52 protein-coding genes and 2 pseudogenes (2 of these 54 only partly in view) are annotated in these 57,671 nt (G+C 52.9%); 16 read left to right on the top strand and 38 right to left on the bottom strand.

The window, feature by feature from the left end; genetic code table 11:
* The 16 genes and pseudogenes from HV243_RS03610 to HV243_RS03535 all read right to left on the bottom strand — a co-directional run.
* Window positions 1–516, bottom strand: the 5' portion of a protein-coding gene (locus HV243_RS03610) for a DUF4123 domain-containing protein (RefSeq protein ID WP_165500017.1). 393 nt of this gene lie to the left of the window's left edge; 516 of the gene's 909 nt are visible here — the first part of the coding sequence; the start codon lies at window positions 514–516; its stop codon lies beyond the left edge, outside the window.
* 475 nt (window positions 517–991) lie between these two features.
* Entirely contained in the window at window positions 992–1,768 is a 777-nt protein-coding gene (locus HV243_RS03605) for a putative type VI secretion system effector (RefSeq protein WP_181603929.1), read from the bottom strand.
* Window positions 1,765–1,932: a hypothetical protein gene (locus tag HV243_RS03600; protein WP_165500018.1), complete on the bottom strand. Its 168-nt coding sequence runs from the start codon at window positions 1,930–1,932 to the stop codon at window positions 1,765–1,767. The genes HV243_RS03605 and HV243_RS03600 overlap by 4 nt, the downstream gene beginning before the upstream one ends.
* A gap of 163 nt (window positions 1,933–2,095) precedes the next feature.
* The gene (locus HV243_RS03595; protein ID WP_053388776.1) at window positions 2,096–3,052 is read right to left on the bottom strand and encodes a putative type VI secretion system effector; all 957 of its coding nucleotides are present in this window, start codon (window positions 3,050–3,052) and stop codon (window positions 2,096–2,098) included.
* Window positions 3,049–5,811, bottom strand: a complete 2,763-nt coding sequence (locus tag HV243_RS03590) for a T6SS effector BTH_I2691 family protein (RefSeq protein WP_053388775.1) — start codon at window positions 5,809–5,811, stop codon at window positions 3,049–3,051. The genes HV243_RS03595 and HV243_RS03590 overlap by 4 nt, the downstream gene beginning before the upstream one ends.
* Window positions 5,812–5,857: 46 nt before the next feature.
* On the bottom strand, window positions 5,858–6,124 hold the full coding sequence (locus tag HV243_RS03585; protein ID WP_053388774.1) for a PAAR domain-containing protein: 267 nt from the start codon (window positions 6,122–6,124) through the stop codon (window positions 5,858–5,860).
* Window positions 6,125–6,141: 17 nt separating this feature from the next.
* The gene (vgrG, locus tag HV243_RS03580) at window positions 6,142–8,514 is read right to left on the bottom strand and encodes a type VI secretion system Vgr family protein (RefSeq protein WP_053388773.1); all 2,373 of its coding nucleotides are present in this window, start codon (window positions 8,512–8,514) and stop codon (window positions 6,142–6,144) included.
* Window positions 8,511–11,165, bottom strand: coding sequence for a type VI secretion system ATPase TssH (tssH, locus tag HV243_RS03575; RefSeq protein ID WP_053388772.1), 2,655 nt, complete (start codon window positions 11,163–11,165; stop codon window positions 8,511–8,513). The genes vgrG and tssH overlap by 4 nt, the downstream gene beginning before the upstream one ends.
* 173 nt (window positions 11,166–11,338) lie before the next feature.
* Window positions 11,339–11,830: a type VI secretion system effector Hcp gene (gene hcp, locus HV243_RS03570; protein WP_033758542.1), complete on the bottom strand. Its 492-nt coding sequence runs from the start codon at window positions 11,828–11,830 to the stop codon at window positions 11,339–11,341.
* A 5-nt stretch (window positions 11,831–11,835) separates the two neighbouring features.
* Window positions 11,836–13,545, bottom strand: coding sequence for an OmpA family protein (locus tag HV243_RS03565; RefSeq protein WP_053388771.1), 1,710 nt, complete (start codon window positions 13,543–13,545; stop codon window positions 11,836–11,838).
* Window positions 13,542–14,231: a type VI secretion system protein TssL, short form gene (gene tssL / locus HV243_RS03560; RefSeq protein WP_053388770.1), complete on the bottom strand. Its 690-nt coding sequence runs from the start codon at window positions 14,229–14,231 to the stop codon at window positions 13,542–13,544. Before tssL ends, HV243_RS03565 begins: the two co-directional genes overlap by 4 nt.
* The gene (gene tssK / locus HV243_RS03555; protein ID WP_053388769.1) at window positions 14,228–15,568 is read right to left on the bottom strand and encodes a type VI secretion system baseplate subunit TssK; all 1,341 of its coding nucleotides are present in this window, start codon (window positions 15,566–15,568) and stop codon (window positions 14,228–14,230) included. Before tssK ends, tssL begins: the two co-directional genes overlap by 4 nt.
* A gap of 17 nt (window positions 15,569–15,585) precedes the next feature.
* Window positions 15,586–17,133 (bottom strand): type VI secretion system contractile sheath large subunit, encoded by a 1,548-nt coding sequence (tssC, locus tag HV243_RS03550; RefSeq protein ID WP_053388768.1) that lies wholly within the window; start codon window positions 17,131–17,133, stop codon window positions 15,586–15,588.
* 33 nt (window positions 17,134–17,166) lie between these two features.
* Window positions 17,167–17,664: a type VI secretion system contractile sheath small subunit gene (gene tssB / locus HV243_RS03545; protein ID WP_053388767.1), complete on the bottom strand. Its 498-nt coding sequence runs from the start codon at window positions 17,662–17,664 to the stop codon at window positions 17,167–17,169.
* A 579-nt stretch (window positions 17,665–18,243) separates the two neighbouring features.
* Window positions 18,244–18,408: pseudogene (locus tag HV243_RS03540) on the bottom strand (IS3 family transposase); the annotation flags it as partial.
* Between the two features lie 120 nt (window positions 18,409–18,528).
* Window positions 18,529–19,116 (bottom strand): MarR family winged helix-turn-helix transcriptional regulator, encoded by a 588-nt coding sequence (locus tag HV243_RS03535; protein ID WP_053388766.1) that lies wholly within the window; start codon window positions 19,114–19,116, stop codon window positions 18,529–18,531.
* 183 nt (window positions 19,117–19,299) lie between these two features.
* Here HV243_RS03535 and HV243_RS03530 point away from each other — a divergent pair, with 183 nt between their 5' ends.
* The 3 genes from HV243_RS03530 to HV243_RS03520 are packed head-to-tail and all read left to right on the top strand — an operon-like array spanning window position 19,300 to window position 20,869.
* A complete protein-coding gene (locus tag HV243_RS03530) occupies window positions 19,300–19,539 on the top strand; it encodes a thioredoxin (protein ID WP_053388765.1) in 240 nt (79 codons plus the stop codon).
* A gap of 8 nt (window positions 19,540–19,547) precedes the next feature.
* Window positions 19,548–20,288, top strand: a complete 741-nt coding sequence (locus HV243_RS03525; RefSeq protein WP_053388764.1) for a hypothetical protein — start codon at window positions 19,548–19,550, stop codon at window positions 20,286–20,288.
* 41 nt (window positions 20,289–20,329) lie between these two features.
* Window positions 20,330–20,869 carry a redoxin domain-containing protein gene (locus tag HV243_RS03520; RefSeq protein WP_053388763.1) on the top strand — a complete coding sequence of 180 codons (540 nt, stop codon included), beginning with the start codon at window positions 20,330–20,332 and terminating at the stop codon, window positions 20,867–20,869.
* A gap of 180 nt (window positions 20,870–21,049) precedes the next feature.
* Here HV243_RS03520 and gss read toward each other — a convergent pair whose 3' ends face one another.
* A complete protein-coding gene (gene gss / locus HV243_RS03515; protein WP_047358635.1) occupies window positions 21,050–22,912 on the bottom strand; it encodes a bifunctional glutathionylspermidine amidase/synthase in 1,863 nt (620 codons plus the stop codon).
* A 153-nt stretch (window positions 22,913–23,065) separates the two neighbouring features.
* Window positions 23,066–25,354 (bottom strand): FdhF/YdeP family oxidoreductase, encoded by a 2,289-nt coding sequence (locus HV243_RS03510; RefSeq protein WP_053388762.1) that lies wholly within the window; start codon window positions 25,352–25,354, stop codon window positions 23,066–23,068.
* Between the two features lie 218 nt (window positions 25,355–25,572).
* Between HV243_RS03510 and yghU the strand changes: the two genes are divergently transcribed.
* Window positions 25,573–26,439: a glutathione-dependent disulfide-bond oxidoreductase gene (gene yghU / locus HV243_RS03505; RefSeq protein WP_053388761.1), complete on the top strand. Its 867-nt coding sequence runs from the start codon at window positions 25,573–25,575 to the stop codon at window positions 26,437–26,439.
* Between the two features lie 50 nt (window positions 26,440–26,489).
* Here yghU and hybG read toward each other — a convergent pair whose 3' ends face one another.
* The 11 genes from hybG to yghX all read right to left on the bottom strand — a co-directional run bounded on the left by hybG (window position 26,490) and on the right by yghX (window position 36,358).
* The gene (gene hybG / locus HV243_RS03500) at window positions 26,490–26,738 is read right to left on the bottom strand and encodes a hydrogenase maturation factor HybG (protein WP_003024459.1); all 249 of its coding nucleotides are present in this window, start codon (window positions 26,736–26,738) and stop codon (window positions 26,490–26,492) included.
* Between the two features lie 30 nt (window positions 26,739–26,768).
* Complete coding sequence (gene hypA / locus HV243_RS03495; RefSeq protein WP_047358638.1) at window positions 26,769–27,110, bottom strand: hydrogenase maturation nickel metallochaperone HypA; 342 nt, start codon at window positions 27,108–27,110, stop codon at window positions 26,769–26,771.
* Window positions 27,103–27,591 (bottom strand): hydrogenase-2 assembly chaperone, encoded by a 489-nt coding sequence (gene hybE / locus HV243_RS03490; protein WP_016154490.1) that lies wholly within the window; start codon window positions 27,589–27,591, stop codon window positions 27,103–27,105. Before hybE ends, hypA begins: the two co-directional genes overlap by 8 nt.
* On the bottom strand, window positions 27,584–28,078 hold the full coding sequence (locus tag HV243_RS03485; protein WP_016157468.1) for a HyaD/HybD family hydrogenase maturation endopeptidase: 495 nt from the start codon (window positions 28,076–28,078) through the stop codon (window positions 27,584–27,586). The genes hybE and HV243_RS03485 overlap by 8 nt, the downstream gene beginning before the upstream one ends.
* Complete coding sequence (hybC, locus tag HV243_RS03480; protein WP_003024476.1) at window positions 28,078–29,781, bottom strand: hydrogenase 2 large subunit; 1,704 nt, start codon at window positions 29,779–29,781, stop codon at window positions 28,078–28,080. Before hybC ends, HV243_RS03485 begins: the two co-directional genes overlap by 1 nt.
* The gene (hybB, locus tag HV243_RS03475) at window positions 29,778–30,956 is read right to left on the bottom strand and encodes a Ni/Fe-hydrogenase cytochrome b subunit (protein ID WP_016154492.1); all 1,179 of its coding nucleotides are present in this window, start codon (window positions 30,954–30,956) and stop codon (window positions 29,778–29,780) included. Before hybB ends, hybC begins: the two co-directional genes overlap by 4 nt.
* Window positions 30,946–31,932, bottom strand: coding sequence for a hydrogenase 2 operon protein HybA (gene hybA, locus HV243_RS03470; protein ID WP_003828357.1), 987 nt, complete (start codon window positions 31,930–31,932; stop codon window positions 30,946–30,948). The genes hybB and hybA overlap by 11 nt, the downstream gene beginning before the upstream one ends.
* Before the next feature lie 2 nt (window positions 31,933–31,934).
* A complete protein-coding gene (gene hybO, locus HV243_RS03465) occupies window positions 31,935–33,053 on the bottom strand; it encodes a hydrogenase 2 small subunit (RefSeq protein WP_016154493.1) in 1,119 nt (372 codons plus the stop codon).
* A gap of 189 nt (window positions 33,054–33,242) precedes the next feature.
* Window positions 33,243–33,530: a DUF2623 family protein gene (locus HV243_RS03460; RefSeq protein ID WP_016154494.1), complete on the bottom strand. Its 288-nt coding sequence runs from the start codon at window positions 33,528–33,530 to the stop codon at window positions 33,243–33,245.
* An 85-nt stretch (window positions 33,531–33,615) separates the two neighbouring features.
* On the bottom strand, window positions 33,616–35,256 hold the full coding sequence (locus HV243_RS03455) for a methyl-accepting chemotaxis protein (protein WP_053388760.1): 1,641 nt from the start codon (window positions 35,254–35,256) through the stop codon (window positions 33,616–33,618).
* 214 nt (window positions 35,257–35,470) lie between these two features.
* Window positions 35,471–36,358 (bottom strand): YghX family hydrolase, encoded by an 888-nt coding sequence (gene yghX / locus HV243_RS03450; RefSeq protein WP_053388759.1) that lies wholly within the window; start codon window positions 36,356–36,358, stop codon window positions 35,471–35,473.
* A 155-nt stretch (window positions 36,359–36,513) separates the two neighbouring features.
* Here yghX and HV243_RS03445 point away from each other — a divergent pair, with 155 nt between their 5' ends.
* Window positions 36,514–37,554: an aldo/keto reductase gene (locus tag HV243_RS03445; protein WP_053388758.1), complete on the top strand. Its 1,041-nt coding sequence runs from the start codon at window positions 36,514–36,516 to the stop codon at window positions 37,552–37,554.
* A 68-nt stretch (window positions 37,555–37,622) separates the two neighbouring features.
* Here the strand turns inward: HV243_RS03445 and HV243_RS03440 are convergent, their stop codons facing one another.
* Window positions 37,623–38,126 carry a hypothetical protein gene (locus HV243_RS03440; RefSeq protein ID WP_016154498.1) on the bottom strand — a complete coding sequence of 168 codons (504 nt, stop codon included), beginning with the start codon at window positions 38,124–38,126 and terminating at the stop codon, window positions 37,623–37,625.
* 104 nt (window positions 38,127–38,230) lie between these two features.
* On the opposite strand from HV243_RS03440, the gene HV243_RS03435 reads away from it, so the two are divergent.
* The gene (locus HV243_RS03435) at window positions 38,231–38,635 is read left to right on the top strand and encodes a hypothetical protein (RefSeq protein ID WP_046276175.1); all 405 of its coding nucleotides are present in this window, start codon (window positions 38,231–38,233) and stop codon (window positions 38,633–38,635) included.
* Between the two features lies 1 nt (window position 38,636).
* A complete protein-coding gene (locus HV243_RS03430; RefSeq protein WP_053388757.1) occupies window positions 38,637–39,044 on the top strand; it encodes a hypothetical protein in 408 nt (135 codons plus the stop codon).
* 71 nt (window positions 39,045–39,115) lie between these two features.
* On the opposite strand, the gene exbD is transcribed toward HV243_RS03430, so the two are convergent.
* Window positions 39,116–39,541: a TonB system transport protein ExbD gene (exbD, locus tag HV243_RS03425; RefSeq protein WP_016154501.1), complete on the bottom strand. Its 426-nt coding sequence runs from the start codon at window positions 39,539–39,541 to the stop codon at window positions 39,116–39,118.
* Between the two features lie 6 nt (window positions 39,542–39,547).
* On the bottom strand, window positions 39,548–40,282 hold the full coding sequence (exbB, locus tag HV243_RS03420) for a tol-pal system-associated acyl-CoA thioesterase (RefSeq protein ID WP_016154502.1): 735 nt from the start codon (window positions 40,280–40,282) through the stop codon (window positions 39,548–39,550).
* Window positions 40,283–40,532: 250 nt separating this feature from the next.
* Here exbB and metC point away from each other — a divergent pair, with 250 nt between their 5' ends.
* Window positions 40,533–41,720 (top strand): cystathionine beta-lyase, encoded by a 1,188-nt coding sequence (gene metC / locus HV243_RS03415; protein WP_016157474.1) that lies wholly within the window; start codon window positions 40,533–40,535, stop codon window positions 41,718–41,720.
* Window positions 41,721–41,851: 131 nt separating this feature from the next.
* The gene (gene yghB / locus HV243_RS03410; RefSeq protein ID WP_016154504.1) at window positions 41,852–42,511 is read left to right on the top strand and encodes a DedA family general envelope maintenance protein YghB; all 660 of its coding nucleotides are present in this window, start codon (window positions 41,852–41,854) and stop codon (window positions 42,509–42,511) included.
* Window positions 42,512–42,588: 77 nt separating this feature from the next.
* Here yghB and HV243_RS03405 read toward each other — a convergent pair whose 3' ends face one another.
* Complete coding sequence (locus HV243_RS03405) at window positions 42,589–43,488, bottom strand: AraC family transcriptional regulator (protein ID WP_139081516.1); 900 nt, start codon at window positions 43,486–43,488, stop codon at window positions 42,589–42,591.
* 193 nt (window positions 43,489–43,681) lie between these two features.
* On the opposite strand from HV243_RS03405, the gene yqhD reads away from it, so the two are divergent.
* The 3 genes and pseudogenes from yqhD to HV243_RS03390 all read left to right on the top strand — a co-directional run.
* Window positions 43,682–44,845: an alcohol dehydrogenase gene (gene yqhD / locus HV243_RS03400; RefSeq protein WP_003838168.1), complete on the top strand. Its 1,164-nt coding sequence runs from the start codon at window positions 43,682–43,684 to the stop codon at window positions 44,843–44,845.
* Between the two features lie 306 nt (window positions 44,846–45,151).
* Window positions 45,152–45,979, top strand: coding sequence for a 2,5-didehydrogluconate reductase DkgA (dkgA, locus tag HV243_RS03395; protein WP_016154506.1), 828 nt, complete (start codon window positions 45,152–45,154; stop codon window positions 45,977–45,979).
* A 14-nt stretch (window positions 45,980–45,993) separates the two neighbouring features.
* Window positions 45,994–46,208, top strand: a pseudogene (locus HV243_RS03390) (hypothetical protein); the annotation flags it as partial.
* 85 nt (window positions 46,209–46,293) lie between these two features.
* On the opposite strand, the gene HV243_RS03385 reads toward HV243_RS03390, so the two are convergent.
* Entirely contained in the window at window positions 46,294–48,465 is a 2,172-nt protein-coding gene (locus tag HV243_RS03385; protein WP_003024532.1) for a YgiQ family radical SAM protein, read from the bottom strand.
* A gap of 199 nt (window positions 48,466–48,664) precedes the next feature.
* Between HV243_RS03385 and HV243_RS03380 the strand changes: the two genes are divergently transcribed.
* The gene (locus tag HV243_RS03380) at window positions 48,665–50,140 is read left to right on the top strand and encodes a TrkH family potassium uptake protein (RefSeq protein WP_047414036.1); all 1,476 of its coding nucleotides are present in this window, start codon (window positions 48,665–48,667) and stop codon (window positions 50,138–50,140) included.
* 16 nt (window positions 50,141–50,156) lie between these two features.
* Here HV243_RS03380 and ftsP read toward each other — a convergent pair whose 3' ends face one another.
* From ftsP to HV243_RS03360, 4 genes are all read right to left on the bottom strand, one after another.
* A complete protein-coding gene (gene ftsP, locus HV243_RS03375; protein ID WP_016154508.1) occupies window positions 50,157–51,569 on the bottom strand; it encodes a cell division protein FtsP in 1,413 nt (470 codons plus the stop codon).
* Window positions 51,570–51,640: 71 nt separating this feature from the next.
* Window positions 51,641–52,378 carry a 1-acylglycerol-3-phosphate O-acyltransferase gene (plsC, locus tag HV243_RS03370; RefSeq protein WP_016154509.1) on the bottom strand — a complete coding sequence of 246 codons (738 nt, stop codon included), beginning with the start codon at window positions 52,376–52,378 and terminating at the stop codon, window positions 51,641–51,643.
* 195 nt (window positions 52,379–52,573) lie between these two features.
* Window positions 52,574–54,832 (bottom strand): DNA topoisomerase IV subunit A, encoded by a 2,259-nt coding sequence (gene parC / locus HV243_RS03365; protein ID WP_016157479.1) that lies wholly within the window; start codon window positions 54,830–54,832, stop codon window positions 52,574–52,576.
* 118 nt (window positions 54,833–54,950) lie between these two features.
* Window positions 54,951–55,346, bottom strand: coding sequence for a YgiW/YdeI family stress tolerance OB fold protein (locus HV243_RS03360; protein ID WP_016154511.1), 396 nt, complete (start codon window positions 55,344–55,346; stop codon window positions 54,951–54,953).
* A 152-nt stretch (window positions 55,347–55,498) separates the two neighbouring features.
* On the opposite strand from HV243_RS03360, the gene qseB reads away from it, so the two are divergent.
* From qseB to HV243_RS03345, 3 genes are all read left to right on the top strand, one after another.
* A complete protein-coding gene (gene qseB / locus HV243_RS03355) occupies window positions 55,499–56,158 on the top strand; it encodes a quorum sensing response regulator transcription factor QseB (RefSeq protein WP_047358644.1) in 660 nt (219 codons plus the stop codon).
* Window positions 56,155–57,504 carry a quorum sensing histidine kinase QseC gene (gene qseC, locus HV243_RS03350; protein WP_053388755.1) on the top strand — a complete coding sequence of 450 codons (1,350 nt, stop codon included), beginning with the start codon at window positions 56,155–56,157 and terminating at the stop codon, window positions 57,502–57,504. The genes qseB and qseC overlap by 4 nt, the downstream gene beginning before the upstream one ends.
* A 109-nt stretch (window positions 57,505–57,613) precedes the next feature.
* Window positions 57,614–57,671: the 5' end (the start) of an NAD(P)H-dependent oxidoreductase gene (locus tag HV243_RS03345; protein ID WP_016154514.1), read on the top strand. 524 nt of this gene lie beyond the right edge of the window; only the first 58 of its 582 coding nucleotides appear in the window; its start codon is at window positions 57,614–57,616; the stop codon falls past the right edge of the window.

Raw genomic sequence — 57,671 nt, 5'->3', positions numbered from 1 at the left:
TGCATTGCCATCTCCATCAATATAGCACCAGAAGTTGATGTCACGTAACAATTGCTGACTTTGCCAATTATCCAGAATCGATAGTAATAAGCCAAATACAGAGGGGTCGAAATAACGGACTAAAATATCATTACCTGATTGTAATGGCTGAATAATCATTCCAGAAATGCTTTCAGAAAGCTGTTCCCTGTTTAATTCTGTCGAAATCCAGGCACATACACTACGACCTTCGCCTGCATTAATTCGTCCAAGGTCAAGTTCAGTTAATGCATGACGAATACTATAATTAAACAATTCAACATCTTGTTTTATTTTAAAATCCAGGGGGACGAGATACAACGGTAACGCACCATGAAGCTCTTTTTTATTAAATTTAATAGAATGGATACTATGGCTTTCCATAATTTTATAAAGAGAATCGTCTGATTGATATTTTCTCAAGGAAGCATCGATCAGCAGAAAGCATTTCCCATTTCTTTCAAAAGCAGCCTCGAATACAGTTTTATTTATTTCCATAAAATGTCTATTGTCCATAATGCCTCGTATAAAGACAGATACTAAAAATTTCTGTTATGGGGGTATAGTAATAACCACAGTCATTTTCAATAAAACAGAGAGAATTTCATTATGCCTAAAAAAGATCGAGTGACACGTTGAAAGAAAACACATTCATTGCACCACAACTGGAATTCATCGTCCGATATACTGGCCTCCTTCATGCTGTAAAAATAATAAACATCGGCCAAAAACGATCTTATTCAGTAATAATACCAGTATTCAAAAAGATACCCATACTTCCGGCTTGGACAAGAGAGACGAGTCGGATCCGAAGGTTCTGACCATTCACCTTTTGCTTTTTGATGATTTTCTTTTTCTTTAGTTGTTTTTTCCAGGTTTACTCTTGCCACACTTTCAATACCCAGCAATTGAAATATCTCTTCCGCCAGTTTGCAATGGGTTGGTGCACAGGCTTTGTAAGCGGAGAAGGAGATCAATCCAGATACAAGCAGGGCGCCAGCGAGTATAAAAAAATAGGGCCATGATAGTCCATCCAATAATTCAAGAGTTGTTCACCACGAAAAAAAACACGCAGAACAAGCATAAACATAAACATAAACATAAACATAAACATAAACATAAACATAAACATAAACATAAACATAAACATAAACATTATTATCGAGGTCAAAATAAACATATTTTGAATTCGCCACCATGCATGGGCAATATGCCCCATATCGCATTCTGGGCACATGGAGACAATACGTTCATCCGGCAGCGCAATCGCATACACCTCATAATGGTCATGCTGCCATTCAGCTATCATTTCCACGGCATCACCCGCCTGAAGGCGGGTCACACCTACCCAGCCACGAAATGGCTTCCCGTTAATCATCCCCTGCACGTATTCCGCTGGCCTGTTCGACGATTCACTTTCCGTCATTAGCACCGCCCCGAGGCCCGGGCTTCCGGCAGCAATAGCCACTGCGGCCGCCGCGCCACGCTGTCCTTCAGAGACCGAAGGCAGAGAGCTGGTGCGGTAGGCACTGACACCAAAATATTCACTGAATCTCTCGTAGCGGAAAGACGCCAGTCGGCCTGTGATTTTTTGCAATGGCCCATAAGGCGGTAATACCGGTGGCGGTGGCAGTTCCCGCGTCCACGGCCTGCCATTCATCAGTTCAATTTCCTGTTTTGTGCGTAAGTCAGCCAGCTTTTCTGCTTCAACAAACCGCGAACAGACCTGTTTTTGCTCAACTGTATTCATGAGATATCCTTTATCGCTGCTTCCAGAGCTTTATTTTGTGCTTCCAGCGTACGATTAGCGGGCTTGTTGCCAAACACACATTTGTTGCACCACGCCTGAAGTTCATCGTCCGATACCGGCAGCACTGTCAGCCCTTTTGTTGTACATAAACCCTGACATGCCATGTACACATCCTTCTGTTCAATAATCCTGTCAGCCCAAAAGACCTTAATATATTCAGTTCAATAAAACAGGATTGGGTTTTATTATGCCCAATTTAATGAGTTCTGAATAACCAGGTGTCCGGACAAAAAATATTGCAACAAACATAAACTCAAATAAATGCAGTCAGTAATAAAACCAGCTCTCTCCTGAATAAATAAATTTCCCGCTAGGGCACGCAGGCTTACTCTTGTCTCCCGGATCATGCCATTTACCTTTCGCTATTAGATCTTGCTCTCGTTTTTTTGTTACCTTATTAAGGTTAACTCCTGAGATATTTTTCACCCCCAGTAAATTAAATATCTCTTCCGCCAGTTTGCAACGGGTTGGTGCGCAGGCTTTGTAAGCGGAGAAGGCGATCAATCCAGATATTAATGTGCTCCCCCCCCCGCCCATCAAAAGAAAAACTCCAAAGCGTTGCCAAAACCCTGCATTTCCTAAATGTCCTTCGGAGATGTCTATGTATATACATATACAAAAAAACACCACTACTAATATCATAATGAGAAAGACCATATTTTTAACTCGCCACCATGCATGGGCAATATGCCCCATATCGCATTCCGGGCACATGGAGACAATTCTCTCCTGAGGAAGTGCGATGGCATAGACTTCATAATGGTCATGCTGCCATTCTGCCATCATCTCCACAGCATCACCCACCTGAAGCCGCGTCACGCCCACCCAGCCACGAAATGGCTTCCCGTTAATCATCCCCTGCACGTATTCCGCTGAACTGTTCGACGATTCGCTTTCCGCCATTAGCGCCGCCCCGACGCCCGGGCTTCCGGCAGCAATAGCCACTGCGGCCGCCGCGCCGCGCTGCCCTTCAGAAACTGAGGGCAGGGAACTGGTGCGGTAGGCACTGACACCAAAATACTCCCGAAAACACTCGCTACTGAAAGACTCCAGTCGGCCCGTAATTTTTTCCAGCGGACCAAAAGGGGGTAATACCGGTGGTGGTGGCAGTTCCCGCGTCCACGGCCTGCCATTCATCAGTTCGATTTCCTGTTTTGTGCGTAAGTCAGCCAGCTTTTCTGGCTTAACAAACCGGGAACAAACCTTTTGCTCAACTGCATTCATGAGATATCCTTTATCGCTGCTTCCAGGGCTTCATTCTGTGCGTCCAGCGTACGATTAGCGGGCTTGTTGCCAAACACGCATTTGTTGCACCACTCCTGAAGTTCATCGTCCGATATCCAGGTCACTACGACCTGTAACAACGTTATCGCCACCATCGCTTCCCAGGTCATCAGCACAGCAAGAATCCTGATACCTAAAAACTCCGTAGCCAGAAATCCTGTAATTTTTCCCGCTGCTTTTTGTGCAAGTGGTTTATCTATCACCTCCAGCAGTAACCCCAGGGATTTTACAGCCACCAGAGCATCCATGATTGTTTTGATTACAAGTACGCCTGAAAGGGCAAAGCGGTTGTTCTTCAACTCACCATAAGTACTCGCACCATCAGCAAAGACAGAAAGCACTGAAGCCCCAAGTCCTGCGGCCGCCCCCGCCCCCTTAATCCACCCCACCGTCAATGGCCGGGCCTCCAGCCCTTTTTCTATCGCAGGTAAAAATACCAGGGTCCCCTGACTCACCATGGCCAGTCCGCTGGCCATCAGGCTTGCAAGCGGTTTCTTGTCATCCCGCACCTGCCCGCACAGATAAATAAAGTCCAGCGCATTCAGCACCAGCAGCAGGCTGTTTATTTTCGCGAGACGGTACTCACCCTGACCTTTCTCTGTCGCAAAGTGCTCCTCCAGTTTACTGCTCAGCGTCTGCCGGATAGTGGCAACTTCACCCTGATTTGCCATAAAGCGTTTACTGCTGCGCAGACCCGCCAGCACAGTGCTGCGAAGTGCCGGTGCATCATGCAGATAGTCATTCACCATCGCCCGGACTTTCCCGGACGGGATACCCGCCCTTATCATAAAGACCAGCCGGAATGCACTGGTCGACAGCTTCTCTCCCAGCGTATCGACCTTCAGGATACGGCTGACCCTGTCGCCCACCGTGACAATAAAGGCGTCCGTTTTAAAGATTTCAGCCTCTAATTTACTGGCGTTTTCACGCAGTCCTTCGACAAGACTTTTCAGGGATTTCTGGTAGTACCCTTCCAGCTTTTTCAGGTTCCCGGCCTGTTGCATCAGAGTGGCAGTCACGGCAGTGGCCGTTAGCGGAGTCACTTCCTCATCCTGGCGGGCCTTCACCACCGCCAGAAACGGCTCCAGTTCGCCCATCATGGCCGGATTATTCGCCGCGATATGCCGCCACAGCAGGTTTTCCCGATTTTTTGTGCTGTATTCACGCCACCAGTTGTCTGTCTTTGCGGCTCCTGCCGGACAACTGCTGATGCCGTTCATCGCCATGCCCACGGCTGACTGGTAAAACACCCCGGCTCTTTGTGCCGTGCAATGAAAATCATCCAGCACGGTCATCAGCAGCGGCGCTCCCAGCCAGTTCACGACACTCACCACTCGCTGCTGAAAGAGCGCATTCACCCTGTCGCACAGACTTTTGTAACAGGTCTCAAAATTTAACTGCCGGGTTGCGTTCAGCCTCGCCTGGTAAGGTGCCCAGCTTCGGGCTCTGGCATCGTTGAAATTTTGCGGACGCTCAGCCAGTTCCTTATCTGCCTGCGCCTTTATCGCTGCCACCCGTTTCTGGTGCGCCGCCAGAGGCTCCGGCGGACTCATCAACACATCTTCGGGGTACGTTGCTGTCACATTCTGCGCATGCCAGGTTCTGACCAACTTATCATCAGCCCGGATTTGCGCCAGCACATCCGGTTTGCCCTGATAGCGCTGCTCGAGTGTCAGCAGTCGCGCATCCAGATATTTATCAGACAGTATCGTATTCTCAGGCTGCGCAAACCGGTCCACCACCGCCTCACCCTTAGCCTGCGCTTTGTCACTCAGCAACACCTTTAACGCATCAAGATTCACCCTGGTCGACACTTCCAGTTCGCGCTCACGCAAAAACTGTACCTGTTTACCCAGCACATCCTGACACCAGCCGTTAAGCTCATGCACTATTCCGATCGGGTCCCGGAGTGGAAGGATGAGCGGCGTCATACCTTCACTTCGATTTTTCATCGCCGTTATGGTTGCTGCGGCCTGTCCTTTGCGCCCCTGTGCCCACGGATACAGACTCGATTGCAACTTCACAACCTCATCATTCACCCGCCAGGCGTCCTCCACTTCAGGGTCCCAGAGCGACGTCACCCGGCTGACATTCTGTACTTTCACATCGTCCGGCCCGGGCAACTGCTCCCGGACAGATGCAGACTGATAATCCAGCACCTGATTCAGACTTGATTCGGTTGCCTCCGTTCCCGTCTGAGTACGTTGCGCGCCGGCGACGGACGGCATGACTTTTTGCATTCTTTCGCTGCGGGCTTTTGGATCTGTTTTATACCGGTCAAGGATTTCCTGCTCCCACGGATACTGACTGAAAGCAAACCAGACATTGCCGCATTTGTCCGGCATTTCGATACTCATAAACTCGACGTTCTGCGCAATATGCTCTCCCGTTTCACAGAGGGGTTTATCCACTGAAGCGGGATTGAATGCCACCTGCTGCAGCCACAATGAGCCGTCCGGCGCGACGCTGTAGCACTGCCAGTAATTTGTACCTTGTTTCCCTTTTTCATAGAAAACATAGAGATACCCCTGACGAAGGGCCCGGAGCGCGTATTTTTCACCGTTAGCGAGAGGCACGCCAGTCATCTGCGTATCATTCGCCCACCCGGGCAAACTGGCCTTCACATTTTCCGGTACAACAGCGTACCGTACCGGCAGCACTGTCAGCCCTTTTGTTGTACATAAACCCTGACATGCCATGCAAATATCCTTCTTTCAATAATCCTTTAAATCCCGGACGTGAAATTTATCCGGAGAAAAAATTCGAACCGGCGATCACTTTGTGTGCGGAGCACTGACAAAGCACGCGATCCTGGTCCTGAACCAGCAACACGCCACTACTGAGAATGCCCTGAGATGTACCCTGGATGGGAAATGTCCCTTTACAAACTGTGCAAGTGGCAAGATCGTTGTTTTGCGCGACTTGCTTACCTTCGCTGAAAAAATGGGATGTGGCAGAAACAATTTTCCCATTGCTCGTTCTGTCACCCTGCACGGCTAATTTTTTGGTCATCAGTTTCCCCTCAAATATCAGTTGAGCACAACTACGGCCCCTTGCTGCTGGGCTGCTGCAATCACCCCAGGTTTACAACCAGAGGGCAACTTAAGTGTTGAATTCAACATCTCAGCGGGCTGTTGCTGAACAGCAATACATTTCAGCGTGACATTCTTCCCTGTTCCAATTTCTGCTCCGGCCTCACTTAAACGCAGGAATGTTCCACCACACGACAGAAGGATCTCTTTCTTTGCCGAGAGCACGATACTGTTGTCCGAACTGGCGATAGAAAGCTCTTGTTTAGCAAATAAATTCAACGCATCAGATTGCGCCTGAATATCGACTTTCCCTTCTGAGGCATACACTTTTATCCCCAGTTTGTGGGCGAATAGGCTAAGAATATCGCCCACAGCCAGCGTTAATTTTTTAGCAATACTGAAGTCCGCGTTCTGACCTGCGGTCACCATCAGATTTTCACCTGCAGAAAGTTGCAGGCTTGCAGGCGTTACCTGGGCAATGCCCGACGGTGCGGACAACAACAAAGCCTGTTGTTTAAGATCGTTGAGTGTTTGATTCATTAACGCCGTCTGTTTCTCAAGGTCGGCCAGTTCGGCCTGTGCAGCTTGAGCAGCATGCCGTAGCCCTGATGTTACCGCTCTGGCAGCATCAAGTTCTTTGAGCGCTGATTGCATTTCGCGCTGCAGCCCCTGTGCCTTTGCCTGCCCGTCTGCTGAGATGAACAGCCCTTTCTGCGCCCGGATCGCCCCCCAGCTGTCCGTCCGGAGTTCAAACCCCTCACCGCGCTTCTGCTTTTCGCTGTCGACCAGATGCCCCAGATTCAGCTGACTCTTGCCGCCGTACTCGGTGCTGACCTTGATATGCTCTTTCCCGCGCTCATCATCGAGGCGGATTTTGTTGTTCGCCGGCGTGCGCAACACGTTACGTTTGTAGTTGCGGATAGTGACGTGGTCACCGTGCGCCGAGTCGTGCAGCACGCCGGAGATGTACGGTCTGTCCGGGTTGCCGTCCTCAAAACCAATCGCCACTTCGGTGCCCGCCAGCAGCGGCAGGTGCAGGCCGTAGGTGTCGCCCGCATACGGGCGGGACTGGCGCACCCACAGGCTCTCGAAGCCGGTTTCCCAGTTGTCACGGTCAAACAGCATATTGACGCGGTAACGGCCGTCTTTGTCGATATGGCCGTAGGTGTCGTTCTCGGTGGTGCTCGTGACACGTGCCGGCAATGTGCCGGCCATCACCGGGCGTGAGCCAGGCTCAGGGCGGAAACTAAAATCAGGGCTATCCGGGATACCGTCAAATCTGACGCCAAAATCTTCATCCCGCCGCGCATGGCTGTGCATCGCCGTGATGACCACACCATGAGCAAATACCTCGGCCACTTCGTACCCGCCGGTGACTTTCAGTACCTGACCCGGCGAGAGGGTCGGGCAGCTGGTGATGGCGCGGGTCTGCGTCTGACCATTCAGGTAGCGCTCATGACGAATGCGGGCGTAGAACGCCCCCGATTCCGGCGCAGGATTGCGGTCGTATGCGCTGCCCGGTGTCAGATAATTGTCGGCATAGTGGTAGGCATCACCGTAGGTGGTGGCATCCCCGCGAGTCGCATCGACCCGGGTGTTCATGTCTTCCGTCGCCTGACGGTAGTTGTAATCACGGGTGCTGACCTGCTTCTGCACCACGTTATGATGGCTCTCCATGCCCCAGACCGCGTCCACGCCTTCCGAATGCTGTCCTGACGGCGGAACCGATGGCAGCGTCAGGCCTTTCTCATACCCCTGCTGGCCGTCGTAAAATTCCACCACGTCGATGTTCAGGCGCGTATCAGTAGTAAACCGGAACCAGATGCCCACCTCACCCAACAGACGGGTAATAAAGTGCAGGTCATCCTCGCCGTACTGCATCACCTGCTCACGACGCGGGTACTCTTTTGCAAGCGAGAACAGAAAATCCTGGCCGCGCATAGCGTGGCGCTCGCGCAGGATTTTTTCCACGATTTGCGGGACCGACATGTCCTGATAAATGGCGTTCTGGTGCGAACGGTCAAGTAGCGCCAGGCGTGGCTGGAGCGTCAGGGCATAATGGGTTTCATCCTTTGAGGTGCTGAGACGTTCAAAGCCGCTCACCACGCCCTGAAGGGTGCGCACGGCCTGCTGCATTTTGATGCCGTAACCCTGGTCCACCGGGGCCAGCAGCGTCAGGGAGGCCGCTTTCATCAGCATCATTTCTTTGCTGATGGCATGGTCACCGCTGGTAAATTCAATACGGTAGCTGAACGGCGTGCTCAGGGCTTCATCGCCTTCAAACGCCAGCACATCAAGCTCTGCTTCACATCCCTTCACCGAAAGCCTGTGATGGTTGTGGCTGAATCTTATCGGGAGACTGTTGTTCATGCGTTATCTCCTTCAGCCCGGTCGAAATCCAGCCCGATCCCCTCTTCCTCACTCCAGCTAAGGCATAGCGACTGTGGTTTCTGTTTCGCCGCCATGTGGGTCAGCAGCTGCTGACTCAGTACCGGCAGAATTTGTTGATTGAGCAGGCTGTCGACGTTACGTGCGCCGGTGTCCGGCAGCAGGCATGCGGCGGTCAGCGCGTCATACAGGCTCTCGTCAATGTGAGTGGTCAGGCCGTAGTGACGATTCAGGCGTTTGCTCACCTGACCGAGTTTCATTTCCACAATGGTGCGCATCGCGGCCTCATTCAGCGGGCGGTAAATCACAGTCTGGAAACGGGCCAGCAGTGCCGGCTGGAAGTGGTCGCGTAAAATCGGGCGCAACAGCTCGTGCAGATCCGCTTCAGTCGCTTCCGGCTGTTCGTCCAGCAGCTGCATCAGATGATCGCTGCCGAGGTTCGAGGTCATCAGGATAACGGTGTTACGGAAGTCGATTTCGCGCCCTTCGCCGTCGCGCATAAAGCCACGGTCGAAGACCTGGTAGAACAGGTTCATCACGTCGCGGTGCGCCTTTTCCACTTCATCGAGCAGCACCACGCTGTACGGGCGTTTGCGCACAGCTTCGGTGAGGATACCGCCCTGGCCGTAGCCCACGTAACCCGGAGGCGAGCCTTTCAGCTGGGACACCGTGTGCGGCTCCTGGTACTCGGACAGGTTGATGGTGATGAGTGACTTCTCGCCACCGTACAGCACATCCGCCAGCGCCAGCGCGGTTTCAGTTTTGCCGACGCCACTTGGACCGACCAGCAGGAACACACCCTGCGGACCATTCTCTGACGTCAGCCCGGTCTTCGCCGCACGCAAGCGCTGGGCGATAGCGTTGAGTGCCACGTCCTGACCCACCACGCGTTTGCTGATTTCATTTTCCAGGGTCAGCAGCTCAGTCTGCTCGTCTTTCATCAGGGAAGAGAGCGGCACACCGGTCCAGTCGGCAATCACATTGGCGACGGTGCGGACGTCCACATCCACCGACAGCAGCGGGTTGCTGTGCTGTATGCCCTTCAGCGCCTGTTGCAGCGCGTGCGTCTCACTCTGACGGGAGATGTCCTGGCGGCTTTCCAGCAGTTGTTCGGTGAGTTTCAGCTCCTCGCCGTACCGGGCTTCCAGTTCGTCAAGTTCAGCGATAAGGTCCTTCTCTTCCTGCTCAATGGCGGTCAGGCGTTCGCCGTGGCTCTGATTGCCGACTGCGATATCTTCCAGCAGTGCCTGCTTCTCTATGTCCAGCGAGGTCATCAGCGCGCGAATACGGGTCAGCGGCTCCGGCACGGTGTCGAGGCTCATCCGCACGCGGGCGCTGGCCGTATCGAGTAAATCGACGGCCTTGTCCGGCAACTGGCGGCCCGTCAGATAACGGCGGGACAGCGTGACGGCGGCGCGTACCGCATCGTCAGTAATATGCACGCCATGGTGTTCGGCATAGCGTGATTTCAGGCCACGCAGCATCAGGCAGGCCGTATCGTCATCCGGCTCGTCGACTTTCACCATCTGGAAGCGGCGCTCAAGAGCCGCATCACGTTCAAAATATTGTTTGTACTCGCTCCACGTGGTGGCGGCGATGGTGCGCAGTTCGCCGCGGGCCAGCGCCGGTTTCAGCAGGTTGGCCGCATCCGCGCCACCGGCTGAATTCCCTGCACCGATAATGGTGTGGGCTTCATCGATAAACAGCAGAATGGGTACGGGCGAATGCTGCACCGCATCAATCACATTTTTCAGACGTTGTTCAAATTCACCTTTCACACCCGCCCCCGCCTGCAGCAGGCCGAGGTCAAGGGTACGCAGGATGACTGGCTTGAGCGATTCAGGCACGTTGCCCTCTGCAATACGCAGCGCCAGGCCTTCAACCAGCGCGGTTTTGCCGACGCCCGGTTCACCGACCAGGATCGGATTGTTTTTGCGACGCCGCGAGAGAATATCCACCATCTGGCGGATTTCCGTGTCACGGCCGAACACCGGGTCAATCTTGCCCTCTCTGGCTTTGGCAGTGACGTCGAGCGTGAATTTATCCAGCGCGTTCTGCAGCGCCGGGCTCAGTTCTCCCTCTTTTACCTTCGCGCCGACAGGACGCCCGACGAACTCCACTTCTCCACCATGGCTCTGTGCCAGTTCGGCTTCCTGCTGTACTTCCGGGCGTTCATCGGACTGCGCGTCGAGCAGCGGGCGCAGGCGTTCCAGTTGGCTCTGCCCCAGGGTCAGCAAAGGCCACAGACCATCACAGCGAGCAAGTCGCTGGTTCTCCGTCAGCGCCATCAGCAGATGCACGCTGCGGATGTGTTCTTCGCCAGCGAGGGAGGCCAGTAGCCAGGCCTCCTGCAGCAGGCTCTGAATGTTGTCAGAGAGCTGTGGACGGCTGCGCACCGAACGCGGCAGATTGTCGAGCCACACCAGCAAATCCTGCCACAGTGCATCCATATCCCACTCATAACGGCGCGCCAGCACCGTCAGGTCGCCCTCGCCCTGCTCCAGCAGTTTCAGCAGCCAGTGCTCAGGCAGAATTTCCGCATGGGCGCGGGTCTGACAGAGCGAAGCCGCCCCTTCCATCGCACGGGCACAGTAAGGGTTCAGACGTCGCAACAGGATGGCTGGATTTTCCATGAATCTCTCTCTTTGTCGGTTCCTGGACACGCTACCGCCCATCGCTGTTTTCCGTGAAGGGGACCAAAGCGCATACGGTCAGGCTGGCAGTTTGTAGTTTTCTTTGCTGAAAACCCGTTTCAGACAGGCTCTCAGCAAAAAAATGCGGACAGGAAACCCTGTCCGCATCAGGCTTACGCGGTGGCGCGTTCGTTCCAGGAATCGGAATGAATGATGTTGCCGTCTTTGTAGGTCCAGGTGATTTTTTCGTAACGCAGTTCAATGCGCTCAAGGTGGTTGTGCTTCTCTTTAGAAGGATCCTTGATGTCATACATTTCAGGATTCACTTTCACCACTTTCACGTTTTCCAGTTTGGTGTTGAAGTACTCCACTTCCTGGCCCGCGTCGTTGATTTTGTACCACCTGAATTCCGCAGACTTGAGGGTCTGACCGGTAGTCACCGCCTTGTACAGATACGGGCTGGACGAGTCGATTTCCTTGGTGAACAGGAACGGGGTGTGGATACGGGTACCGGTCAGCTTGCCGGTGTTGTTATCGGTCGGGATGTACAGGTTATGCTCCTGAGCGACAACTTCGATGCTGCCTTCACGATCCTGAACGTCCACAGAACCTTTAATGTCCGCGCCGCCGTCGTCTTTCAGCCAAAGATAAACAGGAATTGCCATGTGATTTACTCCATTACAGTTTTATCTGCGCCATCATCCGATGACGCCTGGGGATTGCCCGGTATCTGACAGGCATCGGCCTGCGGTACCAGACTGATTTCGACACGACGGTTAAGTGCGCGCCCTTCCGGGGTGTCGTTCGTTGCGATCGGGCGGCTTTCGCCATAGCCCTGCACCGCAAAACAGCTCTCCGGCACATCGCCGGTGTCACGCATCCAGTTACGTACCGCTTCGGCACGCTGAAGTGAAAGCGTCTGGTTCAGTTTTGGATTGCCGGTGTTGTCGGTATGACCTGACACCACAATCAGCCAGCCCGGTTTAGCTTTGATGCCAACCAGGGAGGTCACCAGCATTTTGGTGGAGCCCGGCTTGAGGTCGGATTTACCGGAATCGAACAGCGACATGCTGTCGAGGCGGACAATTTTCGGTACCGGTTTGGGTTTCGGCTGTGGTTCAGGCGGCGGAGGTGGAGGCACCCAGGAACGGATCGCATCCAGCACAGGCATTCGCAGACGCTCCCCCTGATACAGACCGAGCCCCATCCGCATCGGTACGCCATTGCGCGACCAATCATTCAGCTCTGCCGCATCGTCACGCAGGACAGCAACGGCATCGGCTTTGGGTCCGAAATCATGCTTCGGGATACGGTCATAGCGGGCAATATCGAAGCTCACACGCTGCAGCAGTTGGCGATTGTTCCAGCCACTACTGAGCAGCGCAGCAATGGCCGCCAGCGTGAAAATCCCGAGCGCACAACGGAAGGCTCGCCCACGCGGCGTCAGGCCTCGCCCTTCGGGCAGCAGTGGCAGGATAAAATCCGGGAAGGGGGAGATAACCGTACTGTCCGTTCCTACCGGCTGCCAGCCCGCTACCTGCTGCATCGCAGTGTGACGGGAAAGCCACGCAGTCCAGGCAGATGTGGCCAGACTTCCGGCAAGGATCGGTCCCATTCCCCACAGCACCGCGGTAGGCGCAATGACAGGAACGTCGGGGTTCTTATCCATAAAGACAGCTTTGACGTGCTGATGGAACCAGCTCATCAGGCTGTTCATCAACACCTGTTGCTGCATCGCAGGCGACCCACCGGTGGTAACCCATGTAGCGATTGAACTCGGCGCTGAAGATTCACGCCAGACCCTCACCCCTTCCCCCGGGATAGCCGCCTGCCAGAGCAGATCATTCGTCATCGCACTGCCAACCTGACCATTCAGAACCAGCGGCACGGAATGCCCGGTTTCTTTACGCAACTGGCTGATTTGCCAGCGCAAGGCCAGCAGACGACTGGTAAGGCGCTCGCTGTCGGCGTGTTTCTGTGGACAGACGCTGACCATCACCGACAGCTGGCGACCCCAGTCAGGTCGCAACCACAGTACCTGGCGGGCTGCCTGCTCCAGATCCTGATGATCCTCCACGCGGATCCAGCATCCCTGCGTGACAGTGAGCACCGGTGACTGCTGCATACATGCCAGCGGCAGATCGCCACAGACCAACACCACGGGCTGACGATAAGTGGCTTCCGGGAGGTCATCCAGACGCAGGGTGACGTCATGCTCCACACGACGACTGGCGACATACCAGAACGCCAGGATAAGCCCCAGCATCGCCAACAGAACAAGCACAGAAACCAGTCGGGACACCGGCAGGAAACCCAGGCAGACCACTGCACTCAGCAGGGCGGCCCATAACGCAAGCCCGCGCTGTTGTTCAGGACTCATTTCACGGCTCCCGGTAGCAGGGTCAGCAGCGTCTGATCCAACCAGTGATCCAGTCCCCACCAGAGTGCGGCGACTACCATCACGCTCAGGCCGATACGCACGGGCCATGACGCCAGCCAACCACCCATTCCTCGTCCGGTACGGCTTTCTGCCAGTATCGGGTGAGCCTGCGGATAGCTGAACGGCGTGACATGTTCACTGAGCGCGTTGACGAATTTCTGGCGCTCCGGATCGTTCAGCGAGCGGAAACTGCCGAGAAACCCCAGCATCATGACCCGCTGGAAGCAGGTCACAACAGCGTGGTCGGGCGCCGGTTCACGCAGCACATCGCGCATCCGATCGCACAGCGTATCACCGGCATCCATGGTGCCAAGGAAGTGCCCCTGCAGAGGAATGTCATACCACTGCAGGCAGGCATCATCCTCCACACCGCGACCTTTGACGGCTTCATCAAGCAGCGCACACTGTGCAGTGAGAATATGCTGACAGCTGGCTTCATCGAGTTCGCTCGCTTTCAGCTCACGCTGCACGCGTTCGACATCAGCAATGCAGCGCTCCCACAACGTGCGCCCTTCTCCATCCTGAAACTTCGGACCGTGACGCAGGCTGATCACCTGCAGCCAGGTGTCCTGCAGCAGGGCATCAATATCAATGGACGCAGCAGCGCTGCGTTTGGACTCACTCATGTTCTCAGTACCGCAAAGAGTTCAAGTTCAAGCTCGCCGAGCATGCCCGGAACGTAAAACATACAGGTGCCGCCCTGAAGCATTTCGCTGGCCAGAGGATGAGAGACATCGAGGCTGAAATACTGGTTTTCCAGACGCAGTGGGATGGCGGCTGGCACATGACGCAGGGGCATCAGGGGCACACCTACCCGTGATGAATTGACGATACTCCTGACATGATCCGGACTGCCGACCTTGCACTGGCGCGGGAACTGTTCCTGCAGCTGTGCCACCGGTATCGGTGAACGCACGGAGAGGTAGTAATCCGCCCCTTCGCGCAGGCGTGGGTCATGCAGACGGGCCTGCCAGAAGTGAAGCCGGGCATCATGCTCAAGCTCGATCGCTACCACCCGCGACGGCAGGCTGGCTTCCAGCAGGTCGCCCAGTAGGTCAAAGAGCGGCGGGAAGACGTTATTCAGTTGCTCATGCTGCCAGACAGGAATAGCACTCACCTGGTGTTCCAGCGAGAAGGTCAGCAGACTGCCCGCGAGCCTTGCCAGCTCCGGATACAGACGCTCCGGCGGACTTTGCGGGTGTCGCTGAAACTGTCCGAGCACGGGTTCTGCGCTGTTCAGGGCATTGAGCAACCAGAACAGAGACACGTCAGCCACGGCAAAATCGGCCATGCGCTCGTTACTTTCACGACGCATGTCCATCAGGCGACTCAGACGGGCACGCAGTTGCATCATCAGCTGTTCCAGCTGGGTCACCAGCCAGCGGCTGCCCTGCAGAGCCAGCAGTGGCGGAAGAAAGGTTTCATCGAGTGCCCAGCTCCCTTGTGAATCCTGCTGTAGACGGGCGACCGGACAGGTTAGGTAATCACTGTTGTTCTGATGGGCGAAACGCAACGTCAGCTCGGGCTGCATCACCGCAATCTGGCGGGTATCGTCCCCAAAGGCGTTACGGACATCCCGCCAGCGCTGGCGATAACGCACAGGGCGCTCGGCCACCTCATCGGGTTTAAGGCAGTTGCCGCCATTTGCCCGCAGTAGCGGAAGCGCCAGAACCACCGCCACTTCCTGTGATTCGCCCTCAAGCGCCAGCACCGGCGGCAGGGAGTCGGCATTATCCGTGTCGATAAGCGTGCCGTCGGGGAAACGGATGTGCAGATGACGGGCCTGCAGGCGGCCCAGTTTCAGTGCATCCGGTTCGAAAGTGGCATCAATCATCCCCCAGGGATGGGAGAGGCCCAGTCGGGCAATGCATTCCGCAGACCAGGCCGCGTATGCGGCCTGTTGCTGGAAGTGCTGGGGAGAGACCATAACGCCCCTGCCCCATAACGGTTGTTCCGTTTTCATTGGCTTCCTGCCTTAGCTTATGACTTGGCTTTCGGCATCTGGGAAACCAGTGACAGGTTGACGTCCATCCCTTCGACCTGGAAGTGCGGTACGGCGTACAGCTTCACGCGGAAGAAGCCCGGGTTGTCTTCGATGTCTTCCACCACCACTTTTGCATCACGCAGCGGGTGAGAGGCCTGCAGCTCGTCGCCTGGATCGGTCATTTCAGTCACCAGACTGCGCACCCAGGTGTTGAGCTCAAGCTCCAGCAGACGACGGTCTTTGGTGGTGCCGATGTTTTCGCGCTGGATAAGCTTCAGGTAGTGCGCAATACGCGACAGCAGGAAGATGTACGGCAGACGGGCGTTGATACGGCTGTTAGCCGTGGCATCCGCGGTGTCATACAGTGCCGGCTTCTGGGTGGAGTTAGCGCTGAAGAAGCAGGAATAATCTCTATTTTTATAGTAGGACAGCGGAATGAAGCCCAGATTGGCGAATTCAAATTCGCGGGTTTCCGGGATCATCACTTCTGACGGGATCTTGACCTGATTGCCGGTGCCCAGATCGTACAGATGAATAGGCAGATCCTGCACGGCACCACCGGCCTGCGGGCCACGGATTTGCACACACCAGCCGTTGTTGATGAAGCTGCGAACCATGTTAGACGCAAAAGCAAACGAGGCGTTAGTCCACAGGTATTTGTCGTGATCCGGGCCTTTCACTTCTTCCACATAGTTGAAGCTGCGCACTGGCACGGTGTCCGGACCATAAGGCAGACGACCCAGTACACGCGGCATCACCAGACCGATATAGCGTGCATCGTCCGTCTCGCGGAAGGATTTCCACTTGATGTACTCCGCACGGTCAAAGTAGTTACCAATATCTTTGATGGCCGCCACTTCCTCCATTGAATCCTTGAGGAAAAATTTCGGGCCGGCTGAGCCGATAAACGGCATATGCGCTGCGGCAGACACTTTTGAAATATTGCGCAGCAGAGCGACATCCTGCGCAGAGGCATCGAATTCGTAGGCAGAAATCAGCGCGGCAATCGGCTCACCGCCCGGGGTGTCATACTCATCAATGTATGTATGTTTATACAGTCCACTCTGGATGATTTCCGGGCTGTCTTCGAAGTCCTGACGCAGGTCTTCTTTGGACATATCCAGCAGTTCAACCTTCACGTTCTGACGGAAATCAGTTTTGTCGACCAGGGATTTCACGCCGCGCCACAGGCTCTCCACAGCCTGGAATTCTTCGCTATGCATTACCGCATCCAGCTGACGGCTAATCTGGTAGTCCAGCTCTGCGATATGGTGGTCAATAAGGTTTTTATCGAGTTTTTCAACTTTTGAGCCCGCTTTCGTCAGGCATTCGAGAAATACCTGCATCCCCGCCGTTAGACGCTCATCCGCAGTCGCATCCGACATCGCCTGCGCGTCCTGCCAGATATCCAGCGCACTCAGCTCAGAGACCGGGTTCAGATTGATTTTTTCAAACAGGGACGCATAAACCCCGCCCGCAACAGGACGTTCCAGCACCACGCTTTCGCCACCAGTCGCATTCTCATTTTTTACAGACATCAGCATCTTCCTTTTTAATCCGTTAAATCATCGTGACCGTTATGGCTGTTTAGGTGCCAGAGCAGACAGCTCTGAGCGGAGTTCTGCGCTTAACGCCGGGTCGAGCAGAATTTTTTCCAGCTCCTTTCGGAAAGCCTGATTGTCCAGCAGGTTCGCTTTTAAATCGCGAAGCAGGTTACGCATGGAAAGCATTGCCTTCAGCTGAGGGATCTGTCGGGAAACCTGCTCCGGGGTGAAATCTTTCATGCTCTGGAATATCAGACTGATATTGTCTTCGCTACCATCACTGGCGAGCGTGTTTTTAACGGTCAGATTGACTTTTGGGGCATATTCGGAAAGAACTGAGTCGAAATTATTCTTGTTCAAGTTAACTTTTTTGCGCTCAGACAGTGGTGCAGATTCCTGACCATTACTGAAGTCGCCCGCCACCAGTAATTTCAGAGGGAGCTCAGTTTTCTTGCTGGCTCCCCCTGTATGCAGGTCAAGCTTTAGATTAATACGTGCCTTTGGCACTTCATTCTGGAAACTATCAGCCATCTCATCATCCCTCGGTTTATCGCTGCGTGCATCTTTCAAACGAAAGTTCTTTACATGTGATAATAGAACAATGATCGACAATAGATCAAATTTACCGATCTTTAATCTATTTTAAGTAAATTCTTAGGAATTTTCCTCTAAATGTTAATAGTGAATAGTGCTGAGATGTCAGTAAAATGGACTATTACCAGCACACAAAACAAACATTTATGTCGCAGCAGTTAAAATGAACGGATAATTATTAATAAAGCGATCTTGAATTGATCTACATCAATATAAGAAAGTTAAAAACACCAATGTGCTTTCAAGGAAATGGTTTGAGATCAGAAAGAAATAAAAGGGGGCAGTAAGTCATAGCCTTGCTTCATGTGGGAAACACCGCAATAGCCATAAGGAAAGCATCAGGAACATAATCGTTTTTATGTCCCGAAAGAGAGCGTTTCATTTAATGTCAGGGCTGTATGGCGCTCCTGTCAGGCTTCAGCATGACGGCCAGGAGTGCACGGACATGGAAAACCGCCATACACGATGACAAATCGCCAGTCACAAGAAATTCAATCGGTGCAATCAGCTTGCCCTCATCCGGAAGCCTCTCAGCGTTGCCATGGTCACGATACTTCTTGCGCCAGCAAAACATGGTTGATGTTATGCAACGCCAGAACCTGACGGCGTAATACAGCCCGTCTGCCGTCTGGTTTTTCAGGGGGGTTAACTGCTGCGATGAACCCCGAACACGTGGCAGAGTGAGCATATCACCTCTATTCAGGTGGCCAAATTCAGTGTTCCACTACAAAATCCAGAGAATGTGCATACCATTTTATGGATTTTTTTATGTCCGCACTTTACCCGTTCAAAAGCCAGTATCTAGCCCTTTCTCTCGTTCTGATCGCTAACGCTGCAACTATTTTCCGGTTCCTCAAATTCACGACAAATTAATGTGGTGCTTTCCATGGGAATTGGCTCTTCTGTTAGACCACACCAGGGATGCCCATTTATCGACTGATGAAACCGGCAAAAACGGCACTCACCAAACATTCTGGCCCCCTGATTTTTCTGCATACTCCGCAGATGGGCCAGAAAAACTGTTTTCAGTTGTTCCTCAGAAAAAGCTAATGAATCCCAAGGCTCCTGCAGTGTCTTCTGCATGATGGTATGCATCACTTCACTCGCTTTGGATGTCAGAACCAGATGGACAACCCGTTTATCCTTGCCGTCATTTTCTCTTCTAATCCAGCCTTCACGCTCTAGTTTATTCAGGGACTGCGATACCGTGCCTTTAGTCAGCCCGAGGTATTCCGTTGTTGCAGCGGGCGTATTGGAATAACCATTGCATCGCGTTAAATAGAAAAGAATCTGAACCCATGTTGTGGGGAGTCCTTTCAGTTGCGGATGGCGATAAAAGCTGCCCATTTGCAGGCTCACCAGGCGTTCAAGAATATCAAAGAGTGTCACAGTTACCTGCCTCTGCTTGCCGGGATACGTGCTGGATAAGCAAACGTCCAGACTTTCTAACGATGGGGATTTACTGTCATCAATAGTATCGATTCAAAACCATATTGACAATATTTTCAGTGTGTGTGTAATATCAAATGGTATCGATTCGATACCATTTGATATTACACAAGGAAAGTCATCATGAGTAAAACAGCCGTTTTCTTTCATGCAGGTTGCCCGGTATGCGTAGATGCAGAACACCAAATCGCACTGGCACTGGATCCCGCTCAATACACGGTAGAAATCATTCATCTCGGAAATGATAAAACGCGACTGAATGAGGCCATCGAAGCTGGTGTGCAATCTGTTCCAGCCCTGGTACTGGATGGCGGTATCCCGCTTCACATCAACTTTGGTGCGTTTATTAAAGATCTGCTTTAAGGATAAAAATGAAACGTATTGCGATTGTATTAGCAATGGCTATCGCCACCTCTGCCGGTGCACATGGCAATGAGCCTCATCAGGGCGGTATTAAAACCAGCACCGACAAGGCTGTATTGGCTGAGTTTGATATTGTGCACACTAAAGTCACTACCGAAGGGAATGTTGCCACCTTCCATATGGCAGTTTCCGGCAAGGCAGGTAAAAGTAAGCCTGCAGTAACAGGTAAGCTGGCGGGAACGGAAATTTTCTCTTATGTCTGGCCGACAACGATCGATCCGTATGAAGTGGGATTTGAACATAAGGCCGGTATCCTGGCGCTGGCGGTAACATCCCATTCTGATCTGGATGATACGCCGCTGTATGATGAAAATGGCGATGGTAACCGCAACAATGATGGCGATCTGTGGCATACCCACTGGGTGGTGCTGAAGCCTAACGAGGTCTGCGGGCCTGGCGCACTGGCCGTAGTTGATATTCCTGAGGGACAAAAACCCCGGCTGCCAAAAACCTGGCCTGGCTTGCCGGTACTGTTGGACAGTCCGGGCTGGAATCCTACGCTGACAGGTGAAACTGTAGAAGTGAAAGTTCCTTTCGATAATATTGGCGTGGTCACTGCCAGCCAGTTTGATGGTGTAACTGCCGGGCTACGAGTTAATGCCTCCGTTCATGCGCCGCTACTTTGCGTCGAGGATGTATTTAAAGTGGCCTCTGGCAAGCTGACGCTGCCGGGGAAAGTAAACCAGTAACGGAAATTAACCCGCACCACAGTGCGGGTTCTGGAGTTAACATGAATATCATTCGTCATCCGCGAGCACCAGCATTGACAATTGAACGCTGGTTTAATACGTCACAGCCGATAACCCTGGAATCATTACGCGGCAAGGTCGTGGTAATGGAATCATTTCAGATGCTGTGTCCTGGCTGTGTTTCCCATGGACTGCCGCAGGTTTCACGTGTGTATGCCACTTTTCCACCGGATAAAGTGGCCGTTATTGGCCTACATACGGTTTTTGAGCATCATGAGGTAATGACCGCACAGGCACTGGAAACCTTTCTATCAGAATACCGCATCCCTTTCCCCGTCGGGGTGGATATGCCGTCTCCTGACAATGATGTCCCCCAGACCATGCTGTCCTACGCTATGCGCGGTACACCTACGTTGACGTTAATTGATCAGCAGGGATACCTACGCCAGCAATATTTTGGTCAGGTAGACGACCTCGCGCTGGGAGCAGAAATCGGGGCGTTATTGAATGAGTCGTTGTCTGTTTCCGAGGACGCGTCTATGGCATCAGGGTGCAGTGATGGGCAGTGTGCCACTACATAATGAGATACTGGATATGGCGGAGAGTTTTTTCCTGCCCGTGGGAAGGGTGAAACATTATCCCCGGGCAGTGAAAAAGAAACCGCAACGCTATGCATTACGGTTTCCATCAAAAGCTAAACTGACAAGCATTAGGAGATATACTCCGGGTTTTCGCATTTCAATCAAGCACTCGCAAAAAGATTACTCTTCCTTCACTACAATCAGCGGCTCGATATCGCTCTCTTTTTTAATCACCAGCGACTCATCGCCGCGCAGGCAGGTCCCCCCATAGTTACCGCCTACGGTGAAGGTACAAACCTGAATATATTTACCAGCAATTTTTGGCAGACACCAAAGCTGCTGATAAATGTTCTTCTGCTCGGCAAACTTACCGCTGGTTTTATCCAGTAACTCTTCCTGATGGCTCACCAGATCGATGTTGCTGCCACAACGTCCTGCAATAGGTTTCACTGCATAACCGGTTTGCGCCAGCTCTTCATTAACAGTGAAATCAGTATCAAGCAGATAGCGGTGGTGTGGGAACAGTTGCCACAGGATCGGCAGAATCGCTTTATTACCAGGGATCACCGTCCACAGAGGTTCAAAGACCAGCACTTCCGGGCGCAGCAACACGTCGATTAAACGCACTTCCTGATTCGTATGCCCGGTACGAATTGGTACCGCGGCGTACTCCGTTTCACTGACCTCTCGCACCTGCTCAATCGCGGTTTCCCACGCCCAGGTTTTCCAGACGCAGTTCACCAGACGACCGTCCCCGTCAATCAGCTGACCGGCGTCATCCCAACGTAGCTCATCGAGGCCACGCAGAATTTTACTGTCAAACCCGGCCTGACGTAGCGCCTGCTGCATAAACTGAGCGTGGTAGTTTTCCTCTATATCTTTATCCTGCATGATGTGGACAAAAGGACGCGCGCGGCTGTGCTTCCAGGCCCCCGCCAGTTCGTTGATCAATCCTTCAGCTGGGTTGTGTCCCTGTCCTGTATAGCCCTGCTCGGCCCATCTTTCGAGGATCAAACCAGCTTCGGTATGGCACGATGCGGAATCGGCGTTGTACTCATACACCTTCAGTCCGCGTTCATCCATACAGAAATCCATACGTCCCGTAATCATATGATGCCGACGACGCTGCCAGGAAAGGCGCAGACGCGGCCAGAGGATTTTCGGGATATCGAACAGCGCCAACAGGTTGTCATCTTTCAGCACTTTGTCGGTCGCGTGCAGATACATCAGGTGCAGCTCGTTGGTGGCTTTGATCAGCTCCTGCTCTGCACTCTCGGTAATGGTGAAGTACTGATGCGGATCCTGATTAATAACGTGGCCGTTCGCCAGCACGTAGGCTTTCTGCAGCGGGTCCTGTTCATCAAGCCATTTACCGTCAAACTGCCCGTTATCTTCCAGTCGCGCGCCGCCAATTCTCAACGAGTCGTTGGCGATCTCCGGCTGCGGCAGGCTGTCACGGGTATCATCGGTCTGGATCATCCAGCCAAGGATGGTGGTGTCGTCAAAGGTATCACGCAGGGTGTAACAACCGTTTTCAACCACCATCTCCAGTTCGCGGGTCCACTGCTGTCCGGGAGGCAACGGCGTATGGAGCACGTTCTGTTCGGCAATACGGATTTTGTTTTCCAGCAACTGGGTGACGACCGCCACATGGCCGGTATCGTTAAACTCACCGCCTTTTTGCCAGATAAGCAGAGCACCGGCTACCGGCGCGCGGGGTGAACCATTCGGAAATGCCTGTAACGGCAGGATATTGTCATTCACCACTTCGCGTAGAAAGCGTAAGGAAAAGATCTCCCAGGCCATGCCCACATCGGTGAAAACCACGCCATAATTAAGGAAGAGAAAGCGGCGTGCGAACTCTACGCACTGCCATTTGTGGCCCATGTATTCGTCGTCGATATAGCTGCGAAATGCCGCATCATCGTCGTAGTCCCGTGGGTCGAGGGAGCTGTAATCTGAAGAGTAGATTGCTACGCCGCCTGGGGCGTAGCCCAATAATGTCCCGAATGGGGCATCCTGACTGGTCGTTCCTTTGCTCATGCACCTTACCTCAAAACAATACAGCCTGAGCAGGTTGGCGTGAATTTTTCGCTCTGATTGCCTGCTCTGCGACACTAACCGGACAGAGGTCAACATCATCATACACCTCAACGCAGCGGCTGGCGCTCAGAGGCGAAAAATTCACAGCAGGAACTACGCTTTTGTCACGGTGACCGGTACGCTTTTATACGCCGGAGTCAAACTTTGTGTGTCCACCGCATCCAGCGAAAGCAGGACATTCGCTTCTGGCAGATAAGCGCCTATTGAGCCCACCGCCATGTTGTAAATCACCACCGTCAAGCCGCACATAATACGATCCGCACAGGGCTGGCCGCGGTCGTCCAGCGCCTGAACGTTGACCACATCTCCCTGGCTCAGATCGCGAGTCGCCGCTTCTTCAGCGCTTAAAAACACCACATCCCGACGACCGGTAATGCCACGGTAGCGATCGTTCATACCATAAATAGTGGTGTTGTATTGATCGTGGCTGCGCAGCGTCGCCAGAACCAGTGCATCGGCAGGCTGATTCTCTCGCTCTACCGCCCGCTGATGGCTGACGATAAAGTTGGCTTTACCATTCGCCGTTCGCCATTCACGGCGCGAAGCGGGCGTATCCATACGAAATCCGCCCGGCTCGGCAATACGGGCATTGTAATCGTGGAACGCCGGGATCACGGCTTCAATGGCGTCACGGATCAGCGCGTAGTCCCCGGTTAACGCTTCCCAGTTGATCGGCGAAAGCGGCAGAGTAGCGTGTGCCATGCCCGCCACAATCGCGGGCTCCGATTTTAACCAGCGGGAAGCTGGCTTCAGCGCGCCGCAGGAAGCGTGGACCATCGACATCGAGTCTTCGACGGTCACCGACTGGCTCCCCGTCGCCTGAATGTCGCGCTCCGTTCGACCTAATGCAGGCAGCAGGTAATTATGCTTTGCCAGCAGCAAATGCGATCTGTTCAGCTTGGTCGCAACATGGACCTGCAGATCCAAATTTTTCATCGCCGCAAAGGTGCGCTGCGGCTGCGGCATCGCCACCGCCAGATTGCCACCCATGCAAATGAGCGCTTTTGCCTCTCCCCGTTCGATGGCCCGAATACTCTCCACGCTGGAGCGGCCATGTTTACGCGGCACACGGATAGAAAAATGCGTCTCAAGGCGCTGCAGGAAGTCTTCGGATGCCGCTTCGTTGATCCCCACGGAACGGTCGCCCTGCACGTTAGAATGACCGCGCAACGGGCAGATCCCCGCCCCAGGCTTACCCATATTGCCTTTCAGCAGCAGCAGGTTTACCAGTTGCTGGACGTTCTCAGTACCGTTTTTATGCTGGGTGATGCCCAGACCATAACAAATAATAGTGGCACGAGATTTACTGTAGCTGTGTGCCAGGTCCTCCATCTGACTGCGCGTCAGGCCCGAGTCCTGTTCCAGCTCCGCCCAGTTATGCTGACGTAAGTCATCATACAGCGCTGCATATCCAGCGGTATGCTCATCGATAAACGCATGATCGAGTGTCGGTTGCTGATCCAGTAAGATCCGCGCTTCATCCATTTCGATCAGCGCCTTCATGATGCCTTTGAGCAGCGAGGCGTCACCGCCCATTTTTACCTGGTAGTAGTCGTTGCTCAGCTGCGTCGACTGACCAGTGAACATCTCTTTCGGGCTTTGCGGGAAACTAAAGCGCTCAAGCCCCCTTTCGTTCAGCGGATTGATAGAGATAATTTTAGCCCCGCGTTTGGCAACGTCGCGTAAGGTGGTCAGCATACGTGGATGATTAGTGCCAGGGTTATGCCCGATACAAATCACCAGATCGCAATGGTCAAAATCGTCAAGTTCAACGGTCCCTTTTCCAAGGCCAATGGCCGGCGTTAGCCCTGCGCTGGTCGGTCCGTGGCACATGTTTGAGCAATCAGGAAAGTTGCTGCTGCCATATTCACGGGCAAATAGCTGATACAGGAACGCCGCTTCATTTGACGTTCTGCCGGAGGTGTAAAACTCAACCTGCTGGGGTGAATCATAGCTGCGCAGACGCTCGCCTATCTCCTGGAAGGCGATATCCCAATCCACCGCCTGCCAGGTATCTGATGCTGCATCGTATTTCATCGGATGCGTCAAACGACCGATATTTTCCAGCTCATAATCGCTGTAGTGCCAGAGTGTGGAAACCGGGTGACGGCTGAAAAATTCCGGTGACGCTTTTTTACTGGTTGTCTCCCAGGAGACCGCCTTAACGCCATTTTCGCACAGCTCCATTGGCGCACGGTGCCCTGGGTCCGGCCACGCACAGCCCGGACAGTCGAACCCTTTCACCTGGTTCATTTTGAACATCGCGATAATGTCGCGGGCGACAGCCTTTTGCGAAAACACCGAAGCAGTGACGGCTTTTACCGCGCCCCACCCACCCGCCGGGCCCTGATAACCGCTTACTCCTGGAACACCATTTTTCATTATTACTGCTTATTCACCGCCAATTTTTAATGGTGAATACGGTAGCAATTTCCGTCCAACATTGATTTCCTCTTCATGGAGTACGGAGCGGGTACAATGAACGGGTTAGATTTATCTTCCCCTTTCAGCACAAAGCGACATAAAGTCCCAATCTGTTAAATTGAGTTCTACCTAACTGCTACACTGCATCAACACAACCACTCAGAAGGCAGGTCAATATGTCAGACAATACCTATCAGCCCGCGAAAGTCTGGACGTGGGAAAAATCGAACGGGGGCGCATTCGCCAATATCAACCGCCCGGTTTCCGGTGCCACCCACGAGAAAACGCTGCCGGTTGGCAAACATCCGCTGCAGCTCTATTCGCTGGGTACACCAAACGGGCAGAAAGTGACGATTATGCTGGAGGAGTTGCTGGCGCAGGGGGTGAAGGGCGCGGAATACGATGCCTGGATTATCCGCATTGGCGATGGCGATCAGTTTTCCAGCGGCTTTGTTGAGGTGAATCCGAACTCGAAGATCCCGGCGCTACGCGATCACTCGCAAAACCCACCAGTTCGCGTATTCGAATCTGGCGCAATCCTGCTCTATCTGGCGGAAAAATATGGTTATTTCCTGCCGCAGGATTTGGCAAAACGCACCGAAACGCTGAACTGGTTGTTCTGGTTACAAGGCGCAGCGCCGTTCCTCGGCGGAGGCTTTGGCCACTTCTATAACTATGCTCCGGTAAAAATTGAGTACGCTATCAATCGCTTCACCATGGAAGCCAAGCGCTTACTCGACGTGCTGGATAAACAATTGGCGCAACATCAGTTTGTGGCCGGAGATGAATACACCATTGCCGATATGGCGGTCTGGCCATGGTTTGGCAATGTGGTTCTGGGCAACGTCTACGACGCAGCAGAGTTCCTTGACGCAGGAAGCTACAAGCACGTACAACGCTGGGCAAAAGAGATTGCAGCGCGTCCGGCGGTTAAGCGTGGTCGTATTGTAAACCGCACTAACGGACCGCTGAACGAGCTGCTTCATGAACGCCATGACGCCAGCGACTTCGATACCCATACCGAAGATAAGCGCCAGAACTAAAATAAATTGCCGGATGGCAACCGCTATCCGGCAATTTCATTCAGGATTTGTCACGCGCTGGTGACGTCGTACTCCATGCGGCGAAGTGCGTCTAACGTGGCTTTAGCTTCATCTTCATCAATGATGCTCATGGCGAACCCTACGTGCACCAGCACCCATTGCCCGACCAGCTCAGCTGTATCACCTTCACAAATCAGGGCAATATTGACATCACGTTTGATGCCGCACACTTCAACCTGCGCAAGCTGGTGAATATCTTCACCAACGGCCAGAACCTGACCAGGGACTCCAATACACATATCTGACTCCGCCCCATAGCAACCTATGGGTTATTCGACTTCAATACTTTTCACTTTCAGTGAATCGCCAGCATCAACCCGCAGGCGATCGCCCTGACATTGTGGACACTGCGCATCATGCTGGGTGATTTCCACTACCTGACTGCAATCCCAGCACCATGCCAGGGCTGGCTTGTAATCAATATGCAGCTCACAACCCTGAGCCAGCGTCCCCTGACAGACGATGTCGAAACTGAAACGAACGGCGCTCTCTTCAACGCAGGAGAGCGCCCCGATTTCCAGCCAAACACCGGTTACACGTTTGACACCGTGCTGCTCTGCCTGCTGTTGAACAATCTCAACCGCGCTCTGACAAAGGGACAGCTCATGCATTTTCGCAGTTCCGACGACCCAGCAGCAACGCGCGGCGATTAAGCTGCGGCGCATTCGGATCGCTAACCGGCAGCGATAACAGCATTCGCGCGCAATCGTCAGTCAGACGCATGCCTTCTTGCGCCGACATACTGTGCGAAAGCGGCGACATCAGTGAGCAGGAAAGGTATTGCGATACGCCCTCCAGTTCACCAACGGTAAAGGTCATCTCGCCATACGGCAGACGCAGTCCGATTTTTTCGCTGACTTTACGCACCGGCCAGATCTGGTCCGGTCCGGGGAAAATCAGTGCGCTGAGCATCCAGGGCGTGATAACACACCCCGTCCACTGTCCTTCAAACAGCGTAAATTCAGAGACATATACCGGCATGTTCGGATGCAGGAAAGAGAGATCGTGCATTGAACGCCGGGCAACCTCTTCAAACGCTGCCTGAATTTGCATCTTCGGGGCCGTCTGAAAACCGACAAACTCCTCAGACATGAGCCGCCTCCCGCGGGATCGCTTCAACACCTGATTCGCGAAGCGCGGCAAGAACCTGCTCAAGCGCAGGTTCAATCATCGCTTCAACCGTTGGCGTTAGTCCGATATGCGGCTCCAGCGATTCCGGAATAACACCGACTAACGTCAGCTTTTTCGGAAACTCGCCGGTGAAACGCAGGGCCGACAATACGTCGGCCAGACCAAGCTGGTGCGGTGAGATTTTGTTGGTAAACAGCGCCGGGATCTCTTCATCCCGCAGGACCATCATCGTTCCTGGCGTGTTTTTCTTCGACACAATGGCGTCAGCAATGATCAGATGATCTCTGTTCGCCATATCACCGAGAAGCTCCATCCCAGCCGTACCACCGTCCAGAACATCAACAAAGTCTGGCAGGACGTACCGTTGTTCTAATGCCTCAACGATACGTACCCCGATGGCTTCGTCGGTCAGCAAAATATTGCCGACCCCTAAGACTAATATCCGCATTACAGAACCTTAACTGAGACCACTTCGTTCCCATCAACGTCCACCACATGCACCGCACATGACATACAAGGGTCGAAGGAGTGAATGGTACGAACCACTTCCAGCGGTTTGTTTGGATCGGCAATCGGCGTACCTACCAGCGAGCGCTCATACGGTCCCACTTCATCATTAAAGTTACGTGGGCCAGAGTTCCAGGTAGACGGTACTACCGCCTGGTAGTTGCTGATAATGCCATCTTTGATCACCATCCAGTGAGACAGCATACCGCGCGGCGCTTCGAGGAAACCGACACCTTTAAATTCACCCGTTGCCGGGATATCCGGTTTCACGAAGGTGGTGTGGTCGCCTTTGCCGATGTTCACAATCAGCGCGTTGTACTGATCCTGCAGAACGTTCTGCAGTTCACAGCAGTGAACGGTACGGCCAATAATACGGCCCAACGTAGAGTGCAGCTGTGACACTTCGATAGTTTTACCGGTCAGCTTGGTGTAAATCGCGATGATTTCATTCAGCTTGGCATGGGTAGACTCGCGTTTGGCCGCCAGTTTACACAGCATGTTGGCCAACGGACCCACTTCAACCGTTTTACCGTAGAAGGTCGGTGCTTTAACCCAGGAGTACTTGCCGTCATCTGACCAACCGGTGTAATCAGGAACCGTTGTGCCTTCCCACGGAGCCTGCGGCGCTTCGTCTTTGTACCACGCGTGTTTCGCACTCTCCTGAATCCCTTTGATCAGGTACTCATCGGAGTGAGAGGTGATCGGACGATAGGTCGACAGATCTTCATTGGTGATGTAACCACCCGGGAACAGGAAGCTGCCGTTTTTACCGTCAGTCGGGAATTCCGGTGCGCTCAGATAGTTAACCGCACCTTGACCACGTTCCAGCCACTCAGGGTAGAACGCAGCAATCACCGCGGTATCAACCTTGTAAACCTGCTCAACGAAGTCGCTCAGCTTATCGATAAAGGACTTGATATACATCAGGCGCTCAAGGTTCAGCACGCCAAGGCCGTCGAGGTTAATTGGGTTAGCAACCCCGCCTACCGCCAGGTTCTGAATGTGCGGCGTTTTACCGCCCAACAGCGCCACAACACGGTTAGCATCACGCTGGCATTCCAGCGCCTGCAGGTAGTGAGCGACCGCAATCAGGTTCACTTCTGGCGGCAGTTGCATTGCCGGGTGACCCCAGCAACCGTTGGCAAAAATGCCTAACTGACCGCTGGCAACAAGGTCTTTGATCTTGTTCTGAACCTTAGTGAACTCTTCTGCGCTGTTCAGGTGCCAGGAGGACACGCCGTTCAGCATGGCAGACGCTTTCGCTGGATCTGCTTTCAGTGCAGAGGTGATATCCACCCAGTCCAGCGCAGAGAGCTGATAGAAGTGAACAATGTGGTCATGCGTAGTGTGCGCGGCCAGAATGATGTTACGGATATACTGTGCGTTCACCGGAACATCAATATTCAGCGCGCTTTCTGCTGCACGAACGGAAGAGATAGCGTGAGTGGTAGTACAAACGCCACAGATACGCTGCACAATCATCCAGGCATCGCGCGGATCGCGGTTTTTCACGATCTCTTCCATGCCGCGCCACATGGTACCGGAAGCCCATGCTTTAGATACCACGCCATTTTCGATTTCGCAGTCGATGCGTAAATGACCCTCAATACGGGTTACCGGATCAATAGTAATTCTCTGGCTCATGCTTTGCTCGCCTCATGACGATTTTGATCGTTTTGTTTTAAAGGAGGAAGTATCGGCAGTAGACGAATGAGTACGATGTATGCACAAATCTCAATAGCCACAAAACCAATAGAAATCAACAGTTCTTCCCAGGTCGGGAAGTAGTGGTAGCCACCACCAGGATTGAACGCCACCAGCGAATAGGACAGACGCCATGTCGCACAACCCAGCAATGCGCTCAGCGCAGACAGATACAGCATGCGTGAGTCGTTACGCAGCTTAGTGACGCGCAGCACCACCAGCGGGAAGACCATCAGCACGACTTCAATCCAGAACATCAGGGAGTAAAGATCGCCTGAGAACGCATAGGACAGCTTGTCGCGATAGATCAGTTCGCCAAAGCGCAGAACCACGAAAATCGCCAACAGCACACTGATGGTATTCGTCAGCTTGATGAACAAACTTTTCTCGTCCGGACCATTACCTTTCAGCCCGGCTTGTACCAACGAGCCTTCAAAGATGACGATCGAGAAGCCCATAATAAAAGCGGTTAATACGGAGAAAAGCGGCAACATTTCATAAGCTTGCCATAGCGGATGCACTTTATAGCCCGCAGAAATCATCAATGAACCCATTGAAGACTGGTGCATAGTTGGCAGCAGCGCGCCAAGGGCAATAATAAAGAACATCACTTTGTTCAAACGTTTGAGAGAAACTTTCCACCCCAGACGTTCAAACAGAGCCGGAGCAAATTCCAGCGCCATGATGCCGATATAGATGGTCATACAGACCGCCGTTTCGAACAGTACCGAGTTCACGTTGAAGTGGCCCGGAATGTAGAAATACGGCAGGTTCCAGTAACGACCGACGTCAATGGTGATCGACAGACCACCCAGCGAGTAGCCAAACAGGCTCGCCAGCAGCGCCGGACGTACCAGTGGATGGTATTGTCCTCTGTTGAAAACATACACCGCCCACGCCAGCGCCCAGCCACCACATGCGAAGCCGGTACCAATCAGCAGGTCAAACGCGATCCATACACCCCATGGGAAACCGCCGTTCAGATCGGAGACTGAGCCCAATCCGAAGACCAGACGTTTCACGATCAGGAGCATACACAGGACGATAAGCGGCCCAAAAATAATGACCGGTTTGCTGATTATTTTTCCGCCCAGCGGTTTAGGATCATGACTCATGATCGTCTCCTCCATCGTGATGGTCGTTTTTCGTGTTACGACGAACCAGCACGGTTAAGCCCGCCAGCGCAGCCAGGGGTAATATCATGCCCTTGTACAAGGAATGTTGAACATGTTCGGAACGCGCACCGGTTGAAAGATCATCCAGTTTCGGCAGATCCAAATCCTCGTAAGGAACGCCCGTCAGTACCATAACCTGTGTACCACCACCCTCTTTCTCGCCGTACAGATGGGGGTAATACTTCGGTACCGTATGCAGATAGGTATCGCCTGCTTTCACCGTCTGACGCGGATAGTGGTATTCGCTGCCAGGCTTCAGCGCGAGACGTTTTTTCGCCTCAGCCATCAGCTCTTCACGCGTACCAAAAATCACCGCACCAGCAGGGCACACTTCAACACAACCCGGTAAACCGCCTTTGTCCAGACGCTCAACACCTTTCTGGTTACACAGTTCACATTTGTGAAGCGCACCAAACGGGTTGTTGTAGTCATACTTAGGCACATTGTACGGGCAGGCGACCATGCAGTAACGACAGCCCGTGCAGACATCTTTGTCATAGTGGACGATGCCAGTTTTCGGATCTTTCTTCAGCGCGGAGACCGGGCAAACGGAGACGCAGTTCGGATCGACACAGTGCATGCACTGCTTCTTAATGTATGCGTAGCCGTTTTCTTCCTGGTCTTTGTTAACGCCTGTTCCGCTACGCCACACCTGGATGATGTTATTGGTATACGGTGACAGTTTGTCGTTGTTCGACCAGGTCTGCTCGCCTTCCGGGTTACGCGCCGGGAAGTTGATATCCTGACACTTGGTGACACAGGCCTGGCAGCCTACGCACAGCGTCGAGTCATAGAGCATCCCAAGAGAACCAGGGATCGGCGGACGGTTTTCTGCAGCCGCATGGCTGATGGACGGCGCAGCGCCCAACAGCAATGCCCCGCTGGAGGCTGCTTTAATAAAGTTACGTCTGTTCACGGTTATTCTCCCCGTGAGTCAGCGTTATCTTTCTTCTGCTGACGCCCCAGTTCACGAACCGCCATCACGCTGACACCGGCAACCAGTCCTACTACGCCACCAAGCAGCCCAATCGCCCCGGCAGAAATATTGCCGCCTTCTTTCATATTGACGTCAGGTTTCTCGGAACGCGGTGTTTGGTTTTCCACATGAGCAAGCTGGTGAATACCTTTATGGAAACCCACACCTTCTTCGTTACAGCCGTAGCAAGGGTGACCGATAGCCACCGGCCACACGCCGCCAACATCGCAGAATTGCAGCGTTGAGCAGTTGCCGTAGGTTTCTGGTCCTTTACAGCCCAGATGGTAGAGGCACCAGCCTTCACGGTGACCTTCATCGCCAAACTCTTTAGCAAAACGACCTGCATCGAAGTGCGGGCGACGTTCGCAGTGTTCGTGAATCAAACGACCATAGGCAAATGTCGGACGGTTTTTGGTATCCAGCTTCGGCGGCTTACCGTAAGTGATGATATGCGCGACCGTTGCAAGGAAGTTGTGCGGGTTCGGAGGACAGCCGGGGATGTTGATGATGGTTTTGCCTGGCAGAACTTCCTGCAAGCCGACGGCACCCGTTGGGTTAACGCCAGCAGCAGCAACACCACCCCACGCGGCACAAGAGCCGATGGCAATGATAGCGGCAGCACCTTCTGCGGCCCGGCGGATGTGATCTACGATCGGCTCACCGGCAACCATGCAGTAAATACCATTGTCTTTCAGTGGGATTGAACCATCTACAACCAAAACATATTGCCCTTTGTACTTCTCCAGAGCGTTATGTTTATTCTCTTCGACCTGGTGGCCGAAAGCGGCAGAGAGTACCTCATGGTATTCCAGAGAGATTGTCTCCAGAACGAGGTTTTCCACTGTAGGGTGTGTCGCGCGAAGTAGCGATTCAGTACAACCCGTACACTCCTGCGCACCAATCCAGATAACCGGTGGACGCTGAGGACGAGAAACTGATTCGGCCATTTCTGCGGCGGCTTTGCTACTGAGCCCCATGGTAGCGGCCAGTGCTGCACAAAGCTTCATGAAATCACGGCGATTGATGCCGTTCGAATTGATGAGAGAGTTATCTCCAGTCATTTTATAGTTATTCCGTTGCGAAGACCTGGCTTTTATTTTGCACCTTTCGCATGTTGCATATTGCGATCGGCGCGCCATTTACCACACTTTTTATATGGTTATGTGCATTATAATACTTCGGCGGAGCAACAAAACGAAGGCGTAGGTCAATAGTGTAATTAATTAAAGCAAGATAATACCCCTTTCGGATCAAGCTTCGAGACGATAGCCAGCCATGAAAAAACGAATTGTTGTACTGGACTGGTTCTCTTTAAAGAAATCCATAACCATCTCTTTATCCAGCCCATAGCGACGCGTGAGGATCCCCGCTTCCCACGCGCTGAGCTGTCGATCGCCCGTTTTTTCAAACATTCGATGAGAAAATCCCAGCACAAAACCGCGTTTATAATCAGCACAAAAATTGGCCGCCGTGCGTGCGCTATCCGCACTTGACGCGTTTAATCCGGCCATCAAGCCTTTTCCAAAATGGTTGTCCATGCATAACCTCCAATCGCTATATAATAAATTATATAGCGATTTTTTAAGCAAAGACCAGAGGTATCACGTACTTTTTTATGCCCGCTTAAAAGGACACCCATTCATCCTTTTTAGCGGCTGCAGACGTTTTGCTGTCTGCTGAAGGGGAAGCGGTGCTGGCGGCGGCGTACTGCACATCGTTTGCTGAAAGGCGGAACTGTTGTACCGAGCGTTGCAGCTCTTCCGTTTGCCGTTCAAGCGCCACAGCTGCGGCGGAAACTTGCTCTACCAGCGCGGCGTTCTGTTGCGTTACGCTGTCCATCTGCGTGATCGCCACGCTCACCTGCGAGATGCCCTTATTCTGTTCTTCTGAGGCAGAAGCAATTTGCTTCATGATAACGGTCACTTCGGTGGCTCCGCGCAGAATCGCCTCCATGGTTAATCCCGTCTCTTTAACCAGTCGAGCGCCCTGATCGACGCGACGCGACGATTCGCCAATCAGCGTCTCAATCTCTTTCGCCGCCCCGGCGCTACGGCTGGCAAGGTTACGCACCTCACCGGCAACAACGGCAAAACCACGCCCCTGCTCACCTGCTCTGGCAGCTTCAACTGCCGCGTTCAGCGCCAGAATATTGGTCTGGAAGGCAATACTATTAATAACAGACGTAATTTCCGCGATCTGTTTAGAGCTGGCGGCAATGCCGTCCATCGTCTCAACCACTTCTGAAACCAGGCTGCTCCCTTTACCTGCCGTCTCTGTCGCCGTATCGGCAAGCTGGCTGGCTTCACGCGCATTTTCGGCGTTCAGTTTTACCGTTGCGGTCAGTTGCTCCATGCTGGCAGCGGTCTCTTCCAGCGCCGCAGCCTGCTCCTCAGTACGCGATGAGAGATCGTTATTGCCGGTGGAAATTTCCGTAGCCCCTCGCCAGATGTTGTCACTACCTGAGCGAATTGTACTGACGGCTTCGCGCAGGCTGTCCTGCATCGCGCACAATAACGGCACCAGTTGGCCCACGCAGTTACGGCCAAAATCTTCGATTGGATGGCTGAGATCGCCCTGAGCAATCTGCTGGAACTGCTGGCGGATACGTCCCAGGGGTTTCACCATCATGGCGACGAGGTAACGATCTGTGAAGAACAGGAGAGCAATACCGAGGATCACGGCGGTAATAATTAGCGTCCGGATGATAGACGTTTTGCCATCAACCATGACGCGCGTGGTATCAAGCCGCTTACCTGCCGTGGCGTTAAAACGTTCGGCACTGGCGCCAAATTCACGGCTCAGCGCTGGCGTAACGGTGCTGGCATGCTCCGCAAAGGCCGTAAGCGTGCCCTGCTGCGCCAGTTGCATTTGCGGAATCACCCCGTTATCCAACAGCGCCTGCCACTTCGTCAGTACCGCCGCGGCAACGTCCGGATCCATAGGCCCCGGAGACAACGTTTTCATCTCCTGGAGTTTTTTGCTCATATTCTCCAGGGACTGCTGCGCTGGTGCAAAATTAGGCGTTCCGCCGCTCATTTTGACATCCATGGCGCGACTTAAGCGCGTTACGAAGCGAAAATACTGATCGTTCCCCTGACTGAGGACCGTCATCTGATGGACAAGATGACGGTCAATATCATTGCCTTCAGATATTTTTGATAAAGAATGAAGACTGAATAAACCCACGCCCGACCAGAGCAGGCAAAAAAGTCCCAGTATTGCCAACATGACAATACGAATAGTGAAGTTTTTCAGCAAACGCATAATAATTTCCTTGCCGTTGATGAGGAATTCGCCATCAGGCGATACTTATCCTTGTTATCGGCAGGCAACAGAGAAGATATAATGCATTCTTTATTTTTTTACTTTCTTAAGTGCATCCAATATTATTTACACTATATCAACATGAATGCTAATGAAATTAGCTAGCATTATTATTCAGATAATTAACCTGAAGCATTAAATAATCCCTTGTTTTCTATCGTAAATATTTGTTAAACCATGCAAGAGTACGCTCCCAGGCCAAATCAGCGGTAGCATTATCATAACGCGGTGTCGAGTCATTATGAAAACCATGATTAACGCCGGGATAGATATATGCCTCATAGACTTTCTTATTGGCTTTGAGCGCCGCTTCATAGGCAGGCCATCCCTCATTAATTCGGGTATCTAATTGCGCATAGTGCAGTAATAAAGGCGCTTTTATTTTAGGGACATCTGATGCAGGAACCTGACGCCCATAAAAAGGCACTGCGCAGGCCAGTTCAGGAAAAGCAACGGCTGCGGCATTCGATACGCCGCCACCGTAGCAAAATCCGGTGATACCCACCTTTCCCGTCGCGCCTGAATAACGCTGCATAAATTCAATGGCGGCAAAGAAGTCGTTCATCAGCTTTACCGGGTCAACCTGCTGCTGCAACTCCCGACCTTTATCATCATTGCCAGGATAGCCCCCTACTGAACTTAATCCATCAGGCGCGAGTGCAATATAGCCCGCCTTCGCCACCCGCCGTGCCACATCCTCAATATACGGATTCAGCCCACGATTCTCATGCACCACCACTACCGCCGGAACTTTCCCCGTCGCTTTCGCAGGTTTAACCAGATACCCACGCACATCACCATGCCCTTCAGGTGAAGGATAAGTCATGTATTCCGCCAGGATATCAGGATCGGTGAACTCCACCTGCGTTGCGAGGGCATAATTGGGTTTCAACACATTGAATAATGCCAGCGCCGTCATACCACCGACTGCATATTTCGCAGCAAGATTGAGAAACTCGCGTTTCGTTATTTTGCCATGAGCGTAATAGTCATAGTAGTCGAGCAATTCTTGCGGAAAGTCTTTGGCAGTTAGACGCGACATGGCAGCACTCCGGATCGATGTTTTTTTAAGCAAAGCACAGTGGTCTGTTTTTGCCCAGTTTTTCATTCCAGTGTGACCTGGTGAACGGGATATTCACCATGAACCCGCTAGAATAGAAACGTTGTTTCGAAATTCACCTGCACTAAGGAGATCTCATGGACTGGTTTGCCAATCCTGAACGTTACGAGCAGATGCTCTATCGCTACTGCGGGCGCAGCGGTTTACGTTTACCCGCGCTATCACTGGGTTTGTGGCACAGTTTTGGGCACGTTCAGGCGCTGGATTCACAGCGCGCTCTGCTGCGTAAAGCATTTGATTTAGGCATCACGCATTTTGATTTAGCCAATAACTACGGGCCGCCTCCGGGCAGCGCAGAAGAGAATTTTGGCCGATTATTGCGCGAGGATTTTGCACACTATCGTGATGAACTGATCATCTCCACCAAGGCAGGCTATGACATGTGGCCAGGGCCATACGGTTCTGGCGGTTCGCGCAAATACCTGCTCGCCAGCCTCGACCAGAGCCTGAAACGCATGGGCCTCGACTATGTCGATATCTTCTACTCGCACCGCGTTGACGAAAATACGCCAATGGAAGAGACCGCCTCAGCGCTGGCCCATGCGGTGCAAAGCGGTAAAGCGCTGTATGTCGGCATTTCATCCTATTCTCCGGAGCGTACGCAGAAAATGGCCGAGCTGATGCGGGAATGGAAAATTCCGCTGCTGATCCACCAGCCTTCTTACAACCTGCTTAACCGTTGGGTAGACAGCAGCGGTCTGCTGGATACGCTGGAATCCAACGGCATGGGCTGCATCGCATTTACGCCGCTGGCCCAGGGGCTGCTGACGGGGAAATACCTCAACGGCATTCCGGAAGGTTCACGCATGCAGCGTGAAGGGAAAAAAGTTCGTGGGCTGACGGAAAATATGCTGACGGAAGAAAACCTTAACAGCCTGCGTTTGCTCAATGAGATGGCGCAACAGCGCGGACAGTCGATGGCGCAAATGGCCTTAAGCTGGCTGCTGAAAGACAATCGGGTAACGTCGGTATTAATTGGCGCCAGCCGACCGGAGCAACTGGAGGAGAACGTTCAGTCATTGGCTAACCTGACGTTCAGCGCCGAAGAACTGGCGCAGATCGATAAGCATGTCGCGGATGGTAAGCTGAACCTGTGGCAGGCCTCATCTGACAAATAGCCGTTTGTAACTCTGTGCCGGGAAGCGGCGTTAGCCTCCCCGGCACGTAACAGGGCCAGCCAATCCCTTCACACCTCTTCCGCTTTGATCTCTGGACGTTGAAATTCCGGCCACACCAGCGCGACAAGCGCAGGATAAGCCTCCAGACTGAACTCCCTGAAGCACTGGCGTAAGTTAAGCACATCCAGATCGGCATGCGGGACTTTCTCACCGCTCAGACAGCGCTTTTTTATATTGTCGTAATATTTATACACCGCAGAGTTGAGATCGCTACAACGCCGCTGTGCATCAAATAGCCCTGGCGTCTCATTTAGCTCCACCATTGTCATCCGCTTGATCGTTGAGTGGATAAAATCGATATATTCGTGATTAACGCGCCAATACCATACTGGGGTAATCGAATTCATCAGTACCGAAAAATGATCTTCCCCCTCTTCTTTACTCAGCATTTCCGGCTGGTTTTCAGAGTGCCCATTTTCTGCATATCGGTTTTTATTTGCACTGCGCATCAACAAAAGTACCCCGCAGGTAAGCAATAGCAGGGTAATAACAGAATAAAATATACTGTTCATATACTGGCTCCATTTTTTTTGATTTTAAAATTACGCCATGCTATTGTCAACGCAGCCTGGTTTATTTAGAACAACATATCATTGGCATCAAAGGATATTTCAACATGCTTCCCGAGCATCTTGTTCCCTCGCGTTTTCACTTATCCAGCTCATCTACTAATACCAGTCCCACAGATAATAGTGAAAATTTGACTCAGGGAAAGAGAACATTAAGCGATTACGAACCCGATATTTTGATTAGCTCTACAGCTAACGGCCAGGCGCGCAATATGTTATTTGAAGAGTGCGATCGCCATTTAAAAGAGCGCCTGTTTCGTGCCGCAAAAATTGAGTCCTTCACTCGCCTGCTCAATTCACTACAAGCGGAAGGCGACATTAACGCTCAAGAATTAAGTAAAATTTTATCGACAAAAACAGCCAGCGTAAATGAACAGGGCAATAAAATTTGGCTTAATTTAATTACGCGTGAGACCAGCGATCCTATTTTTTATTCTCTGGAAGAGAAATAAAATGAAAGATGTTGAGGATAATAATGTTTATTTGGCTTTAGATGACCATAAAAGCGATGAGTTTGTCTTAAAGCAAAATTTGGCCGTATTGATTGCCAATAAAAATGCGACGTTGGAAAGCGTTGCCCAGGAGATGGTTTCTATTCCCGCCGCGCTGGTGCGGATGAAATGGCAAAATCGTCGCGAAATTTATGCGCTACAGGCTAAAGAAGAGATCTATGGCACCGCGATTGAAGCCATTATGGAGCAGCAACCAGAACTACGGGACAAAATCATGGCCCGGCTGGAGAGCACATACCAGCATATACTCAAGCGAGAAACAGCCACCTTACGCCTGACGCGTAAACTGTCTGAAGGGAACTACGAACCCACCAGGATAACGGCAGTCGCACTGGATGAGGACAGATAAGGGCGTGTGGGGAGAGCTGAATCAGGAGAGGAAGGCCGGGTAAGGCAACAACCATTACCCGGCAATCAGGATTACTTCGCTTTCACGGTCTCTTCACCGACCAGACCAATCTTCAGGAAACCCGCCTGATGCAGCGTATCCATAACTTTCATCATGGTTTCATAATCGACGGTTTTATCCGCACGGAAGAAAATCGTGGTGTCTTTCTTCCCATCGGTCAGCGTATTTAATTCGCTAATCATGGTGTCATCCGTCACCTGATTGTTGCCAATAAACATACTCTTATCGGCTTTAACAGACAGGTAAACCGGTTTTTCCGGACGCGGCTGCGGCGTGCTGGTGGAAGCCGGGAGATTCACCTTCACATCCACCGTTGCCAACGGTGCGGCCACCATAAAGATGATCAATAAAACCAACATAACATCGATAAACGGCGTCACGTTGATTTCATGCATTTCACCGTTATCGTCCAGGTTTTCATTAAAGCTCATTGCCATGGAACATTATCCTACACGTAATTTCTGCGCTGCACGTACCGGATGGGCAGAAGCGCTAGCGTTCAGGTCCAGATCGCGACTTTGCAGCAACAGTACCTGTGCCGCGACATCGCCCAGCATCGCTTTATAGCTGCCAATCTGACGTGCGAAAATGTTGTAGATAACGACCGCAGGAATTGCCGCGACCAGACCGATCGCCGTCGCTAACAGAGCTTCTGCGATACCCGGCGCAACAACGGCCAGGTTGGTCGTTTGGGTTTGTGCAATCCCGATGAAGCTATTCATGATGCCCCATACGGTACCGAACAGACCCACAAATGGAGAGATAGCCCCGATGGTGGCCAAGTAGCCGTTACCACGTCCCATATGACGACCTACCGCTGCCACACGACGCTCCAGACGGAAGCCGGTACGCTCTTTAATACCTTCGTTGTCGTCGCTGCCTTCTGACAATTCCAGTTCGTTCTGCGCTTCGTAAATCAACTGTGCGCCCAGGCTTTTGCCATCGAATCCTGCAGCAATCTCATTTGCCTGGTCTAAAGAGCGGGCGTCCGCCAGCAGTTGCTGTTCACGCTTAAGGCGGCGTTTCTGAGTAAAGAACTCAAGGCTCTTACTAAAGAAGATAGCCCAGGTGACCACTGATGCCAAAATCAGCCCAATCATCACGCACTTAACCACGATATCGGCGTGCTGATACATACCCCAGACGGAAAGATCCGTCTGCATCAAATTATTACCCACTCTGTATCTCCAGGACGCAAATCACAAAATCTGAGCGTAATGATATCAAAACGACGTCGAATTGATAGTCGTTCTCATTACTATTTACATATTGCCGCACCTTTGGTTTCTTTTCCTTGCGCTTACGCAGTAAAAAAGTCACCAGAAGCATTTTGAGATTATTTTCTACTGTATGACCGTTCTGCAGGATGCGTCATCTTTGATTCATGGTAGTTTAGACATCCAGACGTATAAAAACAGGTAAGACGACATGGCAGATAAGCAACTTGAAACCAAACTCGTTCACGCAGGACGCAGTAAAAAGTACACGCTGGGCGCGGTAAATAGCGTGATCCAGCGCGCTTCTTCGCTAGTGTTTGACACCGTAGAGGCCAAAAAGCAGGCTACGCACAACCGTGCTAACGGTGCGCTTTTCTATGGACGTCGCGGAACCCTGACGCATTTTTCCCTGCAGGAGGCAATGTGTGAACTGGAAGGCGGCGCGGGTTGCGCGTTGTTCCCCTGCGGCGCGGCGGCCGTTGCCAACACCATCCTCGCCTTTGTGGAACAAGGGGATCATGTGCTGATGACCAACACCGCCTATGAACCCAGCCAGGATTTCTGCACCAAAATTCTCGGCAAACTCGGCGTGTCCACCGGATGGTTCGATCCGCTGGTTGGTGCCGATATTGTGAAGCACATACAGCCGAACACTAAAGTCGTATTTCTGGAATCTCCCGGCTCTGTCACCATGGAAGTACATGATGTCCCTGCTATTGTTGCCGCCGTCAGAAGCGTCGCGCCGGATGCGATCATCATAATTGATAACACCTGGGCTGCCGGAGTGCTGTTCAAAGCGCTGGATTTTGGCATCGACATTTCTATTCAGGCTGGTACCAAATATCTGATTGGCCATTCCGACGCCATGGTCGGCACTGCGGTAGCTAATGCCCGTTGCTGGGATCAACTGCGCGAAAATGCCTATCTGATGGGGCAAATGCTGGACGCCGATACCGCCTATATGACCAGCCGCGGACTGCGTACGCTAAGCGTTCGCCTGCGCCAACATCATGAAAGCAGCTTAAAGGTCGCCGAGTGGCTGGCCAGCCATCCGCAGGTCGCCCGCGTGAACCACCCCGCGCTGCCCGGCAGTAAAGGCCACGAATTCTGGAAGCGTGATTTCACCGGCAGCAGCGGACTGTTCTCATTTGTATTGAATAAGAAACTAAATCATGAAGAGCTGGCCGCGTATCTCGACCACTTCAGCCTGTTCAGCATGGCCTACTCCTGGGGCGGTTTTGAGTCGCTGATTCTCGCTAATCAGCCGGAACACATTGCGGCAATCCGTCCCCAAGGCGAGGTGGACTTCAGTGGAACGCTCATCCGTTTGCATATCGGTTTAGAGAATGTTGACGATCTGATTGCTGATTTGGCCGCAGGATTTGCCCGAATCGAGTAAAATCGCCATAGATGGACATATATGCAGACACTTCTGGTGGAAAAGTCTGCAATTGTTGCGTCCGGGATCAAGGCATCCCGGACAATTCAGGAGTACAATCCACACATAAACGCTGTTCCACAGGAAAGTCCATGGTAGTCATTCAAGATATTGTCTCCGCGCTTTGGCAACACGATTTTGCCGCGTTGGCGGATCCGCACGTTGTGAGCGTGGTGTACTTCGTAATGTTCGCCACACTGTTTTTAGAAAATGGCCTGCTGCCTGCCTCCTTTTTACCCGGAGACAGCCTGTTATTGCTGGCAGGGGCGCTGATCGCTCAGGACGTGATGAGTTTTATACCTACCATAGCTATTCTGACTGCCGCAGCCAGTCTGGGCTGCTGGCTGAGCTACATTCAGGGACGCTGGCTGGGCAACACGCGGACGGTAAAAGGCTGGCTGGCGCAATTACCTGATAAATATCATCAGCGCGCTACCTGCATGTTTGACCAACACGGGCTGATGGCACTGCTGGCTGGGCGTTTCCTGGCATTCGTTCGTACCTTGCTGCCAACAATGGCGGGAATTTCGGGTCTGCCAAACCGTCGGTTCCAGTTTTTTAACTGGCTGAGCGGTCTGCTGTGGGTCACCGTCGTCACCGGCTTTGGCTATGCGCTGAGCATGATCCCGTTCGTCAAACGCCATGAAGATCAGGTGATGACCTTTTTAATGATCCTGCCGATTGCCCTGTTAACCGCGGGTCTGTTGGGAACCCTGTTTGTAGTGATTAAAAAAAAATACTGTAGCGCCTGAGTATTAACCGTAGGCCGGGGTTCCCCCGGCATTTTCGCCTGATGACGTTTCGCTTATCAGGCCAGCGCTGAGCAAGTTTAACTCCCCTGCATCATTCGAATTCTGGCCGCATCCTCCCCCGGCGTTACGCCAAAGAAACGTTTGAATTCCCGACTGAATTGCGATGCGCTCTCATAGCCGACGCGCATCGCAGCCGCACTGGCCTTCATCCCGTCGTGGATCATCATCATCCGTGCTTTATGCAGACGATAGCTCTTCAGGTATTGCAGCGGCGACGTGCTGGTCACCGCTTTAAAATTATGATGAAACGCCGACACGCTCATGTTCGCTTCTGCCGCCAGCTGTTCGACATTGAGATTTTCGGTGTATTTGGTTTCAATGCGCTTCAGCACCCGGCTTATCAAACTGAAATGCGTCTGGCGGCTAACCAGCGCCAGTAATGCGCCGCCGCGCGGCCCGGTCAGCACATGGTAGAGGATCTCGCGAATAATCTGTTTCCCCAGAATACGCGCATCCAGCGGTCGCTCCATCACATCCAGCAGGCGCTCAGCGGCGCACAGTATTTCGTCAGAAAGCGTCGCGGAGTTGATCCCGCTGGCCGCCATGGCGGGCTGGAACAGCTCATCTTCCCCAATGTCCATCAACAGCTCCTGCAATTGCAGAATATCGACATTCAGGTAGATACCGGCCAGGGGAACCTCCGGCGTTGCATACGTTTCACATTCAAAGGGTAGCGGTACGGTTAGCAACAGGTATTCGTTGGCGTCATAACGAAATACACGTTCATTGATATAACCAATTTTATGTCCCGAAAAGAGAAATATGATTCCTGGCTGATACATTACCGGTGTACGCGCTGCCGGCTCAGTGCCGTGCAGCAGGCGGACATCTGGCAGCAGTTCGCTGAGTTTATTTTCATTGTTTTTCAGCTGCTTAATTTTTTCTGTCAGCAGAAGGCAGATCTCATCACGGTTCATAGAGCACCATTTCATCATCGGTTTGCAACCCTGACATAATGCGCAGATTTATCCGTTTTCTCCAGCAGTCTGTAGAAATGGGCAAGACATCGGCAGAAATGAGCATTGAGAGCAGCGCGGCTGACGACCACAATGTTCATCATCCGGCAGACACTCTCCTGCCCTCTTTTTTACCCACATAAGGGAACGAGCAATGAACAACTTTAATCTCCATACCCCAACCCGCATTCTGTTTGGTAAAGGTGCGATTGCTGAGCTGCGCGATCAAATCCCTCAGGATGCTCGCGTATTGGTTACCTATGGCGGCGGTAGCGTGAAAAAAACCGGTGTCCTGGCACAGGTTCAGGATGCGCTGAAAGGCCTGGACGTGCTGGAGTTTGGCGGTATTGAGCCGAACCCGTCTTATGAAACGCTGATGAACGCGGTAAAAATCGTGCGTGATGAGAAAGTGACGTTCCTGCTGGCGGTAGGCGGCGGTTCGGTGCTGGATGGCACCAAATTCATCGCGGCTGCGGCACAATACGCTGACGGCATCGATCCATGGCGCATTCTGGAAACCCACGGCAACGACGTAACAAGCGCTATCCCGATGGGCTCCGTATTAACCCTGCCAGCAACCGGCTCTGAATCTAACTCCGGCGCGGTCATTTCGCGTAAAACCACCGGCGATAAGCTGGCCTTTATGACCCCATTTGTGCAGCCGGTATTCGCCGTGCTGGATCCGGTTTACACCTATACCCTGCCGCCGCGTCAGGTTGCGAACGGCGTCGTAGATGCCTTCGTACATACCGTTGAGCAGTATGTGACTTATCCGGTTGACGGGAAAATTCAGGATCGCTTTGCTGAAGGTATTCTGCTTACGCTGGTAGAAGAAGGCCCGAAAGCATTGCAGGAGCCGGAAAATTACAACGTGCGTGCGAACGTTATGTGGGCGGCAACCCAGGCGCTGAACGGTCTGATTGGCGCAGGCGTACCACAAGACTGGGCAACGCATATGCTGGGCCACGAACTGACCGCAATGCACGGTCTGGATCATGCTCAAACATTGGCTATCGTTCTGCCAGCGCTGTGGAATGAAAAACGCGATACCAAACGTGCCAAACTGCTGCAATACGCAGAGCGTATCTGGAATATCACCGAAGGTTCCGATGACCAACGCATCGACGCCGCTATTGCCGCAACCCGCGCTTTCTTTGAACAAATGGGCGTACCGACTCGTCTGTCTGACTACGGCCTGGACGGTAGCTCCATCCCGGCGCTACTGGAAAAACTGCAAGCGCACGGCGGTACGAAACTGGGCGAACATCAGGACATTACGCTCGAGGTCAGCCGTCGGATTTACGAAGCTGCCCGCTAAGGTTTTTTCACCTCCGCCTTTCATTTTTGGGTATTTATATTCTAAATAATTCGAGTTGCATAAAGGCGGCAAAGGAGAGAATCCCCAGGAACTTACATAAGTCAGTGACTGGGGGTGAAACGACAAACCTGCCGGGAGCAGATTTGAACGCTGCTTGCAGCGGACCTGAAAGGGCGAGGCTCATGGATGGGCCGCGTAATAAAGCCAACGCATATGCAGCTTGAAGTATGACGAGGATAGGCCAGACTTAAGTCACACCTAACTTACCGGGGCTTGCCTCGGTAAACTCAATTCAGGGGAGGAATTATGACCGGTCCAACCATTATTAAACTACAGGATGGTAACGTCATGCCGCAGCTGGGCCTGGGGGTCTGGAAGGCAAGTAACGAAGAGGTCATCACTGCCATTCATAAAGCGCTGGAAGTGGGGTATCGCTCAATTGATACCGCTGCGGCGTACAAAAACGAAGAAGGTGTCGGCAAAGCAATACGCGATGCGGGCGTACCGCGGGAAGAGTTATTCATCACCACCAAGCTATGGAATGATGACCAGAAACGTCCTCGGGAAGCCTTGCTCGAAAGCATGGAGAAACTCCAGCTCGATTACCTCGATCTTTATCTGATGCACTGGCCGGTTCCGGCGATCGACCACTACGTTGAAGCGTGGGAAAGCATGATCGATCTGCAAAAAGAAGGGCTGATTAAGAGCATCGGCGTGTGTAACTTTCAGATCAATCATCTCCAGCGACTGATGGATGAAACCGGCGTACCACCGGTGATTAACCAGATAGAACTTCACCCGCTTATGCAACAGCGCCAACTGCACGCCTGGAACGCAACGCATAAAATCCAGACCGAATCCTGGAGCCCGCTGGCGCAGGGCGGCAAAGACGTCTTTGATCAAAAGATCATCCGCGATCTCGCGGAGAAATATGGCAAATCACCGGCGCAGATTGTCATCCGCTGGCATCTGGATAGCGGCCTGGTGGTTATTCCGAAATCAGTCACTCCTGCGCGTATCGCAGAAAACTTTAACGTCTGGGACTTCCGCCTGGATAAAGATGAATTAGGCGAAATCGCAAAGCTCGATCAGGGCAAACGTCTGGGACCAGACCCGGACCAGTTCGGCGGTTAACCCCTTCTCTCCTGCCCGACATCTCGTCGGGCCTTTACTGATTTGAATTTCGACGTAGACCACGTGCACAGCTAATTGAGTCCCATGCGTTCTGCCCCACTGGAAGCCGATTGAATCGCAGCAGAACCAATTTTTCGAGCAGTATGAAGGATATCTGTCGTCACGCGATCGTGAACGGGCGGATGATGCAAAACTGGCCGCATTAGCGGCCAGAATTCGTGAGGCATAATTACTGAGCACTTCTGCCAGATGGCACCTTATCCGGCCGACTGTCTTTCAGGCCCGGTAAACATTTCACTCCCGGGCAAGACAGATTAGCGCCCAGCTACTTTCCCACGTTTTTTGTTCGCGGCGGGCGTCTGGCGCTGATGCGCCACAGGCGTGTGCTTGGTCAACGCCGGACGGGTATGACGGTTCTGGCGACGCGCTTCGCGCATCTCTTCCAGCGTAGGCGCCGGAACCAGACATTCGCGACGACCACCGATCAGATGCTTTTTCCCCATATCTTCCAGCGCCTGGCGGATTAACGGCCAGTTGGCTGGGTCGTGGTAACGCAGCAGCGCTTTATGCAGACGACGCTGTTTATCACCTTTCGGCACCACCACGTCTTCACTCTTGTAACCAATTTTACCCAGCGGGTTTTTCCCGGTGTAATACATGGTTGTGGAGTTCGCCAATGGTGATGGATAGAAGTTCTGCACCTGATCCAGACGGAAACGACGTTGCTTCAGCCACAGCGCCAGATTCACCATATCCTCGTCACGCGTCCCAGGATGCGCAGAAATAAAGTACGGGATCAGGTACTGCTCTTTACCGGCCTGTTTAGAGTAGGTGTCGAACAATTCCTTAAAGCGATCGTAGCTGCCCATCCCCGGCTTCATCATCTTCGACAGCGGGCCTTCTTCAGTATGCTCTGGCGCAATCTTCAGATAGCCGCCCACGTGGTGGGTAGCCAGCTCTTTGATATAGCGCGGATCTTCAACCGCGATGTCATAGCGCACACCTGAAGCGATAAGGATCTTTTTAATGCCTTTCAAATCACGCGCACGGCGATAGAGGTTAATCGTCGGCTCGTGGTTAGTATCCATATGCGGACAAATATCCGGGTAGACGCATGACAAACGACGGCAGGTTTGCTCCGCACGCGGTGACTTACAGCGCAGCATATACATGTTCGCCGTTGGGCCGCCGAGATCGGAAATCACGCCGGTAAAGCCCGGAACGGTGTCGCGAATAGCTTCGATTTCATTGATGATCGAGTCTTCAGAGCGGCTCTGGATGATGCGGCCTTCGTGCTCGGTGATCGAACAGAACGAGCAGCCGCCAAAACAGCCACGCATAATGTTGATCGAGAAACGGATCATCTCATAGGCCGGAATGCGGCTGTCGCCATACGCCGGATGCGGCACGCGCTTGTACGGCAGCGCAAAGACGCTGTCCATTTCTTCGGTAGAGAGCGGAATGGCTGGCGGGTTGATCCAGATGTAGCGATCGCCATGCTTTTGCATCAGCGCGCGCGCACAGCCTGGGTTGGTTTCGTGGTGCAGGATACGCGACGCATGTGCATACAGCACTTTATCGCCCTTCACTTTTTCGAAGGACGGCAGCAGCACGTAGGTTTTTTCCCACGGTTTCGGGCGCGGCGGCTGTACGGTTACCGCTTTCGCTTCCTGCTTTTTCGGGGCGACAGGTTTGTTGTCGGCACACGGCAGATCCTCGCCGTATGGATGCGGGATCGGGTCAATTTTGCCCGGCGTGTCGAGACGCGTGGAATCCACCCCACTCCAGCCCGGCAGCGCTTCTTTAACCATAATCGCGGTATTACGCACGTCGCGGATCTGATCGATAGTTTCACCCATCGCCAGACGATGCGCCACTTCCACCAGCGGACGTTCGCCGTTACCGAACATCAGCATGTCGGCTTTTGAATCCACCAGCACGGAGCGACGAACGGTATCAGACCAGTAGTCGTAGTGCGCGGTGCGGCGCAGGCTGGCCTCAATACCGCCGAGAATAACCGGCACATCTTTCCATGCTTCCTTACAGCGCTGGGTATAGACCAGCGTCGCGCGGTCCGGGCGTTTGCCCGCCACGTTGTCTGGCGTATAAGCATCGTCATGGCGCAATCGGCGATCGGCGGTATAACGGTTGATCATCGAATCCATGTTGCCTGCGGTTACACCAAAGAACAGGTTCGGTTTACCCAAACGCATAAAATCGTCTTTGTTGTTCCACTCCGGCTGGGCGATAATCCCAACACGAAAGCCCTGCGCTTCCAGCATACGGCCGCAAATTGCCATGCCAAAGCTGGGATGATCGACGTATGCATCGCCGGTAACCAGAATGATGTCGCAGCTATCCCAGCCAAGTTGGTCCATTTCGTCGCGTGACATCGGCAAAAATGGTGCCGGGCCAAAACAGGCAGCCCAGTACTGCGGCCAGGAGAAAAGGTCTCTGTCCGGCTGGATCAGGGATATTGCGCTCATAGTGCTTCCAAAAATGGTAAAAAAATAATCAAAGGCCGGGGATTATACGCTGTATGTCGGCAAGAAATGAAGTGGAGTCTGAGTCAGACAAGTAGAAAGTGATTTAAATTGTTAAATTTTACGACGCCCATTTTTATCATTCATAATTAACACCATGCCGGCCAGCTGAGATAACTCTTTTTCGGCGGGGGATTTTTCATTGCGACTCAACGATTCACTGCATATTTCCCAGTTACGGGTAGTTGTTCACCTGTGCGGATTTCTGGTTCTTCTCTACAGCTTCTCCATGCTGCCGCCGATGACCATTGCTCTGTTAAATAAAGAGCGGAGCTTTTTCGCTTTTTTCAGCACATTTATGACGTTCTTTACCCTCGGCGGTGGAGCGTGGCTGGCAACCAAACATGCAGGTATTCAACTACGAACCCGGGATGGCTTTGTCATTATCGTCCTGTTCTGGCTGCTGTTTTCGTTTATCAGCGCCATGCCGATGTGGATGGACGATGGCTTAAATCTCTCCTTTGCCGATGCCCTGTTCGAAGGGGTTTCCGGGATAACCACCACTGGCGCTACGGTGATTGACGACGTCAGCGCCTTGCCGAAATCGTATCTGTACTATCGGGCTCAGCTCAATTTTATTGGCGGCCTGGGGGTTATTGTCCTTGCCGTGGCGGTATTACCCCTGCTGGGTATTGGTGGTATGAAGCTGTATCAGTCTGAAATGCCAGGTCCCTTTAAAGAAGAACGCCTCACGCCAAGGCTTGCTGATACCGCACGTACGCTGTGGCTGACCTACGTCATTCTCGGCCTTATTTGTACTCTGGCCTACTGGATTGCCGGGATGTCGTTTTTCGATGCCTTATGCCACGGGCTGTCGACGGTCTCTCTCGGCGGATTTTCCACCCGTAGTGAGAGCATCGGCTTTTATAACAGCCACGCTATTGAGTTAGTCGCCGGACTGTTTTCACTGCTGTCTGCGTTTAACTTCACCCTCTGGTACGTTGCTATTGTGAAACGTACCTTTAAGCCCTTTCGTCGTAATGCCGAGCTGCGTTTCTTTCTGCTTATTGCGCTGGTTGTCACCCTGATCGCCACCTGGCAGGTCTGGCGGGCGGGTATGTACGGGATGACGGACAGCCTGGTGCATGCCTTTTTTCTGGCCAGTTCGATGCTGACAGATAATGGCCTGTCGACGGCGGATTATGCGCAGTGGCCTTCGCACACGATATTCATGCTGCTCAGCGCCAGTTTCTTCGGCGGTTGTGTCGGCTCGACCTGCGGGGGGATTAAGGTGCTGCGTTTTTTGATTATGTTCAAGCAATGCCGTCAGGAGTTACATCAGCTCGCGCATCCTCGCGCCCTGCTGAATATCAAAGTGGGCAATAACGTGGTAAGCGACCGAGTAGTGCGTTCGGTATGGAGCTTTTTCTTTCTCTACGTTTTATTTACCAGCTTTTTTATCTGGGCGCTCAATCTGATGGGCTACGATCTCTTCTCCTCTTTCGCCACCGTTGCCGCCTGCATCAATAACATGGGGCTGGGATTTGGCATCACCGCAACGACGTTTGGCACCTTAAACGAGGAGGCAAAACTTCTGATGTGCGCGGCCATGATCATGGGGCGTCTGGAGATTTACCCCATTCTGATCCTGTTCTCGCGCATGTTCTGGCGGGCGTAACGGAAACTCCGGCGCATTACGGCGCCGGGTTCACCAACATCTGTCCGATCGAGCCACGATCCGCCATTTCCAGCGTCTGACTGTTAAAGTAGAACGGGAAATGAGCCCAGGAAGGTTGTCCGTAGTAGACCAGTAATTCAACCTGGCCGTCGACCCAGACGGTATCTTTCCAGCCCCGGTCTTCCGGGAACGGCATTGCGCCATTCACATTACGGATCAGGAACGAGACGCCTTCGATATGGAAAGACTGAGGCATATCCGCTCGTACCGTCCAGCGCTCCCAGGAGCCCTGCTGAGCGGTAATATCCATGCGGTTGACGTCCCACAGCTGACCGTTGATGCCGGGATCGTCATCCAGACTGATATCACGGCTGCGAATCGGTGAACCACTGAGGATTTCCGTTGGCAGCAGGCGCATTGGCAGACTGTCGGTCACCAGCGGCAGGAGACCGGTCGGGCGCAGCGTCAATACCAGCGTGGAGATGAGAATACTGGAAGGCTCAAAGAATCCGCGGATCCTGTCGACAATGCTGGCCGCCTCACCACAGGTGATAGAGACCTCATTTCCGTTAGTCATATCCACCAGGATCTCACGGCGCTCGCCAGGCGCCAGCGAGAGCTGCTTCACCGAAACGGGCGCAGGTAAAAAGCCCTGATCGCTGGAAATCACATGCAGCGCGCGGCCATCGCTCATTTGCAACTGGTAACGACGCGAGTTTGAAGCGTTCAGCAAACGCAAACGCACCCAGCCGCGAGAGACTTCGACATACGGGCTTTGCGCCCCGTTGACCAGCAGCGTATCACCGACAAAACCACCGCTGCCGGGTTCGCTGTATTCCGGCGTACCAAAGTTGTCCAGACGCTTGTCCTGGATAATGATCGGAAAATCATCCACGCCGTAGTGGTTGGGAATAGACAGTGATTTACTCACTTCATCTTCAATCAGCCACATTCCGGCAAGACCGTTATAAACCTGCTGGGCAGTACGATTTGGCGTATTGGCGTGATACCACAGCGTAGCGGCATTCTGACGAATCGGCAGCACTGGTGCCCAGTCTGCATTAGGGGACATCATGCGCGCCGGGCCGCCCATCAGCGGGCCTGGCACCTGTAATCCAGCGACAGTCATCGAGACATTTTCAGTCAGACGGTTGCTGTAGATAAGTTTGACGTCATCCCCTTTCCAGACGCGGATCGTCGGTCCCAGGTAGCGACCGTTAATCCCCCAGACAGGTGCGCGCGTGCCTTGCGTGAAGGACCAGTGGGCGCGTTGCAGCGTCATAAATAACGGCTGCCCCCGACGGGACTCCAGCAGCGGAGGTACGGGTAACGGTTGTTGCTGACCGGCAGCATTAGCCTTCAGCGGAACAGCACCTGCACACAGTGCGATCCCCGATGCCTGAATGAACTGACGCCGACTGAATGACATATAAACTCCATGAAAAACTGGCGATTAACACGCAGGAAATCTTTTCCTGTAACAAACCCGAATTGCGCGGATTAAACCTTACCGGCGGCTTCCCGCTCAGCAACTTCTTTATCGAGTTCTGCGATTTTTTGTTCCATCAGCGTACGGCAATGCGCTGCCAGTTCACGAACCTGATCTTTCCCAAAATGGCTAATATCTACCGGCGGCAACATCTCTACAATCGCCAGACCATTATTGAGTCGGTTGAGTTTTATCTTGTTCGAGGTAGTTGAAACGCACACCGGAATAACCGGGACACCCGCTGCAATCGCCGCATGAAACGCGCCGGTTTTAAACGGCAGCAGACCGCGACCACGGCTGCGCGTTCCTTCCGGGAACATCCAGATAGAAATACGACGTTTTTTGAAATGATTCACCACCGCCGCAATGGTGCTGTGCGCTTTGGTACGGTTGTTTCTGTCAATCAGCAGGTTGCCGGTTAACCAGTACAGCAGCCCGAAGAATGGGATCCACAACAGGCTTTTTTTGCCTACTGTCACCGTCGGCGGCTGAACGATATTCGCAGCGGTAACCATGTCATAGTTGTTCTGATGATTACAAATATAGATAGCATTACCATAGTTCTGCGCGTCTGCCGGCATGCGGCACTCAACCTTCAGGCCATAAAGGGGAGCCAGGCGGCCAAACATATGACCGAACGTTGCGACGTGTTTTGGATTTCGTGGGCTGAACAGACAGTATATGCAACCGAAAATACAGACCAGAACGCAGTAAATAACAGTAATGATTAAACGAAAAATATATAGCATAACAACCTCTGAGGCCTAAGAGCCTGGCATTTTACGTCACCTGATTCATCACGCAGTATCAGGTTAGGGCTTTGTTAAGGGCGGCTCTCTGGAAAAGCGTATTGTTAATCGCAACGCACGAATAAACAACGGTTTCACGGGAATTTTTAACGTTGGCTCTCCCCGGGCTAAAACAGGGAGAGCCGGACGGTAGCGTTATTCTTCGCTGTCGCCGTGACTGGCGCGTCGAGGCGAGTCAATGTCAATGCGATCGATACGCTGCAGACCACGCATTAGCGTACCGCGACGGCCACGCTCGCCGGTCACTTTCTGCAACTCTTCAGGACGCAGTTTAATTTTGCGCTTACCGACGTGGATAGTCAGCGTGCTTTGTGGCGGCAACACGTAGAGCTGCGCCAGGCCATCTTCACCTTTCGCCGCTTCAGCTGAAGGGATATTGATAATCTTGTTCCCTTTGCCTTTTGACAATTGCGGCAAATCGCTTACCGGGAACATCAACATGCGACCGGCCTGGGTGATTGCCAGCAGCATATCGGTTTCATCTTCAATCACAACCGGCGGCATAACGCGCGAATTTTCTGGCAGCGTAATCAATGCCTTACCAGCACGGTTACGAGCTACCAGGTCGTTGAAGGTGCAGACAAAACCGTAACCCGCATCGGATGCCATCAGCAGTTTCTGATCGTCGCCTTCCATCAGCATGTGCTCAACCGTCGCGCCCGGCGGCAGCGTGAGCTTCCCGGTCAGCGGTTCACCCTGTCCACGCGCCGACGGCAGCGTAATCGGGTCGATGGCGTAGCTGCGTCCGGTCGAGTCCACGAACACCACTGGCTGGTTGCTCTTACCCTTCACCGCAGACTTAAAGCTATCGCCCGCTTTATAGCTTAATCCCGGCGCATCAATGTCGTGGCCTTTCGCGCTACGCACCCAACCACTCTGGGACAGCACAATGGTCACTGGCTCTGACGGCAGCATGTCGTGCTCGCTCATCGCCTTCGCTTCTTCACGTTCCTGCAGCGGAGAGCGGCGTTCGTCGCCATAGGCCTCGGCATCAGCCTGCAGCTCTTTCTTCAGCAGGTTACTCATTTTACGCTCAGAAGCCAGAATGCCTTGCAGCTGATCGCGCTCTTTCGCCAGCTCATCCTGCTCGCCGCGGATTTTCATCTCTTCGAGTTTGGCAAGGTGGCGCAATTTCAGCTCAAGAATGGCTTCAGCCTGGGTTTCAGAAATGCCAAACCGCGACATCAGCTCGGGCTTAGGTTCATCCTCATGACGAATAATTTCGATCACTTCGTCAATGTTGAGGAACGCCACCAGCAAACCTTCAAGGATATGCAGGCGTTTAAGCACTTTTTCCAGACGATAGTTCAGGCGACGACGTACGGTATCGCGGCGGAACGCCAGCCATTCGGTGAGGATCTCCAGCAGATTTTTCACCGCCGGACGACCATCAAGACCGATCATATTCAGATTGATGCGGTAGCTTTTTTCCAGATCGGTGGTGGCAAACAGGTGGTTCATCACCTGCTCCATATCCACACGATTGGAGCGCGGGACAATCACCAGACGGGTCGGGTTTTCGTGATCCGATTCGTCGCGCAGGTCGTCTACCATCGGCAGCTTTTTATTGCGCATTTGAGCGGCGATCTGCTCCAGCACTTTTGCCCCGGAAACCTGATGCGGCAGTGCGGAAATCACCACCGCGCCGTCTTCTTTCGTCCATACCGCGCGCATACGTACGGAGCCACGTCCGTTTTCGTAAATCTTACGAATCTCTGCCCGCGAGGTAATGATCTCCGCTTCGGTCGGGTAATCCGGCCCCTGCACGATGTCCAGCAACTGATCCAGCGTCGTTTTCGGCTGCTCAATCAGGGTAATCGCCGCTTTCGCCACTTCACGCAGGTTGTGTGGCGGAATGTCCGTCGCCATACCAACGGCAATACCGGTCGTGCCGTTCAACAGAATATTTGGCAGACGCGCAGGCAGCATCTTCGGTTCCTGCATGGTGCCGTCGAAGTTTGGCACCCAGTCCGACGTTCCCTGGCCGAGTTCACCCAGCAGAACTTCCGCATATTTAGACAGGCGGGATTCGGTATAACGCATCGCCGCGAAGGATTTCGGATCGTCCGGCGCCCCCCAGTTCCCCTGCCCGTCGACCAACGGATAACGGTAAGAGAACGGCTGCGCCATCAGTACCATCGCTTCATAACAAGCGCTGTCGCCGTGTGGGTGGTATTTACCCAGTACGTCACCGACGGTACGGGCGGATTTTTTAAATTTGGCGCTGGCATTCAGCCCCAGTTCGGACATCGCGTACACGATGCGACGCTGAACGGGTTTCAAACCATCGCCAATAAACGGCAACGCCCTGTCCATGATGACGTACATGGAGTAGTTCAGATAGGCGGTTTCCGTGAATTCATGCAGCGCCAGGCGCTCTGCCATATCGCTCATTAATCGTGGTTCCTCAACTTTGTACCCCTCTATTGAAGGGCAATATTGCCGCAGATACTACCCTATCTGGCGTGTTGAGTCACAAAGAAAAGGGCCACGAGTGCGGCCCTGATGGGGATTATTTGGCAACTTTGGTAATCTGTTTCACGTCGATTTCAACGGAGTTCCAGTCTTTATCCACTTCCCCCTGGATTTCAACCACATCCTGCGGTGTGACGGTTACGCCGTTCCAGCGCTTGTGGTCGATATCCACATTCACCGTGCCGGTCGCATCTTTAAACACATACAGGTCGTCGGAAATACGCTCAACGATGTTCCCGCGCAGGGTAACCCAAGTGTCATCACGCAGTGATTTGGCGCTTTCTACCGTCGCGCTGCTACCATTCGGGCCGACAAATCCGCCATTTTGGCTTTGCGTGGTGGTTGTCGGTCCAGAGAAACCGCCCTGCTGCGCTGCCAGAACAGGTGCGGAACACAGTGCCATTACAGCAACCATTGCAGCTAATTTTTTCATCGTCATGTCTCCCTTTCATTTTGGTTTACGACTATTAAATAAGTTAATCCTTAACAAGTTCTTAAGGCAAAAAAAGATACTTTTTTTGCTGTACAGAGGCTGTAGTCACAAGGTTTACTGACGCTAATGAGAGCGGCTGCAGGGAAGAACATATGCGTATTTTACTGATCGAAGATGACACGTTGATCGGCGACGGCCTGAAAACAGGTCTGAGTAAAATGGGTTTCAGCATCGACTGGTTTACCGAGGGTCGCCAGGGGAAAGAAGCGCTCTACAGCGCCCCTTATGATGCGGTGATCCTCGACCTGACGCTGCCAGGCATCGACGGACGGGAGATCTTGCGCGAATGGCGAGCCAACGGGAAGCAGGAGCCAGTGCTGATTCTGACCGCTCGCGACGCGCTGGCGGAACGCGTTGAGGGTCTGCGTCTCGGCGCGGATGACTATCTGTGCAAACCCTTTGCGCTGATCGAAGTTGCCGCCAGGCTGGAGGCGCTGGTGCGCCGTGCCAGCGGCCAGGCGAGCAACATATTGCGCCATGGCCAGGTGACGCTTGATCCCGGCGCGCTGGTTGCCACGTCGGCAGATGAGCCTTTGTCTCTCAAACCCAAAGAGTTCGCTCTACTGGAGCTGCTGATGCGCAATAAGGGTCGCGTCCTGCCCCGCAAACTGATTCAAGAAAAACTGTATACCTGGGACGAAAACGTCTCCAGCAATGCGATTGAAGTACACGTCCATCACTTACGCCGTAAGCTCGGCAGCGACTTTATCCGTACCGTGCATGGCATTGGCTACACCCTGGGTGACGCATGAAACTCACACAACGCCTCAGCCTGCGCGTCAGGCTAACGCTTATTTTTCTGATTCTGGCATCAGCAACCTGGGCCGTTTCCAGCTTTGTAGCCTGGAAGCAGACCACCGACAATGTCGATGAGCTGTTTGATACCCAACTGATGCTGTTCGCCAAGCGGCTCAGTACGCTGGATATCAGCGACGTCACCACCTCAAGCAATATGGCTCGCACGCCGAAGAAGCTCAAGCACGGCCATATTGATGACGACGCGCTGACGTTTGCCATCTTCACCATCGACGGCAAAATGGTATTGCACGATGGCGACAACGGCCAGGATATTCCCTACAGCTACACCCACGAAGGCTTTACCGATGGCCAACTCAAGGGGGACAACGACGCATGGCGTTTTCTGTGGCTGAATTCCGCTGACGGCAAATACCGCATTGTGGTAGGCCAGGAGTGGGAGTATCGAGAGGATATGGCGCTGTCGATCGTCACCGCCCAGTTAACACCGTGGTTGATTGCGCTGCCGCTGATGTTGCTAATCCTGGTGGTCATGATTAGCCGTGAACTCAGGCCGCTGAAAAAACTGGCGCAGGCTCTGCGCTGGCGCTCACCGGAATCGGAAGAGCCGCTCGATCCGAAAGGTGTGCCAAGCGAAGTACGCCCGTTGGTTGAATCGCTCAATCAATTGTTTACTCGCACCCATTCCATGATGGTTCGCGAACGGCGTTTCACTTCTGATGCTGCCCACGAGCTGCGCAGCCCGTTGACCGCGCTGAAAGTACAAACAGAAGTGGTGCAACTGTCAGACGACGACCCGCAAACGCGGGAAAAAGCGCTGGTACAGTTGCATGCGGGAATTGAACGCGCCACCCGACTGGTCGATCAGTTACTGACGCTTTCACGCCTCGACTCCCTCGACAATCTTCAGGATGTGGCGGAAATCTCGCTGGAGGAGCTTTTGCAATCCGCGGTGATGGATATCTACCATCCAGCCCAGCAGGCGCACATCGACGTGCGTTTGCAGATTAACGCGCACAACATCATGCGCACAGGACAGCCGCTGTTGCTGAGCCTGATGGTACGAAATCTGCTGGATAATGCGATCCGCTACAGCCCGCGGGGTAGCATTGTGGAAGTGACGCTCAACGCCCGTAATTTTAGCGTCAAGGATAATGGTCCTGGCGTTGCGCCAGAGGTCCTTACGCACATCGGGGAACGCTTTTATCGTCCACCGGGACAAAGCGTGACTGGCAGCGGTCTCGGCCTATCGATTGTCCGCCGTATCGCAATATTGCATGGAATGTCAGCCTCGTTTGGCAACGCTCCGCAAGGTGGCTTTGAAGCGAAGGTCAGTTGGTAATTGCGTTATTATTGCTCAAATAGCAAAAGACTTTGCACATTTTGCTAATTTCACCGCGTCGCTGGTAGGGGTAAAATCGTCTTCAAACGTATTTCCCTGAGGACACAAAATGAGCAACATTCTGATTATCAATGGTGCGAAAAAATTCGCCCACTCCAACGGTCAGT

Origin of the sequence: Citrobacter sp. RHBSTW-00599, from assembly GCF_013784065.1 — a bacterium.
Lineage (GTDB): Bacteria > Pseudomonadota > Gammaproteobacteria > Enterobacterales > Enterobacteriaceae > Citrobacter > Citrobacter braakii.
This window is presented reverse-complemented; position numbering and strand designations above follow the sequence as displayed.

Bases quoted from the DNA above. Each gene is read 5' to 3' on its own strand.
- HV243_RS03605 (WP_181603929.1), bottom strand. From the start codon at position 1,768: ATGAATACAGTTGAGCAAAAACAGGTCTGTTCGCGGTTTGTTGAAGCA.
- HV243_RS03600 (WP_165500018.1), bottom strand. From the start codon at position 1,932: ATGGCATGTCAGGGTTTATGTACAACAAAAGGGCTGACAGTGCTGCCG.
- HV243_RS03595 (WP_053388776.1), bottom strand. From the start codon at position 3,052: ATGAATGCAGTTGAGCAAAAGGTTTGTTCCCGGTTTGTTAAGCCAGAA.
- HV243_RS03590 (WP_053388775.1), bottom strand. From the start codon at position 5,811: ATGGCATGTCAGGGTTTATGTACAACAAAAGGGCTGACAGTGCTGCCG.
- HV243_RS03585 (WP_053388774.1), bottom strand. From the start codon at position 6,124: ATGACCAAAAAATTAGCCGTGCAGGGTGACAGAACGAGCAATGGGAAA.
- vgrG (WP_053388773.1), bottom strand. From the start codon at position 8,514: ATGAACAACAGTCTCCCGATAAGATTCAGCCACAACCATCACAGGCTT.
- tssH (WP_053388772.1), bottom strand. From the start codon at position 11,165: ATGGAAAATCCAGCCATCCTGTTGCGACGTCTGAACCCTTACTGTGCC.
- hcp (WP_033758542.1), bottom strand. From the start codon at position 11,830: ATGGCAATTCCTGTTTATCTTTGGCTGAAAGACGACGGCGGCGCGGAC.
- HV243_RS03565 (WP_053388771.1), bottom strand. From the start codon at position 13,545: ATGAGTCCTGAACAACAGCGCGGGCTTGCGTTATGGGCCGCCCTGCTG.
- tssL (WP_053388770.1), bottom strand. From the start codon at position 14,231: ATGAGTGAGTCCAAACGCAGCGCTGCTGCGTCCATTGATATTGATGCC.
- tssK (WP_053388769.1), bottom strand. From the start codon at position 15,568: ATGAAAACGGAACAACCGTTATGGGGCAGGGGCGTTATGGTCTCTCCC.
- tssC (WP_053388768.1), bottom strand. From the start codon at position 17,133: ATGCTGATGTCTGTAAAAAATGAGAATGCGACTGGTGGCGAAAGCGTG.
- tssB (WP_053388767.1), bottom strand. From the start codon at position 17,664: ATGGCTGATAGTTTCCAGAATGAAGTGCCAAAGGCACGTATTAATCTA.
- HV243_RS03530 (WP_053388765.1), top strand. From the start codon at position 19,300: ATGAGTAAAACAGCCGTTTTCTTTCATGCAGGTTGCCCGGTATGCGTA.
- HV243_RS03525 (WP_053388764.1), top strand. From the start codon at position 19,548: ATGAAACGTATTGCGATTGTATTAGCAATGGCTATCGCCACCTCTGCC.
- HV243_RS03520 (WP_053388763.1), top strand. From the start codon at position 20,330: ATGAATATCATTCGTCATCCGCGAGCACCAGCATTGACAATTGAACGC.
- gss (WP_047358635.1), bottom strand. From the start codon at position 22,912: ATGAGCAAAGGAACGACCAGTCAGGATGCCCCATTCGGGACATTATTG.
- HV243_RS03510 (WP_053388762.1), bottom strand. From the start codon at position 25,354: ATGAAAAATGGTGTTCCAGGAGTAAGCGGTTATCAGGGCCCGGCGGGT.
- yghU (WP_053388761.1), top strand. From the start codon at position 25,573: ATGTCAGACAATACCTATCAGCCCGCGAAAGTCTGGACGTGGGAAAAA.
- hybG (WP_003024459.1), bottom strand. From the start codon at position 26,738: ATGTGTATTGGAGTCCCTGGTCAGGTTCTGGCCGTTGGTGAAGATATT.
- hypA (WP_047358638.1), bottom strand. From the start codon at position 27,110: ATGCATGAGCTGTCCCTTTGTCAGAGCGCGGTTGAGATTGTTCAACAG.
- hybE (WP_016154490.1), bottom strand. From the start codon at position 27,591: ATGTCTGAGGAGTTTGTCGGTTTTCAGACGGCCCCGAAGATGCAAATT.
- HV243_RS03485 (WP_016157468.1), bottom strand. From the start codon at position 28,078: ATGCGGATATTAGTCTTAGGGGTCGGCAATATTTTGCTGACCGACGAA.
- hybC (WP_003024476.1), bottom strand. From the start codon at position 29,781: ATGAGCCAGAGAATTACTATTGATCCGGTAACCCGTATTGAGGGTCAT.
- hybB (WP_016154492.1), bottom strand. From the start codon at position 30,956: ATGAGTCATGATCCTAAACCGCTGGGCGGAAAAATAATCAGCAAACCG.
- hybO (WP_016154493.1), bottom strand. From the start codon at position 33,053: ATGACTGGAGATAACTCTCTCATCAATTCGAACGGCATCAATCGCCGT.
- HV243_RS03460 (WP_016154494.1), bottom strand. From the start codon at position 33,530: ATGGACAACCATTTTGGAAAAGGCTTGATGGCCGGATTAAACGCGTCA.
- HV243_RS03455 (WP_053388760.1), bottom strand. From the start codon at position 35,256: ATGCGTTTGCTGAAAAACTTCACTATTCGTATTGTCATGTTGGCAATA.
- yghX (WP_053388759.1), bottom strand. From the start codon at position 36,358: ATGTCGCGTCTAACTGCCAAAGACTTTCCGCAAGAATTGCTCGACTAC.
- HV243_RS03445 (WP_053388758.1), top strand. From the start codon at position 36,514: ATGGACTGGTTTGCCAATCCTGAACGTTACGAGCAGATGCTCTATCGC.
- HV243_RS03440 (WP_016154498.1), bottom strand. From the start codon at position 38,126: ATGAACAGTATATTTTATTCTGTTATTACCCTGCTATTGCTTACCTGC.
- HV243_RS03435 (WP_046276175.1), top strand. From the start codon at position 38,231: ATGCTTCCCGAGCATCTTGTTCCCTCGCGTTTTCACTTATCCAGCTCA.
- HV243_RS03430 (WP_053388757.1), top strand. From the start codon at position 38,637: ATGAAAGATGTTGAGGATAATAATGTTTATTTGGCTTTAGATGACCAT.
- exbD (WP_016154501.1), bottom strand. From the start codon at position 39,541: ATGGCAATGAGCTTTAATGAAAACCTGGACGATAACGGTGAAATGCAT.
- metC (WP_016157474.1), top strand. From the start codon at position 40,533: ATGGCAGATAAGCAACTTGAAACCAAACTCGTTCACGCAGGACGCAGT.
- yghB (WP_016154504.1), top strand. From the start codon at position 41,852: ATGGTAGTCATTCAAGATATTGTCTCCGCGCTTTGGCAACACGATTTT.
- HV243_RS03405 (WP_139081516.1), bottom strand. From the start codon at position 43,488: ATGAACCGTGATGAGATCTGCCTTCTGCTGACAGAAAAAATTAAGCAG.
- yqhD (WP_003838168.1), top strand. From the start codon at position 43,682: ATGAACAACTTTAATCTCCATACCCCAACCCGCATTCTGTTTGGTAAA.
- dkgA (WP_016154506.1), top strand. From the start codon at position 45,152: ATGACCGGTCCAACCATTATTAAACTACAGGATGGTAACGTCATGCCG.
- HV243_RS03385 (WP_003024532.1), bottom strand. From the start codon at position 48,465: ATGAGCGCAATATCCCTGATCCAGCCGGACAGAGACCTTTTCTCCTGG.
- ftsP (WP_016154508.1), bottom strand. From the start codon at position 51,569: ATGTCATTCAGTCGGCGTCAGTTCATTCAGGCATCGGGGATCGCACTG.
- plsC (WP_016154509.1), bottom strand. From the start codon at position 52,378: ATGCTATATATTTTTCGTTTAATCATTACTGTTATTTACTGCGTTCTG.
- parC (WP_016157479.1), bottom strand. From the start codon at position 54,832: ATGAGCGATATGGCAGAGCGCCTGGCGCTGCATGAATTCACGGAAACC.
- HV243_RS03360 (WP_016154511.1), bottom strand. From the start codon at position 55,346: ATGAAAAAATTAGCTGCAATGGTTGCTGTAATGGCACTGTGTTCCGCA.
- qseB (WP_047358644.1), top strand. From the start codon at position 55,499: ATGCGTATTTTACTGATCGAAGATGACACGTTGATCGGCGACGGCCTG.
- qseC (WP_053388755.1), top strand. From the start codon at position 56,155: ATGAAACTCACACAACGCCTCAGCCTGCGCGTCAGGCTAACGCTTATT.